Annotated in this window: 48 protein-coding genes and 1 tRNA gene (2 of these 49 running past the window's edge); 20 read left to right on the top strand and 29 right to left on the bottom strand. The window is 45.0% G+C overall.

From position 1 onward, the window contains the following. The 4 genes from ACYRYY_RS08350 to ACYRYY_RS08365 form a co-directional block, all read right to left on the bottom strand. Positions 1-747, bottom strand: partial view of a molybdopterin oxidoreductase family protein gene (locus ACYRYY_RS08350; protein ID WP_460215145.1) — the beginning only. Its footprint begins 1,635 nt before the window's first position; 747 of the gene's 2,382 nt are visible here — the first part of the coding sequence; the start codon lies at positions 745-747; its stop codon lies beyond the left edge, outside the window. 12 nt (positions 748-759) lie between these two features. Continuing rightward, positions 760-1,113, bottom strand: coding sequence for a cytochrome c3 family protein (locus tag ACYRYY_RS08355; RefSeq protein WP_460215146.1), 354 nt, complete (start codon positions 1,111-1,113; stop codon positions 760-762). A 243-nt stretch (positions 1,114-1,356) separates the two neighbouring features. Then, positions 1,357-4,752: a PAS domain-containing protein gene (locus tag ACYRYY_RS08360; protein WP_460215147.1), complete on the bottom strand. Its 3,396-nt coding sequence runs from the start codon at positions 4,750-4,752 to the stop codon at positions 1,357-1,359. A 32-nt stretch (positions 4,753-4,784) separates the two neighbouring features. Then, the gene (locus ACYRYY_RS08365; protein ID WP_460215148.1) at positions 4,785-6,326 is read right to left on the bottom strand and encodes a c-type heme family protein; all 1,542 of its coding nucleotides are present in this window, start codon (positions 6,324-6,326) and stop codon (positions 4,785-4,787) included. A gap of 771 nt (positions 6,327-7,097) precedes the next feature. Here ACYRYY_RS08365 and ACYRYY_RS08370 point away from each other — a divergent pair. Continuing rightward, positions 7,098-7,883: a hypothetical protein gene (locus tag ACYRYY_RS08370; RefSeq protein WP_460215149.1), complete on the top strand. Its 786-nt coding sequence runs from the start codon at positions 7,098-7,100 to the stop codon at positions 7,881-7,883. Positions 7,884-8,723: 840 nt separating this feature from the next. On the opposite strand, the gene ACYRYY_RS08375 is transcribed toward ACYRYY_RS08370, so the two are convergent. Continuing rightward, a complete protein-coding gene (locus ACYRYY_RS08375; RefSeq protein ID WP_460215150.1) occupies positions 8,724-10,034 on the bottom strand; it encodes an aminotransferase class I/II-fold pyridoxal phosphate-dependent enzyme in 1,311 nt (436 codons plus the stop codon). Between the two features lie 130 nt (positions 10,035-10,164). Here ACYRYY_RS08375 and ACYRYY_RS08380 point away from each other — a divergent pair, with 130 nt between their 5' ends. From ACYRYY_RS08380 to ACYRYY_RS08390, 3 genes are all read left to right on the top strand, one after another. Continuing rightward, positions 10,165-10,674, top strand: a complete 510-nt coding sequence (locus tag ACYRYY_RS08380; protein WP_460215151.1) for a ferritin family protein — start codon at positions 10,165-10,167, stop codon at positions 10,672-10,674. 107 nt (positions 10,675-10,781) lie between these two features. Next, positions 10,782-10,854 (top strand) — tRNA-Asn (locus ACYRYY_RS08385). Positions 10,855-11,003: 149 nt separating this feature from the next. Next, on the top strand, positions 11,004-12,947 hold the full coding sequence (locus ACYRYY_RS08390; RefSeq protein ID WP_460215152.1) for a methyl-accepting chemotaxis protein: 1,944 nt from the start codon (positions 11,004-11,006) through the stop codon (positions 12,945-12,947). 87 nt (positions 12,948-13,034) lie between these two features. On the opposite strand, the gene ACYRYY_RS08395 is transcribed toward ACYRYY_RS08390, so the two are convergent. From ACYRYY_RS08395 to ACYRYY_RS08435, 9 genes are all read right to left on the bottom strand, one after another. Further along, positions 13,035-14,942: a cytochrome c3 family protein gene (locus ACYRYY_RS08395; protein ID WP_460215153.1), complete on the bottom strand. Its 1,908-nt coding sequence runs from the start codon at positions 14,940-14,942 to the stop codon at positions 13,035-13,037. A gap of 200 nt (positions 14,943-15,142) precedes the next feature. Then, positions 15,143-15,688 carry a flavodoxin family protein gene (locus ACYRYY_RS08400; RefSeq protein ID WP_460215154.1) on the bottom strand — a complete coding sequence of 182 codons (546 nt, stop codon included), beginning with the start codon at positions 15,686-15,688 and terminating at the stop codon, positions 15,143-15,145. 121 nt (positions 15,689-15,809) lie between these two features. Beyond that, on the bottom strand, positions 15,810-17,093 hold the full coding sequence (locus tag ACYRYY_RS08405; RefSeq protein WP_460215155.1) for a sigma-54-dependent transcriptional regulator: 1,284 nt from the start codon (positions 17,091-17,093) through the stop codon (positions 15,810-15,812). Beyond that, positions 17,074-18,903, bottom strand: coding sequence for an ATP-binding protein (locus ACYRYY_RS08410; protein ID WP_460215156.1), 1,830 nt, complete (start codon positions 18,901-18,903; stop codon positions 17,074-17,076). Before ACYRYY_RS08410 ends, ACYRYY_RS08405 begins: the two co-directional genes overlap by 20 nt. A 47-nt stretch (positions 18,904-18,950) precedes the next feature. Beyond that, positions 18,951-19,331: a winged helix-turn-helix domain-containing protein gene (locus tag ACYRYY_RS08415; protein WP_460215157.1), complete on the bottom strand. Its 381-nt coding sequence runs from the start codon at positions 19,329-19,331 to the stop codon at positions 18,951-18,953. A 222-nt stretch (positions 19,332-19,553) separates the two neighbouring features. Continuing rightward, positions 19,554-21,182, bottom strand: a complete 1,629-nt coding sequence (locus tag ACYRYY_RS08420; RefSeq protein ID WP_460215158.1) for a nucleoside-triphosphatase — start codon at positions 21,180-21,182, stop codon at positions 19,554-19,556. Position 21,183: 1 nt separating this feature from the next. Continuing rightward, entirely contained in the window at positions 21,184-23,202 is a 2,019-nt protein-coding gene (locus ACYRYY_RS08425; protein ID WP_460215159.1) for a TonB-dependent receptor plug domain-containing protein, read from the bottom strand. A gap of 117 nt (positions 23,203-23,319) precedes the next feature. Continuing rightward, positions 23,320-23,883 (bottom strand): manganese efflux pump MntP, encoded by a 564-nt coding sequence (locus ACYRYY_RS08430; RefSeq protein WP_460215160.1) that lies wholly within the window; start codon positions 23,881-23,883, stop codon positions 23,320-23,322. 136 nt (positions 23,884-24,019) lie between these two features. After that, positions 24,020-24,463, bottom strand: coding sequence for a Fur family transcriptional regulator (locus tag ACYRYY_RS08435; RefSeq protein WP_460215161.1), 444 nt, complete (start codon positions 24,461-24,463; stop codon positions 24,020-24,022). Positions 24,464-24,691: 228 nt separating this feature from the next. Between ACYRYY_RS08435 and ACYRYY_RS08440 the strand changes: the two genes are divergently transcribed. Then, positions 24,692-24,976 carry a FeoA family protein gene (locus ACYRYY_RS08440; protein WP_460215162.1) on the top strand — a complete coding sequence of 95 codons (285 nt, stop codon included), beginning with the start codon at positions 24,692-24,694 and terminating at the stop codon, positions 24,974-24,976. Between the two features lie 10 nt (positions 24,977-24,986). Then, entirely contained in the window at positions 24,987-25,157 is a 171-nt protein-coding gene (locus tag ACYRYY_RS08445; protein WP_460215163.1) for a FeoB-associated Cys-rich membrane protein, read from the top strand. Positions 25,158-25,161: 4 nt separating this feature from the next. On the opposite strand, the gene ACYRYY_RS08450 is transcribed toward ACYRYY_RS08445, so the two are convergent. Next, positions 25,162-25,389 carry a DUF2917 domain-containing protein gene (locus tag ACYRYY_RS08450; RefSeq protein WP_460215164.1) on the bottom strand — a complete coding sequence of 76 codons (228 nt, stop codon included), beginning with the start codon at positions 25,387-25,389 and terminating at the stop codon, positions 25,162-25,164. A 124-nt stretch (positions 25,390-25,513) separates the two neighbouring features. On the opposite strand from ACYRYY_RS08450, the gene ACYRYY_RS08455 reads away from it, so the two are divergent. Next, a complete protein-coding gene (locus ACYRYY_RS08455; RefSeq protein WP_460215165.1) occupies positions 25,514-26,959 on the top strand; it encodes an aminotransferase-like domain-containing protein in 1,446 nt (481 codons plus the stop codon). Positions 26,960-26,968: 9 nt separating this feature from the next. On the opposite strand, the gene ACYRYY_RS08460 is transcribed toward ACYRYY_RS08455, so the two are convergent. From ACYRYY_RS08460 to ACYRYY_RS08490, 7 genes are all read right to left on the bottom strand, one after another. Beyond that, positions 26,969-30,058, bottom strand: a complete 3,090-nt coding sequence (locus ACYRYY_RS08460) for an efflux RND transporter permease subunit (RefSeq protein WP_460215166.1) — start codon at positions 30,056-30,058, stop codon at positions 26,969-26,971. Positions 30,059-30,064: 6 nt separating this feature from the next. Then, positions 30,065-31,099, bottom strand: coding sequence for an efflux RND transporter periplasmic adaptor subunit (locus tag ACYRYY_RS08465; RefSeq protein WP_460215167.1), 1,035 nt, complete (start codon positions 31,097-31,099; stop codon positions 30,065-30,067). Positions 31,100-31,140: 41 nt separating this feature from the next. Beyond that, entirely contained in the window at positions 31,141-32,946 is a 1,806-nt protein-coding gene (locus tag ACYRYY_RS08470) for a response regulator (protein WP_460215168.1), read from the bottom strand. Positions 32,947-33,023: 77 nt separating this feature from the next. After that, positions 33,024-33,893 (bottom strand): DMT family transporter, encoded by an 870-nt coding sequence (locus ACYRYY_RS08475; protein WP_460215169.1) that lies wholly within the window; start codon positions 33,891-33,893, stop codon positions 33,024-33,026. Then, entirely contained in the window at positions 33,890-35,002 is a 1,113-nt protein-coding gene (locus tag ACYRYY_RS08480; RefSeq protein WP_460215170.1) for a hypothetical protein, read from the bottom strand. The genes ACYRYY_RS08475 and ACYRYY_RS08480 overlap by 4 nt, the downstream gene beginning before the upstream one ends. Continuing rightward, a complete protein-coding gene (locus ACYRYY_RS08485; protein ID WP_460215171.1) occupies positions 34,999-36,366 on the bottom strand; it encodes a TIGR01777 family oxidoreductase in 1,368 nt (455 codons plus the stop codon). The genes ACYRYY_RS08480 and ACYRYY_RS08485 overlap by 4 nt, the downstream gene beginning before the upstream one ends. Next, positions 36,366-36,659 (bottom strand): hypothetical protein, encoded by a 294-nt coding sequence (locus tag ACYRYY_RS08490; RefSeq protein WP_460215172.1) that lies wholly within the window; start codon positions 36,657-36,659, stop codon positions 36,366-36,368. Before ACYRYY_RS08490 ends, ACYRYY_RS08485 begins: the two co-directional genes overlap by 1 nt. Positions 36,660-36,859: 200 nt before the next feature. Here ACYRYY_RS08490 and ACYRYY_RS08495 point away from each other — a divergent pair, with 200 nt between their 5' ends. The 7 genes from ACYRYY_RS08495 (at position 36,860) to ACYRYY_RS08525 (ending at position 45,219) form a co-directional block, all read left to right on the top strand. Continuing rightward, complete coding sequence (locus ACYRYY_RS08495) at positions 36,860-37,168, top strand: ArsR/SmtB family transcription factor (protein ID WP_128465293.1); 309 nt, start codon at positions 36,860-36,862, stop codon at positions 37,166-37,168. After that, on the top strand, positions 37,135-38,463 hold the full coding sequence (locus tag ACYRYY_RS08500; RefSeq protein WP_460215173.1) for a TolC family protein: 1,329 nt from the start codon (positions 37,135-37,137) through the stop codon (positions 38,461-38,463). Before ACYRYY_RS08495 ends, ACYRYY_RS08500 begins: the two co-directional genes overlap by 34 nt. Positions 38,464-38,569: 106 nt before the next feature. Continuing rightward, on the top strand, positions 38,570-39,661 hold the full coding sequence (locus tag ACYRYY_RS08505; RefSeq protein WP_460215174.1) for an efflux RND transporter periplasmic adaptor subunit: 1,092 nt from the start codon (positions 38,570-38,572) through the stop codon (positions 39,659-39,661). Next, on the top strand, positions 39,661-42,876 hold the full coding sequence (locus ACYRYY_RS08510) for an efflux RND transporter permease subunit (protein WP_460215175.1): 3,216 nt from the start codon (positions 39,661-39,663) through the stop codon (positions 42,874-42,876). The genes ACYRYY_RS08505 and ACYRYY_RS08510 overlap by 1 nt, the downstream gene beginning before the upstream one ends. Positions 42,877-42,927: 51 nt before the next feature. After that, the gene (locus tag ACYRYY_RS08515) at positions 42,928-43,119 is read left to right on the top strand and encodes a YgaP family membrane protein (protein ID WP_460215176.1); all 192 of its coding nucleotides are present in this window, start codon (positions 42,928-42,930) and stop codon (positions 43,117-43,119) included. Positions 43,120-43,275: 156 nt separating this feature from the next. Beyond that, the gene (locus ACYRYY_RS08520) at positions 43,276-44,100 is read left to right on the top strand and encodes a bifunctional transcriptional activator/DNA repair enzyme AdaA (protein WP_460215177.1); all 825 of its coding nucleotides are present in this window, start codon (positions 43,276-43,278) and stop codon (positions 44,098-44,100) included. Between the two features lie 60 nt (positions 44,101-44,160). Further along, the gene (locus ACYRYY_RS08525; RefSeq protein WP_460215178.1) at positions 44,161-45,219 is read left to right on the top strand and encodes an AI-2E family transporter; all 1,059 of its coding nucleotides are present in this window, start codon (positions 44,161-44,163) and stop codon (positions 45,217-45,219) included. An 86-nt stretch (positions 45,220-45,305) separates the two neighbouring features. Here the strand turns inward: ACYRYY_RS08525 and tsf are convergent, their stop codons facing one another. Both tsf and rpsB read right to left on the bottom strand, forming a co-directional pair. Next, complete coding sequence (tsf, locus tag ACYRYY_RS08530; RefSeq protein ID WP_460215179.1) at positions 45,306-46,175, bottom strand: translation elongation factor Ts; 870 nt, start codon at positions 46,173-46,175, stop codon at positions 45,306-45,308. Between the two features lie 3 nt (positions 46,176-46,178). Then, positions 46,179-46,991: a 30S ribosomal protein S2 gene (gene rpsB / locus ACYRYY_RS08535; RefSeq protein WP_460215180.1), complete on the bottom strand. Its 813-nt coding sequence runs from the start codon at positions 46,989-46,991 to the stop codon at positions 46,179-46,181. A 280-nt stretch (positions 46,992-47,271) separates the two neighbouring features. Between rpsB and lgt the strand changes: the two genes are divergently transcribed. From lgt to ACYRYY_RS08555, 4 genes are all read left to right on the top strand, one after another. Beyond that, entirely contained in the window at positions 47,272-48,231 is a 960-nt protein-coding gene (lgt, locus tag ACYRYY_RS08540) for a prolipoprotein diacylglyceryl transferase (RefSeq protein WP_460215181.1), read from the top strand. Positions 48,232-48,331: 100 nt separating this feature from the next. Beyond that, the gene (locus ACYRYY_RS08545) at positions 48,332-49,930 is read left to right on the top strand and encodes a tetratricopeptide repeat protein (RefSeq protein WP_460215182.1); all 1,599 of its coding nucleotides are present in this window, start codon (positions 48,332-48,334) and stop codon (positions 49,928-49,930) included. A 10-nt stretch (positions 49,931-49,940) separates the two neighbouring features. Beyond that, positions 49,941-50,717, top strand: coding sequence for a FecR family protein (locus tag ACYRYY_RS08550; protein ID WP_460215183.1), 777 nt, complete (start codon positions 49,941-49,943; stop codon positions 50,715-50,717). Between the two features lie 166 nt (positions 50,718-50,883). Beyond that, complete coding sequence (locus ACYRYY_RS08555; protein WP_460215184.1) at positions 50,884-51,471, top strand: hypothetical protein; 588 nt, start codon at positions 50,884-50,886, stop codon at positions 51,469-51,471. Positions 51,472-51,517: 46 nt separating this feature from the next. Here the strand turns inward: ACYRYY_RS08555 and ACYRYY_RS08560 are convergent, their stop codons facing one another. Then, complete coding sequence (locus ACYRYY_RS08560) at positions 51,518-52,492, bottom strand: class II fructose-bisphosphate aldolase (RefSeq protein ID WP_460215185.1); 975 nt, start codon at positions 52,490-52,492, stop codon at positions 51,518-51,520. An 84-nt stretch (positions 52,493-52,576) separates the two neighbouring features. Then, positions 52,577-53,119: a flavodoxin family protein gene (locus ACYRYY_RS08565; RefSeq protein WP_460215186.1), complete on the bottom strand. Its 543-nt coding sequence runs from the start codon at positions 53,117-53,119 to the stop codon at positions 52,577-52,579. A 106-nt stretch (positions 53,120-53,225) separates the two neighbouring features. Here ACYRYY_RS08565 and ACYRYY_RS08570 point away from each other — a divergent pair, with 106 nt between their 5' ends. Both ACYRYY_RS08570 and ACYRYY_RS08575 read left to right on the top strand, forming a co-directional pair. Then, entirely contained in the window at positions 53,226-55,028 is a 1,803-nt protein-coding gene (locus ACYRYY_RS08570) for a hypothetical protein (protein ID WP_460215187.1), read from the top strand. Between the two features lie 6 nt (positions 55,029-55,034). Then, positions 55,035-55,994 (top strand): ADP-ribosylglycohydrolase family protein, encoded by a 960-nt coding sequence (locus tag ACYRYY_RS08575; protein ID WP_460215188.1) that lies wholly within the window; start codon positions 55,035-55,037, stop codon positions 55,992-55,994. A 15-nt stretch (positions 55,995-56,009) separates the two neighbouring features. Here the strand turns inward: ACYRYY_RS08575 and ACYRYY_RS08580 are convergent, their stop codons facing one another. From ACYRYY_RS08580 to ACYRYY_RS08590, 3 genes are all read right to left on the bottom strand, one after another. Continuing rightward, positions 56,010-56,471, bottom strand: coding sequence for a pyridoxamine 5'-phosphate oxidase family protein (locus ACYRYY_RS08580; RefSeq protein WP_460215189.1), 462 nt, complete (start codon positions 56,469-56,471; stop codon positions 56,010-56,012). Further along, entirely contained in the window at positions 56,458-56,877 is a 420-nt protein-coding gene (locus tag ACYRYY_RS08585; protein ID WP_460215190.1) for a DUF134 domain-containing protein, read from the bottom strand. Before ACYRYY_RS08585 ends, ACYRYY_RS08580 begins: the two co-directional genes overlap by 14 nt. A 311-nt stretch (positions 56,878-57,188) precedes the next feature. Then, positions 57,189-57,671: the 3' portion of a nitroreductase family protein gene (locus tag ACYRYY_RS08590; RefSeq protein ID WP_460215191.1), read on the bottom strand. Its footprint extends 141 nt past the window's final position; the window shows 483 of its 624 coding nt (coding positions 142-624); its start codon lies beyond the right edge, outside the window; it ends in the stop codon at positions 57,189-57,191.

A 57,671-nucleotide genomic window follows, 5' to 3' on the forward strand; every position in this document is an offset into this window, starting at 1 on the left:
CCAGAGATCTGCAATTTTCGCCGTACTTGTCCTTCTGGGTTCGCAAACTATTATCTTAACATCAGGGTTTTTCATTTTATGGCGCATTACCCTTCTGTATATAACAGGGTGGCATTCGCTCATATTTGAACCTGTGATGAAGATACATTTTGAGCTTTCGATATCCGAATAGCTTCCCATAGGCTCATCAGAACCGAATGTGGATATGTAGCCGGCAACAGCTGATGCCATGCAGAGTCTGGGGTTTCCTTCCACCATGTTGCTGCCGAAGCCGCCTTTCCAGAGCTTGTTGAATGTATATGTTTCCTCCGTTGTACACTGACCGCTGCCGTAGTAAGCTACAGCGTCTTTACCGTATTTTTCACGAAGGTATTTAAATTTATTTGCCACGAGGTCGAGAGCCTCGTTCCATGATGTTTCCTTAAACTTGCCGTTTTTCTGGCGGACAAGGGGCATTTTCAGCCTGTCGGGATGGTACATACATTTAAATGCGAGGAATCCCTTAACACAGAGAAAGCCGAAGTTTGTTTTAGCATCGGGGTTTCCTTTTATCGCAACTGCTTTGCCGTCTTTTACACCGACATAAACACCGCAGCCTGTTCCGCAGAAACGGCATGTTCCTTTAACCCATTTTTCCACATCAGCGCTTTCCTGAGCCTGCGCAGCTTCGGGAAAGGAGATGCCCGCCGCCGCTGCAGCGCTTGCAGCGGCTGTAAGCTTTATAAAATCTCGTCTTGAAACGTTCATAATAAATCTCCGTTATCTGTAGTCTTTCTGTTTATGCACGGTGAAGGTGTGAGCCGGGTGACACATGGCACATGATTTATCCGCCATGAAATTGTTTTCGACCTGTTTGGCATGACAGCCTCTACAGGTTGTATTGGCAGGTATTTTACTGAAGTTGAACTCATCACCGTGACATACGCCGCATTTAACGCCCGTAAAGCCGTGTGCGCTCTCTTCCCACTGTTTGACCGCATCCGGAGTCACATCAACATGACACTCCATACAGTCCTTGTTACCTATTTCCTCCGGATGTTTATCCGCATAAACCGCCGACACGGTGAGGATTAACGTCAGCGCTATGAAGCCGACCTTAATAAAATTAAACATTCTGGACCTCCTGATGTTTGCTCATGTATAAATATAGATCCAAGAATGTTAAGGGGGTTTTAATCTTGTATATCGGCGGTTAAGATTGCAAAGGTATTTCTTTACATTATTTAAGCCCTAGCGGAGCGCTATGTTTTTACAATAAAAGACTTTTCATGTCCGCTGTTTATTAAACACCGTTTGCACAGAATGGTTTGGTAAAATTGAATTTAAGAAAATTACAAACTGAACGAATGTTCTTTATCATATTTCTGTTCTGCGTGAGACAACTTTATTGCGCCCCTCATGCTTTGCCTGATAAAGAGCAAGATCCGCTGATTTCATCATAATGCTTTCTGTTGCATTTTCCTCATATGCGGTCACTCCGATGCTGCATGTAACATGCCCCACTACCAAGAAATTATGTGAAGCGACAGCGCTCCTGAGCTTTTCCGCAAGCCTGAAAGCTCCGTCCATATCCGTTTCAGGGCATATTATAAGAAATTCTTCGCCGCCCCAGCGCCCTATTGTGTCTGTCTTGCGTATATTGTTTCTCAGAACTTCAGCCGCCTCACACAGAACTATATCTCCTGTCTGGTGACCGTGGCTGTCGTTTATGGATTTGAACCCGTCCACATCTATGAGAATAACAGAGAGAGGGCAGCCGTAGCGTTCGCAGCGCTCTATCTCTTTTTTGAAAACAGAATCAAGGCGAAGTCTGTTAAACAAGCCGGTAAGAGGATCTGTGACAGAGAGTTTCTCCATCTGCTTTTTTACGGTAATATCAGTACAGACTGCTGTGTAGCCGTTTATTCTGCCGCTTTTACTGTAGGTCGGCGATATTGTGGCGGATATCCAGTAGTCATTGCCTTTTCCGCTGCGGTTTTTGATTTCGCCCTTCCACACATTGCCCCATGTTATAGTTCCCCAGAGTTCTTTGTAGACCTCTTTATCCATATCGGGGTGCGAGATTACGTTGTGGGTTCTGCCGATAAGTTCTTCTCTGGTCATTTCCGCAGCACGGCAGAACGCATCACTGACATAGAGTATCTTGCCGTTAAGATCAGTGCGGGAAACAATGACATTTTTATCAACAATTTCAGTATATTCAGAAAGCATTCTGTTCATTCTGTCCAATGCAAGCTGGGCGTTTCTTATATCCGTCACATCCTGAAGAGTTCCGATAAGCGCAACAGCAGAACCGCTTTCACCGGTTATCACACTGCCTCTTATATGAACATGCCTGTGAGGCTCTCCGGGAATATTGAGAATATGCTCCTCGCTGAATGCTTTCTTCTCTGAGAGGGCGCTTTCTATGATTCCCTTAATTCTGTCTCTGTCTCTTTTACCCACAAATTCGAGGAAAAGATCAAAGGAAGGCAGAACACTCCCGCTTTCCAGCCCCAAGATCCTGTAATGCTCATCAGACCAGACCATACGCCCTGTTCCTATTTCATAGCGCCAGCTCCCGATCTTTGCCAGCGCCTGAGCATCATCAAGGTCTTTTTTGGCTCTGTGAACCTCTTCGGCGTTGTTCATCAGCATGCGCTGGAGGGACTTCATCTCCGTAACATCGGCAAAAGCACCTATCACACCCGTAAGTTCACCCGCAGAGTTTTTGAATGCACGTTTATAAATTATGACTTTTCTCTTATTGCCTCTCAGAGTTGTAAGCTCAACGTCGTATTCGTGCATTCTTCCGCTGTCTTCGAGTGCGAGCTTGTCATAACTGCTCTGTATATCGGCCTGCCCTGCATCAAGGAAGTTGAAGTCACGCCTTCCTATTATCTCGTCCTTTGATTCAGCACCCATAAACTCAAGGAAGCGCTGGTTGCACCCCAGATATTTGAGGCTGCGGTCTTTATAAAACAAAGGAACAGGCAGATTCTCCAAAAGAACCTCAAGAAACCTTCCGTTATCATCAAGCTTAAGTTCCAGAAGCTTGCTGTCTGTAATATCTAAATGAAAACCAACAGCCTTCAGCGGTCTTCCTTCTTCACTGAAAACAGCTTTAGCGTAAGAACGCACCCATCTGTATGAGCCGTCCTTGCACCTCATCCTGAATTCACAGTTCATGCGCTCAGATTCGCCGGAAAGCATTTTATCTACTGCATCGAAAGTTTTATCTCTGTCTGCGGAATGAAGAAGATCACGCCATGACTGCGATGCGCCTTTTATATCTCTATCATCATAACCGAGCATGGATTTCCACTCACGGGAGAAAAAGACCTCATCCTTAATCAGATCCCAATCCCAGAGACCAATGCCCGAAGCACCGGAAGCCAGCCTGTATCTGTCTGCCAGATTACGGAGTTCTTCCGTTTCTGCATAAAGATCCGTTATATCGCATATATAGCCGAGGAAATGAAGAACCTTGCCGCTTTCGTCTCTGATAATCTTTGTAAAATCAAGAACCCATCTTATTCTGCCGTCTTTTGAAACAATACGGTACGGCTCATGGGTAAAACCAGCAGAACCGCTCTCCACGGCTCTTTTTACTTCTCCGAAAACTCTTCCCAGATCACTTTTATGAACAACTGAAACATATTTTACAGCACCGCTGCTGAGTTCCTCAGGAGAATAGCCGAAAACAGTTTTAACATTACCGGTGCAGTAAGCCACATCCCAGTTTAAGGTATTATTCCAGCGGAATATTACCGTTGCACCTTCATCAAACAGTGCATACATACTGTCCAGTTCCGCATTCCGGGCGCTGTAGTGGCTCAGAAAGCTCTCGAAACCCTGACGCATTATCAGATAGAGAATGATGAACAGCACAACTGAAAGTGAAAAGAAAAAAATGGTCTTCTCTTTTATGAGAATTCTTGCATCTGTTATGTCATAGAATGCTCTTAAAACAGCCGCTTCCTGACCTCTGAAATTTTTGAATACTGCACCCCGGCAAACAGCATATACTCTGGAATCAAAGATGATCTCCTTTTCATCAGTATCTGCATATTTCTCAACCAGCAGTGCATTATTCCCACCGGAATGAAATATCCTGCCTGTTATGCCGGAAGCAGGGTTCAGACTGTTTTTTGCAACACTTATATAGGGGATCAGCTCAGGCATGAATTCCCTTATTGTTTCATAGAAATACTGGGGTTCAATGCCCATTTCTATACTTCCTAAATGCCTTCCTTTGCTGTCTATAACAGGGCTTATTATCCGGTAATACAGTCCGCTTGCACCAAGTTCAAAACCGCTGACAGGGCGTAGACCCGAATTAACCTCGCCTACGGAATCACGATAGGCACTCAGACTGTCACCGTATTTTTCAGGCATATGGATTCTTACAAAGGAACGGGAATCAGGAGTATGAACATGCATTACACTAAGATACGGATTATTCTTTCTGAGAGATTCATACTTCGGCTTAAGGATTTTTATCACCTTTTCCCTGTCACGGGCAAGAAGAGCGGAAGTAAATTCATCGGAGCTGTAGATCTCAGCCAGACGGGCAAGGTAAACCCTGTTGAGCCTTTTAAGATAATTTTCAAAGAGCGTGACCATCTTTTTATCGGCTTCAAAAACCTTGGCGTCAAGTACGCTCTTCTGTTCAAAATAAAGAAGCGTCGAAAAAACAACCGCAAAGAAAGCAAGAACAGAAGCCAGAAGAAACGCTGTCTTTTTTCTTATGCTGCTGGTGGATTTAACCATAATACCGCTCCGGCTGCGGAGCGCTTTGTTTATCAGCCCCGAAGCTTTATAATAAATGACGCCCCTTCGGAAACTTTTTCGGCGGAGACTGACCCTCCGAAACATTTTACAGCTATATCGGCCGCCAGATATAACCCGAGACCTCTGCCCGAACCGCAGCCTTTTGTGGAAAAGTAGGGTTCAAAAAGCCTGCCGAAGTCCTCATCTTTTATGCCCGTTCCGTTGTCGGCAATTCTTATACAGTAATACCCCTCTGTGCGAAAATATTCAATATCCACATGATACAAAATCCTCTTTTCCCGAAGCTTTCTTTCGAGAATTGATTCAATCGAATTTGTAATAAGAAAAGATATAAGATGGCGGAACTCACCCACATCGCCCTTAACCCTCATTGTTTTCCCATCCAGACAGCCATAGGAACAGTCTGAAAATATTGAACAGTCATACACGGGACCGGCAAGGACAAGGCTTTCCGGTGTTGTTGTATCAAGCCCCCTTCTTATTGTCATTCTGATACTTTTTTCACGCAGATACGGTGCATATATCTCGCTGGTTTCCATTAACGCTTCACAAAGATCAAAAACTGCTGATTTTTCCGTGCGGGCAAAAACTTTTGTAAAATTATCTATGGTATCTGAAAGCTCAACAATGGACGCCAGTGTATTGTCAACAAGCTCGTTGTCCTCCTTATCAAGCGAATACGTATCCTGAAGATGCTGCAGAGAAGCACAGAAAGCGTTCATGGGCTGACGCCAGTGGTGGGCTATTGAACGCAGAATCTCTGCCATATTATTAAGCCTTGTCTGTTTGACTGCTGCGGCTTCGCTTTCCTCTCTGCGGCCTATTTCAATCTTAAGCTCGTTGACCTTTTCAGCAAGGACAGCTTCGGTCTTCTCCAGTTTTTTTTGATACCTATAAATAACCAAAACACCCAACATTCCAAAAAAAGCCGTAAGAAAGGCTGTCCACATGTCTTTTTCAAAATATTTCTGTTTAGCAATATCAAGATTTCTTACAATTGTAAGCGCACCGAGAATTTCACCTGTGCTATATCCCGCATGGCACTGGAGACATTCAGGCGTTACAAACAAGGGAGCTGCGTAACGGATTGAATATGAACCGTTTACGTCCGCCCAGTCTATATATTCACCCTCACCCATGAAGAAACTCTCCAGCGCTTTGGATTCCCATGGTTCCGGCGCATTTTCAGGACGAAGCGGCTCGGTCCCCGTAAGCTTTATTTTCAGATTAACCCTTCTGCTTATTATGTCACCGACCTGCCTTGTCATATAAGCAGGATTAATCATGGTAAGAAGTACCCCATCCTCTGTCCGGACATCTCTGTTGGGCACATTAAGATAAGGGTTCGGCCTGTTGTCCTCACTTACCGGAGCATAGACCCAGCCAAGCATCGCATTCCACTGCCTCGTTGCTATAAGTATTTCGTAAATCTGTTTTGTTTGAGCTATTGCCGCATTGCGGAAAAACATTCTCCCGCGGTAAAGTTCAAACATACACACGGATATTACAAATAATCCGACAAGGAAAACAGGGATAAGGTATTTCAGTTTCATGATCCAACCCCTAGTACAACAGAATTTCAGATTTTTACCGGACAGGTCAGAATGAGGAATATTCAGATGAGGTAGTATTTTTGCTTCTGCGCAAGCTTTTAATCTGGTTGAGAAATACCGGAAGGGAGGACGGAAAGTATTTTCAATACAGCAAAATATTTTAGCGCCACCCTAAAAAGACAGCAAACAGCAGAAAAGCCGACGCTTTCTTGTATATATTAAAAAAATACAGTAATCATACGCTGTTGTCAATTTAATGAGAGAATACTCAGTCAGATGTGGTCATCTCACGGGAAAAAGGGTTATCGGCGACTGAATCGAAGCCGGAATCGAACCGGCACAGAATTAAATTCAGAGGGATTTTAAGGTAAATGTGTGTATTCTAAATTATTAATAGAATTGAACTTAAGCTAAAACTCAAGAATGTACCAAATCCTGTTTTGTAAAATTTATCTAATATTATCAGTGAGTTATGGTTGCAGATTTAGACTTTTTGTACCACATTGGATTATTGTGTTTAATAGGCACAATTACAATTGAGAACGAAAAATGTTCTAAATTGTTTAAAGGAGAAACAATGTAACTCAGGGAGTCTTGTTTACTATCCCTTATGTTTAATAGTTCTGATAATAAAATTAGGTATATGTCTGATTTACATTATGGTCAACTACTGAATTAAATAATCTGCACATCTTTTCTATATGCTGCTTTACATGCTATAATATCTTGAAATAATTTATTTGGGTGCCGATTCTTTTAGGGAGGTTTTGAATGGAAGAAAGTGTAAAGTGTGCTTTATGTAAACAAAATAAACCGTTATGTACTAGCCATATTATAAGCAGTTTCTTTTACAAACACATGAAAAACAAATCTAAAACTAAAAAAATCATTGATTCTTCTAATCCTAAGCAAAGGTTACAAGATGGCTTTAAACGGAAGCTTTTATGCAACGATTGTGAAGATATATTTGGACGTCTTGAAAAAGAGTTTAGCAAAACTTATTTGCAAATTTTCAATATGAGCAAAATACAAGCAATTGAATTACCAATAGCAACATATGGTCTGATAATCTCGTTAGCTTGGAGAATCATAATTTCTACGATGGGCTCTCAATATCCTAATAACTTTACAAAGAATGATCTTGAAGAGATAAGTAAACATAAAAAAATAATGGAAGATTACCTACATAAAAATGTTGATATAAATTATGAAATTCATTGTGTTCCCCTTATGCGCCCATTTATAGAAGATACTTGTATGCTTAATTATTCCGAATGGTCTATAAGTCATGATGTGAGATGCTTCGATGATAAAATTGTTGTGTTTGTTAAAGTGCCTAAACTTCTCTTTTGTTTATATTTAAAGAATGAAAATAAAGATAATGATCTCTGGCAAGGAACAAGACTAACAAAATGTGCATCCAATGTTTGGAGTGAAACAATCAGAATTCCTGAATTTGTTTTTGTTTTTATGCGGAATGCTATCCAGCACGCTTATGATAACGTAACATCTGCAATATACGAAAAAGCACAAAAAAGGCTCAATAAATGTGATTAACGTAACCTTAAGTTCAGTAACGTAAGTTATTATATTCTTATCATAAGGTTCTCAAGAGAATAAGCCTACATAAATATTACGAAACTAACACATTGAATGCAATAATATATTTTTAATAAAAAAGTAAATCTTCTGAATTGTTTCCAGACTGGCACTACTGATATATTTTGTGACCTCTTTCTTTAGAAGTTCGCTATCATCCTTGTGGTCGTGTTGCATCAGTTCTGAAATTGACACATTAAGAGCAATTGAAATATCGTTCAAAAGTACCGCTGAAATACTGGATTCGCCGCGTTCAACTTCTCAAAGTAAAAAAGCCCCGCTTTATTCAAGCGAGGCTTTCACATATGCCCGAGACCGGAATCGAACCGGTACAGGATTAGATCCCGAGGGATTTTCGTACCACTACAGTTTTCACTGCCATCTTTGTTTGTGGTCTGGACTTTCTCTTTACCCTATCTTTCGACTTAGGTACTGCCCGTCAAGTCTCTACACCTTCCTTTTCAGGCTTGGCTCGGGATTGCCATCACCATTACGTGTTAAGGTTTCCCCGAATTTGAGCAGTTCTACTTTTGAAATTTCTTTCAAAGCACTCAATTTTTCTTTTAAGTCCCTTGCGTCTACCTATTCCGCCACTCGGGCTAAATTTAAAGAATCGGTTTAGTTTTATATGCTGATTTGTATTGCGTGTCAATTACCAACGGAAATTTATCATCCATGAAAATTTCCGTACACGCTCGCGCCGTGATAAACACGGCTTCGCTACGCACGGCAAAGTGCCACAAAAAAAGGGGAACCAGCAATATGGCTCCCCTATGATTAGTATTTTTCAGTTGTTTTTTATTTTGCGGCGAGTTCTTTGCAAGCCTGATAGATGCATTTGAAAAGCTCTTCACTGTCGCCTACTTCAACGCATGAGAATGCGATACGCAGGTCAGTTTTGCTGGAAGAGATTGTTCCGATGCCGTATTTATCGAGGAGGTAAACACGAAGTTCTTCAGCATCCACAGTGTTCAGCTTAAGGCACATAAAGTAGCCTGAGTTGAACGGATAGAAAGAGAACTGGTCAGTAAATTCGCCTCTATTGAGGATTTCTTTAAACTTAAGGGCTCTTTCTTTAAGCACTTCAAATTTCTGTTTTCTCTGTTTCTCAAAATCGGGATGTTCCAGCGATTTGAGAACAAGTGTCTGCGAGGGGTGAGGACAGTTAGAGATTGTTCCTCTGATAAGCCCTGTAATCTTCTTTTCGATAGCTGCAAACATTTTGGATTCATCCGCACCGGATGTAGCACCGAGAGTTATGAAGCCCACACGGAAGCCCCATACGAATTCTTCTTTAGTAGCTCCGTCAAGCTTAATGGGAAGAAGGTTCTTGCTTCTGCCGACAAGCTGTCCGTAGATTGATTCCTTTATACTCCCTTCGTAGAAAAGCGTGAAGTAAGCATCATCAGTAACAACAACAAGCTTAATACCCTTTTCAGCAATGGCTGCAAGACCGTCTGCAATTGCTTTTGCTTCATCGGGCAGGGGAGTATAGCCGGAGGGGTTGTTGGGGAAGTTAAGAATTACAACCGCTTTGCCTTTAATTTTGCCGCATTCCTCAACTTTGGAGAGCAGAGCCTGCACATTAAAGCCGCCTGCTTCTGTAAAAGTTTCATATGTGGCTATTTCTGCGCCGTTGATAACGGAGAATGTAAGCCTGTAGTTGCCCCAGAACATTGAGGGAAGAACAACATAATCCCCCTTATCCAGAAACATATCCGCAACAACGTTAAGCCCGTGGGTAAGTGCGTTTGTGACAACGGGCGTGCCTATATTTTTCCCTTCGAGAGAGGGGTTTTCATCGTAAATTTTCTTTCTCCATCTCGTTCTCAGCTCAGGTTTTCCGGAAGAGGGTGCATATGTGAAAACATCCTTTGCGGACAGCCCTTTGAGATGGTCATAGATGCACTGGAGATACATGGGCTCGCCCTTCTCCATTGCTATACCTATGGTAGCGTTAAACTTATGAGCCTTTTCCTTAGCCTCTGCCGACTGTGTAATGATGCCTTTGGGCATATAGATGTTCTTTCCGAGGTCGGAAAGCATTTCGTAAACGGCGGGGTTTACTCCGGCTATAATCTCGTTAAGTTCTTTTGCGAGAGCGTTCATTATAATTGCCTCCAATTAACGCATGCTACGGGTTGTTTTAATAGCCGAACTATACAAAAATAATACACAATTTAAAAGAAGAATATTATACTGTGTATAAGCATAACACTATCATCTACGGAGGCAACGCATGAATCTTGAACTTCTTCAGGCACTAAAGACAGCACACGACGCAGAGGTAGAGGGAATGAGGTCATACCTCAGGTTCGCTAAACAAACAGAGGTTGCCGGCGGCAAAAACATTCTCATCCAGCTTGCAATGGACGAAATTGACCACATGGAACTGATCAACAGGTTTCTGGAACGCATGTTGAAAGGCGAAGTTTACCAGACTGTTGAAGTACCAAAAGCAAGGCTGGACAAGTTTATGCCCAAAGTTGCGGATGCCAGTCTGCAAAAAATGGACAAGGCAAGCGTAGGCGATCTTGATGCCCTTAAAATTGCAATGGCGCATGAGGAAAAAGCACGTCTTTTTTATCTTGATCAGGCTCAGAAAACCGACAATCTTCAGGCTAAAAAGCTGTTTACTGATCTTGCTGCCGTGGAGCAGAAGCATTATGACATACTTCAGGCGGAAATGCAGTTTATCCAGCAGGATGGTTTCTGGTTTGACATGATGGAATTTTCTCTGGAAAAGTAAACCGTGACAATAAGATATAATTGCAGATATTTTTTTGACAAATCATATTGACAAACAAATCCTCTGTTGTTATATTCGTCTCTCGTTACGGTTGTAACGGTTATAATTCCCTGATAGCTCAACCGGCAGAGCAAATGACTGTTAATCATTAGGTTGCAAGTTCGAGTCTTGCTCAGGGAGCTTACACAAAGCCCGATCTTATTAAGGTCGGGCTTTTTTGTGTTAAAAAAAACTTTATTCAAACACAACAATTCCCTTGCAATATTTAACTCAGGTTAACATTATTACTTAAAACAAGACCACTTCAGCCTTATTTTAGGAGACAAAACATGAACCCTCTGAATCTTTTCTACAGGATGAAAATTTCCCGATTAATTCTCATCGGCTTTGGCTTTGTAATCGGAACAGTAATAGCCATATCTTTATCTGCTGTACTCGGAACAATGAACTCAGCATCCGGATTTAAAGAATACCGGACACAGGCAAGAACAAGCAACTTTGCTGCCTCTATTGACTCCTCAATGCTTTCGGTGAGACTTGCTGTCATGAAGTTTCTGATGAGCAATGCAGAGTCGGATGTTCAGGTATTTAATCAAAACATGGATACTCTCATAAAAACTGCTGAAAATGCAAAAAGCATACTGACAGACAAAGATACTCTGGAAAAGTTAGTTTCTATCCAAAAAAATGCAGAAGCATATAGAAATGACTTTAAAGAACTTGTCTCCGTAATATATGAGAGAAATAAACTCAAAAGCGCAATGAAGGCTGACGGAGAAAAAATGACTGATATGCTTAATGAGCTGAGAGCAATATCAGGGACATCACAGGCATTAGGTGCCGCTCAGGAAAATCTGATTAGATCCAGATTCAATGCAGATGAGTTTATCAACTTAAGAGATAGAAAATATTATAATGAAACACTCAGTTCTCTTGGGACTGAAATCAATAGTTCGCTGAGCCAATATAAAAACTCATCAGGCAAAGCAGGCAATATTTATAACAATTTCATGGAAACAAAAAACAGATTCCTTGAAAATATAACAAAAGTTGCACCGCTTCTTGAAAAGAGAGACGTTCTAGTGAACGATAAACTCAGTGTCTTAGGCGCAGAAATAACTGAAACAACAAACGCTATGACATCAGATGCACAAGCTCACCAGGATCAGATAGGCCCTCGAATTCAGAGCAATAATAAGAAGATCACGTCTTTTGTGTCTCTGTTTTCAATTATCGGACTTGCTGTTGCGCTGTTCTTCGCAAGAGTGATCACAGTCGGCGTGAAAAGACCTCTCGGCGGTGAACCTGTGGAAATGTCAGAAATTGCGAGAAAAATCGCTTCAGGCGATCTCCGCATACAGTTTGATGATTCAGGGAAAATAACAGGTCTTTACGAGGCAATGAAGCAGATGAGGGATAATCTTTCAGATGTCGTCGGTAAAATCCGCCTTTCATCAGAAAGTGTAGCATCTGGGAGTACAGAGCTTGCCAGTGCCAGTGAGGAGTTAAGCACAACCTTCGGAGATCAGTCCGCACAGATATCATCCATAGCAGGCGCAATGGAAGAGATGGCTGCTACCTCTCAGGAAGTGATGAATAACCTTGAGATTGTTATGGATAAAAGCAACCATACCAAAAAGCAGACAGATAAAGGCAAGTCAACCCTTGCACACACGAATAAGAGCATTGAGAACATAAGCCGTTCTGCTGCGGATCTTTCAGGAACTATCACAAACCTTACTGAATCATCCACGCAGATAAGCAACATACTTAATGTAATTAATGATATAGCAGACCAGACCAACCTGCTTGCACTCAATGCGGCAATAGAAGCAGCCAGAGCAGGGGATGCAGGCAGAGGCTTCGCTGTAGTAGCAGACGAGGTAAGGAAGCTTGCGGAAAGAAGCCAAAACGCTATTCAGGAAATAGACGCAATAATCACCAACCTTCAAAAGGATACAAAGCTTGCATCTGTTAACATGACTAAGGCGGGAGAACAGGTTGAGGAAGGTGTTGACGCCCTGAAGTCTACTATTGAAGTTTTCGACACCATAGTCTCGGCGATTGACGACGTTATAAACTCCAACGATGCAATATCAACCGCCGTATCGCAGCAGAACACAGCGATTTTAAGCATAAACGACAGCGTGCAGATGGTCAGCTCCGGACTTGAACAGAGTACGGCTGCCATAAGCGAAATAACTGTTACAATAAACGACCTCAGCCAGCAGGCAGAGGCAATGAACGAAACTGTTCAGGTATTTAAAATTTAGTTAGTACAAAATCATTAAAACAACAAAGCCCCCGGAATGAATTATATCCGGGGGCTTCTTTTTTCAGCTTACTCTATTAAGTTATTATTAAAAACCGCTTACCATCTCTGCGGCTTTTTTCGGGTTGTGGGGAAGTATCTTTCTGGCAAGTTTGATAGTATCAAGCTTTGCCTGATCCTTCGCATACTGCTGCTCAAGACCATGGAGTTTTCCGTAAAGCATTTCATAATCACTTCTGGCATCAGCATACTTCTTATCATCAAAGGGTATTGAAAAGTCTATGCCTTTGGTATCCCAAACATTGCCGGAATTGATGAAGGGCATAAAATCCTCTGTATCCATCCCTGCTGCGGGTTCAGGAGTTTCGTACTTCCAGTCGGTGAAGAACAGACCCTTTTTCGTTCCACGGATTATGTAGCTTCCGTTAAAAGGTTTTTTCACATCATTAGAAGCATCGTATGTCCACCATGAGGTAGCAACCTGATCGTGTGAAGAGTGGCATGAGTCGCAGTTTCTTGCCTCGCCTATGGAGTGGCTCATTTTGTCCATCTGAATCCATGCAAGCATCTTATTGTTCTTTTTCAGCTTGTACGTGCCGTTCATGATGTACATGTCGTTCACTTCATCGGGTTTTCTTTCAACAGTGAAGTCCTGCTCGCCTATTTTGGCATTTCCTTTCACCATAGTGGGCTCAATCTCACGGAGAATCAGTTTGTTAACTCCCTTGACATCATCCTTCATGTTGAGAACGCCCATGGGGTAAGGTTTCATGGGTATCCACACTCCTCTTTCGGGGTGCTTAACAAGGGTGGGCTGGCTTCTTGTTCCGTAATATTCTTTGTGTTTTGCAAGGGCTTTAACCTGCGCTTCCTGTTTTCCGGGACCCCAGAAAGTAAACTGGTAAGCGCCTACAGCCTGAATATGGCAGGATGTACAATCCACATTGCCGTGATCAGGACTTTCCAGAGCTGCGTTATATATATCTTCGTGGCAGTTTTTGCATGATTCCCGTGCGGACTGCGAACTGAGATGCCCGTAGCCGTGGCTCTCCATTTTATGACAATCGTTGCAGGTTACTCCGTTTTTAGCGTGAACATCTTCAGCGAGTTCATGTATAGGGAATGCAAATTCCTCTCTCATGTAGCCTGCGCCTCTTCTTCTGTCCATTGGTCCGGCGTGGCAGATTGTACCTTTACCGCTTCCGTAGCATGAAAGAGGTTCAGGATCTTTCTGATAAACGTGGCGTGCGTTTGATTTTTCATAACCTTTATAGTGGCAGTCATTACAGCTTGCATGACACTTGTTGCAGCCTCTTGCCGAGCCGTCCCCATGCGCCTTGGGATACTCAACGGCAAGCTCTGCACCTATTTTGTCATGGTTATCGCCGAACCAAGCACCACAGTTCTGAGGGCCGGGTTTCAGGTCGCTGAAGTTTGTGAAGCCTCTCTGATATTTGTTCAGCCCCATACCGGAAACGTTATATTCCTTAACTTCGTTTTCATGGCATTTTCCGCATGTTTTTTCCGCAACGGAAGGATCATACGCCATGGTTTCAGGATCATGGTCGTGGTAATAAAGCTGTGCGAGAACAGCTATTCCTTTCTCTTTTGCCTGCTGAGGATCAGGTTTTCTCATGAGGAACTTAAAGCGTTCCTTACCTTTGGGCTGTATGGGGTCATAGTTTGTGACCTCTCTGCCCACTGCCTGATACTTAAGGGTTTTGCCGGCAGCAGCGTAAAAGGGGCGGGGCATTCCCTCGTGGGCTTTTTCTGCTGTCATTTCAGCAGGGTTTCCCATATGGCAGTCCTCACAGGCAACCTCACCCATGTTGACCTCTTTTTCAACTTCAACAGGATCAAGATAAAGCTGGGGGTAACCGAGTTTTTCCATCTCCGCTTTGTTTCCGTGACATGAAATGCAGGAAGACTGTTCCGCAGCCTGCACAACACCGAAACAGAAAAGAGTCATAAAACAGACTATTATGAGTTTCTTCATATTTAATAAACCTCCGTGTATGCTTGCTTTGTATTGAGCAATGAACATGCCACGGAAGGGCAAAAGATAAACTTATGAAAAAACAAGATTTATAAATAGGTTATCCGGTGCAGAAAGACTAGTTTTTATATAGGAATCTTGCATTTTGCAAAACAGGTTTCTTGCAAATTGCAAGAAACCGTTCCGGACTCACGAATTGTTCAGATACTTTTTCCAAGCTCTTCTGCTTTTGTTAACGCACCTGTTTTAAGTATGTCACCTTTATCTGAGACTTCGGGCACTGTTATGATACCCGCATCCTTCCATCCTGTGTATGCCAGCAGGGACTTATAGGTCTCCTCCAGCCCTTTGAACACACTGGGCTCATCCGCAGCGCAGGAGAGCAGAACAGTTTCTGTGAGCTTAAGGTCTTTTTTTCTATTCGGAGTGTAATAAGCATAAAGCCTGTCTATTGCAGCTTTTATCTGTGCAGACATTGTAAACCAGTAAACAGGAGAAACAATAACCAATGTATCCGCTTCCTCCACCAAAGGAGCTAATTCCCTGAAGTCATCGGGAAAAATACACGCTGTTCCCGTTGACCAGCACTTATCGCAGGCGCGGCATCCGCCTATCTTCTTTTCTGCTGAGGCAAACTTGCTCACCTTATGCCCTGCTTCTTCTGCTCCTTTAATGAAGGCATCTGCAAGCAGATCGCTGTTTCCGCCCTTTCTGGGGCTTCCCGTAAGTACAAGAATATTCTTCATACGTATTCTCCCGTTTTTTTCACAAAAATATATTCACTTAGCTGCAAAATTAAAGTACGCACTTTTTAGGTATTTACTAACAGATGTGTAAGGCTGACAATTGCAGAGATACGTGAATTACTTAGCCTATGCCGTATTCCTTGAGCCTGCGGTAGATTGTGGAGGCGTCGATTCCCAGAATCTCCGCTGCTTTCGCCTTGCTTCCGCCCGCTTCAGCCAGTGCAGCGAGTATATGCTCACGCACAACATCATCCAGCTTTTTTGAAACGGTTCGTTCCGCCGAACCTGTCATATGGAGTGATGCCGGAGACACCCTGTGCCCGGTTTCAAGAATCACGGCACGCTCTATTATATTTGAAAGCTCACGCACATTTCCGGGATAAGAATAGCTTTCCAAAGCCTGAACTGCATCAGGGGAAAAACCTTCAATTTTAGGATTAATATGACGGAACCTGCCGAGAAAATGTTCTGCAAGAGGCATAATATCCTCTTTCCTGTCACGGAGTGGCGGAACTTTGATCTCAACCACATTCAGCCTGTAATAAAGGTCTTTTCTGAAAGTACCGTTTTCAGCTTCTTCGGCTGGGTTGCGGTTTGTTGCGGCTATGAAGCGCACATTTGCCGTCTTAGGCTCCACTGAGCCAAGGGGATAGTAGGTTCTTGTTTCTATAAAACGAAGCAGCTTCGACTGTGAGGGCAGGGGAAGCTCACCTATTTCATCAAGAAACAGAGTGCCCCTTTCAGCAGCGGAAACAAGGCCCCGTTTATTTGTATCAGCTCCGGTAAACGCCCCTTTTCGATAGCCGAAAAGCTCACTTTCAAAAAGCTGCTCCTGCATGTTTCCGCAGTTTACCGCAACAAAAGGGGCTGTCTTGCGGGAAGAAACCCCGTGGATAAAGCGGGCAATGACCTCTTTGCCTGTCCCTGTCTCTCCTGTGATCAAAACACCGCTGTCTGCCTTTGCGGCACGGGCGGCAAGCTGCATTATATCATCGATTTTTTTTGATTTATATATGGGTGCGAAGCTTCCCGCACTCTGCCTGCCGAAGTCAAGAAGGGTGCGTATCTGATCCAGCTTTTTTATGAGTATGTCAGGGTCAACAGGCTTGAGAATATAATCATATGCGCCGCTTTTGATTGCGTTTACGGACTCAGTGACTGTCCCATAACCTGTCATGAGGATAAGGCGGACTTCCGGCATGTCCTCCCGAAGTGCCTCCAGAAGTTCAAAGCCCGTCATCCCCGGCATTCGCACGTCAGAAACTACAGCATCAGCCCCGGCGCTCTTTATGTGAGAAAGAGCTTTTTCCGGCTCGTAAAACGCCGTAACGTTAAATTCATTTTCAAGGCTCTTTTTCAGCAGCCCGCAGAGGGTTTTATCGTCCTCAACTATCACTACTTTCATTAAACTCGCACCTTATGGATGTTCCCTTACCTTTTTCACTTTTCACACTTATCTTGCCGCCGTGTTCGGTGATAATTCTGTGCGTTATGGAAAGTCCAAGCCCAGTTCCTTTATCCGGTGATTTCGTGGTGAAAAACGGGTCGAATATTTTTTTAAGCTTTTCAGCCTCTATGCCGCTTCCGTTGTCTTCCGCTTCCAGTATAACTTTCCCTTTATCCCTAAACAGGCGGAAAACCACCCTGCCTTCGGGGTAGACAGCATCAACAGCATTTACCGCTATATTCAGAAATGCCTGATTCAGCAGTGTCCGGCAGCCTTCGATATATGCGTCTTCAAGTCTTGTTTCTATAACCACTCCGCCGCCGGCACGCATAAAGCGCACAGCCTCGCTCACAAGCTCCTTCAGGTTCAGCCGTTCCTTTGTGCAGCTGTCATACCCGTCCGCCACGAGGCGTTTCATTGAGGCTATTATCTCCACGCATCTTTCAGCCTGAGTTTTAACCGCCTGCACCTCATCACTGAGCCCGTATTGTTTCTCCAGCAGTGTAGCAGCAAGAAGAATAGAATTCAGCGGAGTCGAAAGTTCATGGGAAACCCCTGCGCTTAATATACTTAATGATGATAGCCTGTCAGCAAGCTCCATCCTTTTCTGCGACGTTTCACGCTCACCGATGTACCTTCGCAGAGAATGTGCCATCTCCTGCACTTTTTCAGCAATATCGCCCAGTTCGTCAGTATATTTTTCTTTTATCTCATAGTCCAGTTCGCCTCTGCCGTAGCTTTCCAGAGCGGTTTTCAGCCCGCCAAGAGGGCGGAGGAATCTTTCTGCAAATATAAATGCTGTCAAGACCGCAAGAAATACAGAAAGAGACAGAACAAGGATAAAGCCCATTTTGAGTGCCTGAAGATTGCGGAAGGCGTACTTGGCATCTATAACAGTGCAGACTTTCCATGAAATATCAGTCCCTTCGTATGGATAAACCGTAGTATAGCCAAGAAAATCACCGTTTTTAAGCCGGATTATGCCGTCCAGCCCTTTGACTAGTTCATTAAAAACATCTTCACCGTAAACAGTCTGGAAGCGGTGGCTATGCTGCATCTGATTTGCGAACTCGTAGCTTTTGTTTCTGTGGAAAAGGAAAATTCCGTGCCGGTCAGGATTGATTTTGTTTTTCTCAACAATAAAGGCGTGCCCTTCGTCGTTGTTCAGCCTGTTCACAACCTCGCCCAGACGCTCGCCCCAGTAATTCACCACCAGATAGCCCGCATGCTCACCCCCTGCAAAATAAGGGACAACGGTACGTATCATAGAGGGGCAGAAGCTCACAGCATCCGGCAGAAAGCCCCGCTCAAACTTGCTGAAGAGAATATCAGGTCTGTCCAGTTCGGCTGCGTCCTGTATAAAGTCTTTTGATGAAATATCTATGGGTTCGTAATCTGCTTCACCGGACAGGTTTTCGCATTCTCTCATAAAGACCTGAATCCTGCCGTCCTTGTCTACAAGCCTGATTGCCTGTACCTCACGGACGTTGTTGCAGTAGTCCATAAAAAGACTTTCCGCCTTTGCTTTTCCTTCTCCGTGGAAGATGAAACGGCTGTTTATCGGGTTTGTGTAAAGACCGTAGGTTACGGAACGGATATGCCCCAGAAAATCGGACACGGTACGCTTGTCCGCCCTTAAGAGTTCGGCGGCACGCTTCTGTATCTCAAAAAGAACTGCCTTCTGCGACTGTGAATAATAAACTCCCGTGGAGAACACAAGAACAACAGTCACCAGAACGCTTATCCATATTGCCAGCTTTTTGCTCATGGATGAATGATAATCCCATATGTGGAATTAAGTCAAACCGATAAAAATCAGAACCTCTCTATCAATTCCTGCTGTACTTCCAGAAACTTCTCAAACTTGCGGCAGATATCCCAGTAAAGAGAGATAACTCTCTCACCTTCTTCGGTAAGTTCAGCTCCGCCGCCGCCGGCACCGCCTGCCTGTTTTGTAACAAGAGGCTCATCGGACAGGGCATTTATACTCTGCGCCAGCCCCCATGCTTTACGGTATGACATATTAAGTGAGGAAGCAGCAGCGGATATTGACCCGTGTTCCCTGATCGCCTCCAGAAAAACTATTTTGCCAAGACCAATGAAGTTTCTGCCCTGTTTATCGATCCATATTCTTCCGCCAAGGACATTATCGCCCGCTGTTCTGGAAAAAGAGATTTCATAACCGTTTTTTTTCATTACACACTCACTGGAATTGTCGTATAAAACTTTTGTGAAGACAGAAGAGCAGAAGGAGGCGGAGCATTTGCTTCTGAGACGAGGAACTCATGCTTCCGCTCCGCCGCCCTGTGTACCTGCTTATGAGTGTTACGGCAACGGAACCCCCAGTTCCGCTGTTTTCTTGTGCCGGCAAGGATTCTGACAAAATCCAGGAAGCAGAACCTCCGCCGGCAAAACTCTTTATACGGCAGGCTCTACAGCCTGCACTTTTATATTATCAACATCATATATTTCTGCGTTTACAAGACCGTAACGCCCGCAAACCTTATCCACGAGACTGCGCCTGACCGCAATAACCGGAGCAGCACCGCCGGTGGTGACTTTCTTTATTAAAGTGTCCCACCCGCCGCCTCTCATTTCGTAGTGACCGACCTCATCAAAAACAGCGTACATATTTTTATAAGGCGCTTCACCCATACATTTTTCACCGAAGGCAAGCCCTGCGGGTTCAAAATAGAAGCCGTCCTTTGTGCGTCTGCACAGTTCAGCACTTTCTCCTGTGCGGACATCTGTTATGCTGTATCCTGTCTTTGTTCCATCCTCAAAAACAGCTTCCGCCACAAAACCTCTGACTTCCGCATCCGAAGGCAGTGTGCTGAGGAAGGCCTTGAGAAAAGTTGTCTTGCCTCCGTTAACTTCCCCGGTGATAAGAATTGCCCTCTTTCTATCTGAAGAAAGAACAGAATCCATCATTCCGGCGATGCCCTTCACAGGGTTTTTTATCAATGTTCTCACCTTTACGCTTGGAGCAACAGTGTTCACAGTACCCCACGCCACAGACAGTACGGAGTCTATCCTGTCCCCGTATCTGCGGCGGAAGAAACCGGCTATAAGCGGGTGACCCATCTCCGAGACCAAACCGCTGAGAGCGCATGTGGTAACAAAAGCTCTCACTGCAAGCCTTATCCCCTCAAGAAAACCCGGCGTGCTGATGAACTTTCCTTCCGGAGACTTCAACACAAAGCCAGATACAAATGATATTACAAATATTGGAAGCCATATCTTCCACGATGCAAACCGCTTCAGAAAGTTTCTGTACCTTACTGAGACAGCCAGTGAGTAAACCAGCAGAATGTATGCAAGCCACTCACTTTTATCCATAAAACCCACAACAACGGCAATAACTGCTATATGCAGCAGAAGCCACAGGAGCGAATGACGTCCCGCACAGCCCTGCATCATAGAGCCGGCGGGAGCCGCCCCTTTTGTTCCGAAGGTTATGGGTTCATCACTTCCATTGCTCTTTGCCGCTGCGGCGCACCCCACTGCGGATGCTCCGGCGCCTACAACAAAACTCAGTGCAAACACAAAAACAATTCCGTACACAGGGTTGATAAAAGGAAGTTCGAGCCCTGTTGCCGCTTTTTCAAAAAGCTGTTCATAGACAGTATATATGCTGGCTCCGTACAATATAAGAAGCCTTATAACCTTATGGAGAACCGCCCACTGCATCGCAAGCCCGCCGCTGACAAGGAAGCCTATGACGTTCCTCCCCAGAATGCGTGTACCAAGCTCAAACAGAAAGCCTTCTATTGTTATTGCCACCATCGGGACAACGACTTTAGGACTGGGTGAAAATGCCTTAAGCATTGCTGAGGTAAGCCCTGCCCTGTAAAACATGCCGCTTGTGCGCCATTTCATTCCGAAAGCGCTCAGTATGGCTATGCCGATTGCCGTCAGGATATGCCCTTTAAACGGAATCCGTAAGTTATGAAGAAAAGAGCCGAGGGTCATCTCGGAGGTCCCCCAGACGCCCCCCGCTATGGCTCCCTTTCTCCATTTAGTGTCGCTACTGTCGGTTAGTGACATCTTATATTTTCATTTTAAGCTTTGCGTAGTATGTTCTTCCCGCCTGAGGCAGACCGTATGAAAGCTCATATTCTTCATCCGCCACATTCTCCACACCAACCTCTATGGAAGTGTATTTCAAAGGTGAAACCTCAGCTCTGAGATCCGCTGTCCAGTATGTATCAAGCTCTTTGTAGCTGTAATCGGATTTCTGTGAATAGCGTCCTTTTTCCATATTAATTCTGCCGCCGAGAACAAAAATTTTGCCTATTCTGTATGAGTGATCCAGATAGAATTTGTGTTCGGGGACATCGGCAACTATGTCAGAGTCGTCGCCTTCGATACTTTTCTCAGCATCAATGTAAGCATATGAAGCTATTGTGGTGGTGTTTTTTGTAAAATCTCCTCCGAGCATTACTTCAAATCCCTGCATGGTCACATCATCAATGTTGTCTGATGTCTGTGCATCTGCTGAAGCGTTCGGGTCATTGCCTGTGTATGCAGCTTTGGTGTTAATCTTGTCGTCTATTTTTGAGTAGAAAACATTAGCCTGAACAAGAACAGTATCGAACAGTGTCTGTTTAATACCTATTTCATAGTTCATGGCTTTTTCTTCTTTAAGGTCAGAGTTTGCAAAATATGTTGTCTGCCCGCCGTTGTTGTATGAGTAGCTTGAGTAAAGCTCCTTCATTGAAGGAAAACGGGTTTTGCGTGCCGCTTTTGCATGTAAGATCGTGTTGGGAGACATATTATAAATTACAGTTGCCTGCGGGTTGAAAACTTTTATATCGTCATTAAGCTCCTCTTCACTGTCGGAGGATATGGCGTTGTTTACTTCATAGCTGCCGCCGAGGCTGATGATGAATTTACCAAGCGTAAGTCTGTCCTCTATACCTGCGAAGTAAGTTTCCGCCACGTCTTTTTCCCATTCGGGAGTTTTGTCATTTCTGGTTTTATGTACATCTTTCTTATACTGACCGCTGAGGATCACAGTGTTTATTGCACCTGTTTTGATCTCAGTGTTGACAATTACACCGTTGGAGTAGTCGTCATATGCGCTGTTGCACCATGAAGGGCTCAGACATTCGGTGTAAGTATTATCCTTATAACGGTTCATGACGTTATAGTATTCATCTCTATAGAGTCTTGCTGTTACAGCGTATTTATCTTTTCTTACACTGCCCAGAAGGTAATAGGTGTCCTTGTCCCATTCTTCGTAATTCCAGTAACGCACAGGACTGTTATTTTTTCCGTTATCTATCTCTTTGGTATTGGGAGGAAGTTCAAGGCTGCTGTTAATATGGTTTATACCGAAGGCAACTTCACTGCCCTTGGCAAACTCATAGCCGACTTTACCTGTGATTGTTCCTCTCCAGTAGCCGGAGTTGTCACGAAGCCCGCCGTTTTCATTACGTTCATCATACCCGCTGGGAAGTTCAAAGCCGTCGGAATCTTCATACGCAACAGACAGCATGCCGTAAGCTTTGCCTATTTTGCTCCCCAGACCTATCCTTGTCTGGTAGGTGTCGCCGCTTTTGTACATGAACTCTATAGCTGATTCAAAAGGCTTATTCGGCTTCGCTGTAACTATATTCACCGCACCGCCTGCCGCATTAGGTCCGAAAAGAACTGAACCGCCGGCTGTTTCAAGCTCTATCTTATCAATACCGAAAGTATTGTAATTGCCCAAATCTATATAAGCTTCATAGGGCAGGGCAACGGGAATACCGTCAAAGTAAACCTGAATGTATCTGTCTGAAAAACCTCTGATATTAAGACGCTTCTCTCCTTTTGAATTGGGAGTAAAATTAACAGAAGGAAGCTGCTCAAGTGCTTCTGAAACGCTTGTAGCCGACCCTGCTTCAAACTCTTCAGACGACACTTCCTGCATGGGTTTTGAATTAACCCATGAAACTGAGTCTGTTATCTCAATTTCACCAAGTTTGTAAATGCGTTCATCTTCTGCTTTCGCTGAAGCAGCCCCGAACATGAATGCCGCACCAATCACGGCGGCTGTCAAAATTTTGCCTTGTCTTATCATTTAACCTCTCCGAAACGTTATTCCCCTCGGCACATAACGATTAATCGCTATATAGATCACTATATAGCGACAGTCAAGAAAAAACTTAAAGGAGGTTGGGGGAGGTTAAGGGTTATTTTAGAATATTGTGTGTTCCAGCAGGATTTTAAGACCAATAAGAATAAGTATTATTCCGCCGACCGCCTCGACTTTTTTGCCGAAACGAGCCCCGATCCGGCAGCCGTAAACTGTACCTACAACGGAAAAACAGGCGGTGATGATTCCTATAATAAGGGCGGGCTGAAAGATGCTTACATTAACAGCGGCAAGGCTTACTCCCACAGCCAGAGCATCTATACTTGTCGCAACAGAGAGCATAATAAGGCTCATCCCCTTCGTAGGGTCGCCTCTAACGTCATCTTCATCACCGGACTTAAAAGATTCTCTTATGGCCTTCAGACCTATAAGCCCAAGCAGACCGAAAGCCACCCAGTGATCCCATGCACTGATATATTCGCTCACGCTCCTTCCTGCAAGCCAGCCCACAACAGGCATCAGCGCCTGAAAAAGTCCGAAGTGGAAACCTAGCCGGAAAATCTGCCTGAAAGACACATGACATAAAAGAACACTGCAAGCTATAGATACAGCGAATGCGTCCATTGAAAGACCCACCGCTATCCAGAAAACTTCTATAAAGGTCATGACTGCTCCGTAAGGATTTTGCGGAGTAAGAATATGACATCAGACGGAATCTTTCAACCCTTTAAAACCCTTAATACGGATCGGGATATAAAAAATCCGCCTGATGTTATTATACGGAAATTTAATTACAGAACGCTTATCTGCGGCACTTGGGACATACACCGAAGAGTATATGGCTCCTGTTTTTCAGTGCATATCCGTATTTTTTTGCAATTTCGTCCTGCGCCTGCCTGATGCTTTCATCAAGAAATTCCACCATTGCGCCGCATTTTTTGCAGATAATGTGATCATGGGGCTCTTTTCCGACAATACTTTCATAGCGTACGGAACCGTCATTAAAGTTAAGTTCGCGGGCTATTTCAGCATCCACAAAGAGTCTCAGGGCACGGTAGACTGTAGCATGACCGATGCTTGAGTCAAATTTTTTCAGTGCTTCGTAAAGCTCTTCTGCTGTGGTGTGCTTACCCATGTCAATAAATGTGCCGAGAATGATTTCCCTCTGGCTTGTCGCACGGAGCTTCTTTTCTGACAAATACGCAGAAAGCCTTTTAAGGGCAAGGTTTTTTGTTTCTTTTTTCATAATAACAACCGTCTTCTTGTGTATTAAGACCGCATATCAACAGCCTCTTTTAAAAACTTATTAGTTTTAGTAGAAATAATCAATATTTTTTTGTTATTTTCAAATTCTCTGAAAACATTTTATTTACAGCTTTTTCAACACTCATGATGTTCACATTGACAAACTAAGTTAATAGATTACAATATAATACTAAACAACTGGGTTTTTACCCTTTCGGAGTGTTTGAATATGTGCAGCAACCTGATTAATGATGAAGGCATATTATGTCTCTCTGATGCTAAAAAAGGAGAGAAATGTGAGATATCCGGCTTCTGCAAATGCTGCGACAGACAGTCTGTGCGCAGGCTGATAGACTACGGCTTTATAAAAGGGCGCACTCTTGAAGTAGTTGAGGAAGCGGGTGACGGTAATGTCACAGTGGATCTGGAAGGAAGCAGGCTTTGCCTGTGCGGCAGCCTCTCCAGCAAAATTAACATAACTCCGTGCAGACACAGACACGGCAGACACAGATAAGAAGGACACAATGGCAGATATAATTATTACAGCATCAATAATAACAGCTGCGGCGGTTTACCTTTACAGACACTATACAAAACCCGGAAGCGGCTGCGGCGGCTCATGCGGAAACTGCTCCTCCGTAAAACACGGGTGCAGTGCCGCTGAAACAGCGCAGCGAATAAGCTCCGGCAGCTAAAAAACTACCTTACTTCCATTGTAAAATGTGAATCTTCTCTTCCGCTCTGAATGACCAGGGCATCAACAGGACGAAGGCTGATCTTCTGCCCGCCTGTGAGCATAATATCTCCTTCCCTTGTTCCGGTTATCCAGAGTTTGCCTTTCTCACAGGACAGGTCTGCGCTTTTAATACCGTTTACTGACATCATCTTATCTTTCCCAAGAGTCATTCTGAAACTTTTCACGCTCATCCCTGCGCCCTCCTTATCTACTTTTGATCTTTACGTTGGAAAATTAATATAATAAAACTGTATATAATGACAGTTACAGTTTTTTTGAAATGTATACATAACAGTTTTTACAGAGAGAAGAATTATGGATAGACACTGTGTTTATAAATATGAAGAAGTCCAAAGCCGCATAAAGAAAATTATCTCCGCAAACGGGCTTAAACCCGGAGACAAAGTACCTTCGATCAGAAAAATGAGTTCTGACACAGGTTTGAGTGTGTCCACCATAATGAAGGCGTATGTGGAGCTTGAGCATCAGGGTATTCTGGAATCACGTCCGCAGTCCGGCTTTTACGTATCCGCCGATAACTCTATTCCTGTGGCGGGTATATCCTCCGAAAGAAAAATAACCGCTGCAAGGGTTGATAAATTCAGCATGATATACAACGTATGCAACGCAATGGCTGACAGAAGCCTCATACAGTTCGGCGGAGCATCACCCTGCATCTCTATGCTGCCATCTGCTGAACTTGCCAAAACCATGAAGCATATACTAAACCATAACCCCGACTACAACTCATTCGAGGATTTCAGAGGCAACGCCCAGCTCAGGGGCTGCATCTCCATGCATATGCTCTCCGCAGGTGTGGAGGTTTCCCCTAATGATATTATCATCACCACCGGCACTACAGAAAGCCTCAGCCATATTCTTCGTGTTCTCGCCGGACCCGGAGATTACATAGCGGTAGAATCACCTCTTCATTTCGGTCATCTCCACGCCCTTGAATCAATGGGCATGTATGTCATTGAAGTTCCTTCACGCCCCGATCACGGTATGGATCCTGACAGGCTGAAGGACGCTCTGGAAAAATACAGCGTTAAGGCACTTCTTATACAGCCTAACTACAGCAACCCCCTCGGCGGGACTCTTCCTGATGAGGATAAAAAGCGGATTGTGGAAATTTGTGCAGAGAAGAATGTCCCTATTGTTGAGGATGATGTCTACGGCGAACTCTGCCATGAGGGGCACAGACCTAAGTGTCTGTCATCATTTGATAAGAATGGAAATGTGATCTATGTTTCCTCATTTACCAAAACAATCTCGCCCTCGTTCAGGGTCGGGTGGATATGCCCCGGCAAATATTTTAAGCAGGTTATGGATAAAAAGATCTCCACCGTGCTTGATACTTCCCGCCTGCCGCAGCTTGCCTTGTGCGATTACCTCGCCTCTGGAAAATACAGCAGATACCTGAACAGAATCAGGCGAGTGTACAGAAATCAGGTCGCAGCTTACAGGTCGTATATTATTGATTTTTTCCCAAAAGGCACAAGGGTTTCAAACCCGAAAGGCGGATTCATACTCTGGGTGGAGCTTCCCGAAGGCACAGATTCGTTTCTGCTTTATGAATCAGCGGTAAAAGAGGGTATAGGCACAGTTCCCGGCTTTCTCTTCACTGCGCAGGACAGGTACAGAAACTTCATACGGCTGAACTGCGGCAGCCCCCTTGATAAAAAACATACCGAAGCATTGAAAAAGCTCGGCGCTATGGCGGCGGAAGCGGTCATTTCACAGAATAACCGCTCCGTCTGATATAATCTTTCAGGCTTTTTTCCTTCTGAAAATTCCTGTTGAAGCATATGAGTAAAGCACAGGAACAACAATAAGGGTAAGCACTGTGGCAAATGACAGCCCGAATATTATGGCAACTGCCATTGAACTCCACCATTCCGCAGTTTCAGAACCTATCTCCCATGCGAGCCTGCGGAAGCTGAAGCTGACCCCTGTCGCCATGGGGAGCATACCCAGAATGGTTGTAACGGCTGTAAGCAGTACAGGACGAAGACGTGTTCTCCCCGCTGTGCGTATCGCCTCTTCAGAATCCATGCCCGATGCCCTGAGCTGATTAGCGTAATCTATCAACACTATGGCATTGTTTACCACTACGCCTGCGAGGGATATCACCCCCACACCCGTCATAATGATTCCGAAAGGCATCCGCATTATGAGCAGCCCCATGAGAACACCGGAGAGAGAAAGCACCACGGATGTGAGAACTATGCCTGACTGGCGTATGGAGTTAAACTGCGTAACAAGTACAAGAGCAATGAGGAAAAGAGCTATGATAAACGCCTTTTCCAGAAATGCCGTTGCTTTCTGCTGCTCCTCCTGCTCTCCGGAATATTTTATACTGTAGCCGTTCGGCAGCTCTATTTTCGCAACTCTCTGCGTAATTTCCTGCAAAGCATCGTTACTGTTTCTTCCTTCGACTCCCGCACTGACGGTGACAACCCTCTTGCCGTCTTTACGTTTAATAGAGCCGTACCCTGTGCCGGTTTCCACCTGTGCCACTTCCGAAAGGGGCACAGGATCACCGTTTGAGTTAGGAACCAGCAGATTTGCCACGTCGGCGACACTTTGTCTTCTATTCTCCGGCAGACGAGCCATTATGTCATACTCATCTTCACCTTCACGGTAAACGCCCAGCTTATAGCCGCCTATTGCCGCCTTGAGAGTGTATGATATGTCTGAAGTGGAAAGACCCAGAAGAGCAGCCTTTTCTCTGTCCACACGTACCCTGATCTCCGGTTTGGATTTAACAAGGTTGTCTTTGAGATCCACAATGCCGTAAACCTCTTTCACTTCTGCCTTAACCTGTTCCGTAATGCGCTCCAGAACGCCTACATCCTCTCCGCCTATCTCTATGCTCACAGGATCACCCACTGGGGGTCCGTTTTCCTCTTTTTCCACCTTTATTTCCGCTCCGGGGAAAAACTTGAGCTGTTCACGCAGCCTGTCCAGAACAGCACTGCTGTCCCCTTCACGGTCGTCCTTTTCATGGAAACGGATGCTGACACGCCCGTGGTTTGAAAGCCTGCTTGAGCCTTCCTCACCGCTTGGTGTTATGCCTGTATCGGCTATGACGTATTTTACATCCTTCTCCGCCATAACCATCTGTTCCACTATACTTACATAGCTGTCTGTGACTTCAAGCCTTGTGCCTTCGGGAGCCTTTATCGCAACATATGCACGCTTGGGCTGAGTATCGGGAAAAAGCTCTACTCCGCTGTTGAAAGCGCCAAACAAAACGAGTATCACAAACATTCCGCCAAAGGCGCCCAGAACAGCTATCCATCTTCTGCGGAGGGCAAAATCAAGACTTTTAACATACATACGCACAAACAGCGGGTCTTTTCCCGTATCCTCGTATGCCTTTTCTTTTTTCTTTGACATGAAAACCGCACATATCACAGGGTTGAACACCAAAGCAACAAACAGTGATGATGTAAGGGTAATTATCAGCGTCAGAGGCAGAAACTTCATGAATTCGCCCATAATATCCGGCCAGAAAAGCATGGGTGCAAACGCACAAAGGGTGGTAACAGTTGAGCTTATGATAGGCCAGCCCACTTCTGATGCGGCAATGGAGACAGCCTCGTCTCTTTCCTTACCTTCCTGAATATGGCGATAAATGTTTTCCACAATTACTATGGCGTTATCCACAAGCATGCCCAAGGCCAGAATAAGGCTGAAAAGAACAACCATGTTCAGCGTGATTCCCATTATTTGCAGCACGGCAAAAGATAAAAGCATGGAAAAGGGTATTGCAGCCGCCACAAAGATAGAGCTGCGTTTGCCGAGAAACATAAAAAGAACAAGAATGACAAGCACCAGACCGGACATGATATTGTTCTCAAGTTCTTCAACCATGAGTCTTATATCGTCAGACTGATCTTCTGTTATGGTCAGGTTAACTCCGGCGGGAACAAGTGTACCGGCTATTTCCAGAATCTGTTTAACGTGGTTGGAAACTTCGATTATATTTTCGCCTGCACGTTTTTTTATTTCTATGGATACTGCTAAATCACCGTTAAGGCGTGATGAGCTTTCACGATCTTCAAAGGTATCTTCAACATGGGCAATATCTTTGAGATATATTGGTTTTCCGTTCCTTGCCAGAAGAACAAGGTTATCTATGATAGCCGGATCTTTGAACTCACCGGGAATACGCAGGAGATACTTCCCGCCGCCCATATCCATTGTTCCGCCGGGAATATTAACATTTTCTCTCTGCACCGCAGCGGCTATCTCACTGAATGAAAGACCATAGGCGGTGAGACGCTCCTGATCGAATACGACACGGATCTCTCTTTCCCGTCCGCCGTTTATAACGACCTCAAGCACACCCTGAACACTTTCAAGCTCATCCTTGAGATCCTCCGCCACGTCCTTGAGTATATACTCCGGCACATCACCGTGAATGGCTATCTTCATGATGGGGAATTCCGACAGGTTTATCTCCATTATCAACGGGTCATTCTCTAAATCCGTGGGAAGATCGCCTTTAGCCTGATCCACCTTGTCACGCACCCACTGCATAGCGTTGTCTATATCTGTATCTGCTATGAATTCCACAACGATTATTGATGCGCCCTCGGAGCTTGTCGCTCTTATCTCCTTGACGTTCTTGATCCCCTTAAGCTTACGCTCTATGGGCAGAGTGATAAGGCTCTCAACATCTTCCGGAGCCACACCTTCATACTCAGTTATCACAAGAACATAGGGAATGGTAATATCAGGATCCGATTCACGGGGGAGGGTTATGTATGAGTACATACCAATGATAATAAACAGAATCATCAGTACAAAAACTGTACTTTTCCTTTTCAGGGAGGCATCTGTTATAAGCATATAATATTACTCCGCCTGAACCTTTGAGCCGTCCGCCACAAAATGCTGCCCCTTGACAATCAGTCTGTCGCCCTCATTAAGCCCCTGCTCAATCACAGCCTGGCTGCCGATAACAGAGGTTACAGATACAGGGATAGACACGGCTCTGCCGTCTTTTTCAACAAAAACAACCTTGCCTTCCTGTTTATCTACAACACTGAAAACAGGAATTACAAAGACATCCGTGTATTCCCTGCGGAGGAACTTCGCACGGATTATCATCCCCGGACGGAGCTTTTCTATGCCTGAAGTTATCTCAATTTTCACTCTGTATGTTTTGGTGGCTGATTCCGCCTGTTTGGCTATATAAATAATTTTGCCTGTGAATTCTGCCCCGTTTTTATTGACTTCCGCTTCAAAAAGCTCTGTCTGCGTACCTTCCTTAAGATACCTAACATCCTTTTCAGGCACATCCACAATAAGCTGCATGCGGTCAGTGTTTACAATAACAGCAACAGGATCACCCGGAGCCACATATTCACCCGTATCAACATGCCGCCTGTCAAGCCAGCCGGTAAAAGGGCTTTTGAGTACAGCCTTCCCAAGCTGCGCACTGTTATAACGTAAATCTGCTGCCGCCTGCTCCAAGGTGGCGAGAGCCTGATCATAGGTCTGCTTGCTTACAGCGTCACTCTCATAAAGCAGCTTTGCTCTGTTATATTCTTTTTCGGCAAGGGAGAGGGCAGCACGGCTGTTATCCACTGCCGCCTCATATGTGGAGGTATCAAGGCTGATCACGGGAGAACCCTTCGCAATCCTATCGCCCTCTTCAGCGTAGGTTTTTATGACAGTCCCTGCCAGATCAACTGAGACAGTCGCTGACTCCCACGCCTCCACATTTCCGGGAAGAGTGAAAAAATCTTTTATATTCTGTTTTTCAAGAACAGCAGTACGTATGTCCACCGGTTTTTCAACTTTTTCAGTTGGTTCAGTCTGTTCCGGTTTTTGGCTTCCGCAAGCATAAACTGTTAATGCTATAATAAGTATTAATAAAATTCTCATGGATTCTCCGTAATTTAAAACAATCGAAGCTTAAAAAGAAATCATACACTTTTTTTGTCAAAAATAAGCCTTATTTTTGATGAGTATTCATGCAGATCTCCGGCGATCTCCTCTATCTTGGCACTGTTTCTGCGTATCGCCGCTCCCTGAATATAGAGCCCGTAATCGCTGACAGGTTCAAATCCGAATGTTTTTGCCTCACCCTTGAGCCTGTGCCCGATGAACTGGATCGATTCAAAGTCTTCATTTTCCAACAGATTCCGGATTTTTGACGGAGTTTCTTTCAGGTCTTTTAAAAACAAAGGTGTCACTTCGCTGAACTCAGATTTTACAATCACAGTGATCAGCCCGTCCTCCCCTTCTGCGGGCATGGACGGCTTATCTATCTGCCCTTCACGGAAGATCGACATGGTTTTCAGCAGCATATCCCTGTTGAGCGGCTTTGCTACATAGGCATCGCAGCCCGCCTCAAGGCATCTCTTGGCTTCACGCTCAAGATCATAGGCGGTGATTGCTATAACCGGAGTGCGCTTCATGCCTGTTGATGCTTCAAATGCCCTTATTTTTCTGGTCAGTTCATATCCGTCCATTCCGGGCATCTGTATATCAGTCAGCACCATGTCGTACTTATTGACTGTGAATTTCTCAAGTGCTGCAAAACCGCTTTCAGCGTAATCCAGCGTGCATTCAGTTCCTTCAAGGTAAGATTCGGTTACAAACCTGTTGTACTCCGAGTCATCTGCAAGGAGGATGCGGTAGCTTCCTTTCTCTCTACCATCGGCGTAATTCGATCCTTCACTATCAGGTAGAGACGCTTTGTCATCGTCATCCGGATACACACCGGAAGCATTTTTCTGAGAACCCCGCTGCCCGTACCCGGCCAAAGCGCAATTAAGAAAAAGAAACAGAAGAATTCCGCTTAAGCCTACCGACAAAACAGCAGCATACGCAGATTTCATAACGGAGTCTCCGGCTTTTGAAAAATCGTACACCACTTCCATATAATATGTTTCGGCAAATCCGCCTTCGGAATTCTCCAGGCGGAATGCGGAGTATTCATAAAGCGTATCCCCGTCTCTTTTTTCAATTACGCTCCCTTCTTTCAGACGGTCAATGTACGAACCTTCAAGGGGAAACTCTTTCTTAAAATTGAAAAGTGAATAACCTGATACACGGAATTTGGTAAAAACATCTATACTCTTTGTATAAACGCAGGATTGTATTAAATCGTTAAAGAAATCTCTGAAAAAGTATTCATATAGCCGAACGCCGTATTGTTCAGCGAGATAATCTTCGAGATAAACTGCTGTTTCCACTATATACCGGCTTCCTTTCGGGCTATAGTAAGAGAACATAGCCGCCCTGCCGGAGACCATGCCCACACTGATCCTTCCATGAGCAAACTCTCCGCTTCCGTAGACAGTGCTTAGAAAGGCGCTGAGGGTTTTACCGGCTTTTACAAGGCTGAACCCCTGTTCTCTGCGGTTGGATGTGCTGAAAACAATACCGTTTGAGTTTATAAGATATATCTCTCCCACACCTTTTTCATCAGCAAGTCTGCGAAGGGTATCAGGTTCGGCACCTATTCCTTTTGCAGCAGAGTCCCCAAGGACAGTATTAATCTCAAGAAGGGCTTTTTCCGCACGTTCTTCCATTTTAGAGGCAATAACCAGCATGAACAGATCAAAGCTTTTCAGCTTATCGCCTATCTGAGTACGGACAGTTTTTCTCTGTTCTTCGATGTTAGAACGCACAGAATCATCCGCTCTGTGCAAAATTGCGGCGGAAATGGAGAAAACGAGAATTACAACAGCAAGAAAATTCAGAATAAATATTTTTCTTTTCACAAAAGACTCTCTTATTTAATTAATTCTAACATTAAATAATTATTTTTGCGAGACCTAGGGAAAAATAACAATAAAAACTAATTCTTTGAAACGCTTCCGAGATATATAGCGATCATTGCAAGTAAAGCGCCGGCAATGTCTGTTGCCGCCACAGATTTTGAAAATATTATAACCTCCCAGACCCAGGAAAGAGTGGGCTGCAAAAGAAGCACAAGCCCGACTATGCTTAAACGAACGGACCTTATACCGCCAGTGATAAGAACCCATCCCACACCCTGACAGACTATCCCGTAAACCAGCAGGATTCCAAGATCTCCTGTGCTTTCCACAATAAGGTTTTCACCCATTAAGAATGTCCCTGCAAAGAGAAAAACCGCACTTGCGGCGCAAGCTGATGCTATTGAGGCTGTTTTTTCAAGCGGATTAACTACCTGAGATGATTTTTTTATGAAAATGGTAAAAAAAGCATAAAACATTCCTGCTGTCAGGCTGAAAAACACACCTTTCTGAAAATCCTCTCCTGCGTTCCAGCCGGGGCTCACAAGCAGATAAAGCCCTGCCACAGCAAGAAGCATTGATGCAAACAGCCGCTTTGAGGCTGGCTTTTTCTCAACGGAAATTTCATAAAAAGCGAGGAAAAACACCTGAAAATTTGCAAGTAAAGTGGATAAACCGGGTCCCACATACTCTATGCCCGTATGCCAGAAAACCATATCTGTTCCCAGCAAAACACCTGCTAAAGCCGAATAAACCATTGAGCGTCCCGCTTTGAAACGGCTGCCTGTGAGAAGAGCAAGGAAAATAAGGAAAACCGCCCCGAAGAACATACGGTAAAAGCCGTTTACCACCGGAGCTTCACTGGAGAGACGTGAGAATATGGAAGAAAAGCTTATGATAAAAGCCCCAGCCGTGAGTGCGGCAAGAGGCGAACGCAGTGTATTTGTCAAGACGGATTCCTTTCAAAAGACGGTATCTGCTCTGTTCCGGTGCTGAAAAACAGGCTGCGGAGAAAGAAGGCATAACCGATTACCGCAGCTATTCCCGCAGAGGCATAATAATAGCCCAGAGGAGCAAGAAGCATAACGATTATCCAGTGGAGAAGAATTGTTTTACCTGAATGAAGCCTTATGGGAAAGTCATTAAACCTGCATATAACGGCAAGACCGCTTAAGTTCCAGCCGTAAAGAGCCGCTATACGGTGGTAGTTAAGCACAAGGGCTTTGTTTTCCGGGCTGTTAAGATCAAGGGAGTACAGCATTATGTAAACTATCCCGGTAACAGCGGTGACCATTAAGAAAAAAATACCTGATGTAAGAAAGGTCTTCTGCTGCTCTTTCATTCCAAGTGTCACATACATTATCAGAACATTGCACACAGCAATGAACAGAACGGAGGACACCACAAGCTCAAGCACCACGGACTCCATGAGGATGAAAACAAAAAATATAATCACCCCCAGATTGATAACCCAGAAGCTCATAAGCTTGAGGAAGCGTTTAAACGGAGTACGCCCCTTGTGCATGAGGGTGAATATAAGGCTGAATGTTATAAGTGATAAAGGAAAAGAAAAACCGAGGAAAAAAGTGTTAAGCGTAAGCTTTTCAAAATCCAGCACACGCACATACTCTTCATTAACTATGGCAAATGCCGAGATAAGCAGACCCATGGAGAGGCACAGAAGGGAAGCCTGATGAAACTTCACTGCTGTGGGAACTTTTGTTGTGAAAAAATCCGAGGGAAATAAGGAAAATTTCTTTATTCTTATGTATTCCACAATGGGGATCATGCACAGAGAAACCACTATCGCAGGAGCATAAAGCTCAAATGATGACAGTATTGCATATATGAATGAAAGAGCGAAAAACGCTTTCACTTTGCCGCTGGGTTCTCCCAGCCCTTCTGTGAAATAGAGGACTATTGTTCCGCCTGTGCAGAGGTTGAAAAGAAAAATATGGAGCCGCTCAAAGTGGTGTCCCGGGAAAAAGTGAAACATATATCCGAAGAGCAGGGCGACGGTCATCATTATAGAGAAAAGTAGCTTGGTGTTCCGTGTCATAGTATCCTTCCGAGGAGATGCCTTAAAGCTGTCTCAAGGCGAGGATACCCGAATTCATACCCCGTATCCACCATTTTTTTAGGATTAACCCTTGCTCCGGAAAGCAAAACTTCCCTGCCCATCTGTCCGTAAACAAGCTTTACAAGCCATGCGGGAATCCGGAAGCGTGCTTTTCTCCCCAGCACTTTTCCCAGTGTACGGGCAAACTCCTTCATCGTCACTTGTTCAGGTGCGGTAAGGTTCACTGCGCCTTCCACTTCCTCATTATGTATGCAGTGGGCTATGCCCCTGACAACATCATCCATAGCCACCCAGCTCAGAACCTGATCTCCCCTGCCGGGGAAGCAGCCCAGACCAGCTCTGAAAAAAGGCAGAAAACGCTCCAAAGCGCCGCCTGAAGGTGTGAGAGCAACGCCTATACGGGCAAAAACAACCCTTATACCTTTGTCGGCGGCGGGTTTTGCCGCTTCCTCCCACTGTCTGCATACATCAGCAATGAAGCCTTCGCCGGCTGGGGAATGCTCATCCAGAAGTTCCTGACCTCTGTCGCCGTAATATCCTATGGCAGAAGCGCATATCAGCACAGGCGGCGGAGTGTCCATCTTTGATATAAACTCTGCAATAAGCTTTGTGCCTTCCACACGGCTGTCTGTTATCTTTTTCTTTTTGGATTTTGACCATCTCCCTTCGCCTATGGGCTCTCCGGCGAGATGAATTACCGCATCGCACCCGCCGAAGCAGTTGTCTATTTCGCATGTATCGGGGTTCCATGAAAATTCAAATTCAGAATCGCTCTGGCGGCGGACAAGCCTTTTAACACTGTGCCCCTGTGTGGTGAGAAACGGCACAAGATACCGCCCAATCTGCCCGCCTGCGCCTGAAACAACTATATTCAGCTTGCGGGGCTTATATTTATTAATAAAGTTTATGTCCCCTTCCGTCACTCTGTGGCGGTAGGCAAACATCTTTTCCAGCTTTTTTGTCACATACCTTCCGGCTATTATGTCTGAAACAGGAGACAGGGGAAGCTTATAGGTTACACAGTCTTCAATGGCGCTTCCGCCGCCGCATTCAAAAAATACATGGCGGTGTTCCCACTCTTTAAAAGGTCCCTTGAGCATCACATCCGTAAACTCTTCAGGGTATTTATAGTTTTTGTGTAATGCGTGCCATTCCGTGCTGAAGGGTCCCGCCTTAACTCTCATTTTAACACTTGAGCCGTCACCTATGCCGCCCATACGCTCCAGAACATTTACCTTTTCCCATGGGGGTACAAGCCTGCCTATGGCTCCGTAGCGTCCATGCCAGTCAAAAAGCTGCTCTCTGGGGCAGTCAAAGGACTTTCTTTTTCTGAAAACAGCCATCAGATCACCTTAACTCTCTCAAGATATTTAATTAATGACAAAGCTCGCTCCCGCACGCCGGCAGCGTCTCCCGCTTCTGCGAGGCTCATGATATCTTTCCCTGCGGCGGACACCTCATCCAGTCCGTAGGCACTCCCTTCACCCTTCATTCTATGCGCAAGGAGAGAGATCTCATCCAGCCCGCCAGATGAGGAAAGGGCACAAATGTCCCCGCAGGCCTTCTTTACGTGGTCTATATAACCCTGAACATGGGGCAGAAGAAATCTGTCAACTTTTATAAATACTGTTTCCATACATTACCTGAAGTTTACCAGAAATAAATCGGCTGAAAAGCAAATTACATTTGTCAAAATTTTGCTTAACCTGAAAACTTTTAGTTGTGAAATAAAAAAACTTGCCTCTAATTTACATTTTTCATAATTGAGGTTGACATTTGTCTCATGTTATATATATAAATATCCATATATAAACTAAAGTTTATTCGGAGGAGAACATGGATTTATCATGGCTTGACATTTATTCAGAAAAGCTCAAGGCACTGGGGCATCCTGTGAGGCTTAAACTTGTCATGGGACTCATGGGGAACGAGTGCAATGTTACCAAAATATGCAAAGGGCTTAAAATTCCTCAGGCAACCACAAGCCAGCATCTGGCTATTCTTAAAAACAAGGGAATAATTAAAGGACGCAGAGACGGCACAAGTATCTGCTACAGCATAGAAGACGAAGCGATCAAAAAAATGCTCAAAATACTCATGGAGGAAACGGGATGCGACTTGGGAGACTGTCATCCGGAGGACTGATAGCCCTTTTTCTGCTTTTTTCCGCATCTGCTCAAGGGGCTGAACGCCTCGGGTATGAAGAGGGCAAAGAAAAAGCCCTCAACAGCAGCAGACTGATTAAAGCTTACGAAGCGGACGCGGAAGGAGCTGAATACCGCATGCGTCAGGCTGTGGGCGGTTATATGCCCAGAGTGACGTTCAGCGAAACATGGATGAACACGGATGAGCCTTCAAACGCCGCATTTGCCAAGATGGCACAGGGGCGGTTTGACATGACGTATTTCATCGATGAGCTTGCCGATCCTTCGGACAGAGTTACAAACTACAGGACAAAGCTTGAGATAGTTCAACCGGTTCTCGCCGGCGGGCAGATTCACTACGGAGCCAAACAGGCAGGTGCTGCGCACAAGGCTTCCCTTGAAACCGCAGAAAGAGTCCGCCAGAACACAATATACAGCTTCAACAGGGCTTTCTTCGGGCTTGCCCTTGCTGATAAAGCGCTTTCCACCGTGAAGGTGTCATACGGCAGAACAGCAAAATACTACGCCATGACAAAAGACTTCTATGACAATGGTCTGATAGTCATGAGCGATCTGCTTGTGGCGGAAACCTATCTTCTAAGAAATGATCAGGCTGTCAAGGAAGCGGAAAAGAACCTTGCCGTTGCTTCCAGCCAGCTCCAGAGACTTCTGGACACGGACAATGAAATAGCCGTAGTGTGGGAAGACCCTGAGTTTTCCTTTGAGGAAAATATTGAAAAATACATAGCCCTTGCTGCAACGGAAAGGCAGGATCTCAAAGCCATGGAGCAGTATGCTAAAACTGCGGACTACGAAGTCAAAAAGTCAAAATCAGCCCTTATGCCTGAAGTTGCCCTTTTTGCTGACTATCAGCGGAATGACGATGAACTTTTCGGCAATAACGCCGAAGGCTATACCTTCGGCGCTCAGGTTAATCTGAACCTTTTCAAAGGCGGTTCTGACTACAACAAAATAAAAGAGAGCAAAGCATCTCAGCTCGCCATGCTTCACCGCATAGCGGATAAGAAACTTGAAATTAAATCTGAAGTAAAAGAAGCTTATCACTCTGTTCTCGCTGCGGAAAAACAGCTTGAAGCGGCAAAAAAACAGGTGCAGAGCGCACACGCCGCACTTGAGATAACAGAAAACAGGTTTAAGGAAGGCCTCTCCAAGGTCACAGAACTGCTTGACAGGGAAGTGGAACTCAGACAGGCGGAGCTTTCTCTCTACATGTCAGAATATAACCTTATCATTGCTAAAGCCGGGCTCCACTTTGCGGCAGGCATTCTGAACTAAAAATGGTGTAAAATTTAAATATGCGCATATGATTTTTTTGTTAGTGCGTTTAAAATATCGTAAAATTCATATAAACGGAATTTAAAATTATTAAGGAGAATATAAAATGCGGAGAGTTGTCATTCTTTTTGCAGCACTGCTGTTTGCCGCTGCATGCAGCGACGGGAAAAAGGAGGAGGCGGCAAAGCCTCAGGTGCGCACTGTTAAGGCACGCACTGCTGTTGCCGCAAAGGCTGAAGTGCCTTCTTCCAGAACATTTTCCGCCACGGTATCAAGCGATAAGACAGCGCTGATCATACCCAAGATCGTGGGATATATTGAGTCTGTCAACTTTGCTCCCGGCGATTCCTTTAAGAAAGGCGATCTGCTTGTAAGCATCAAAAGCGGAGAGCTTGAAGAGAAGAAACGCTTCGCAGAAAGCTCCGTTGCCGAAGCTGAAACAGGTTTGAGGCAGGCAGAGGTAAATCTCACTCTGGCTGAAAAAACCTTTCAGAGATATTCAAACCTGATCAGAAACAACAGCGTGAGCAGACAGGAATATGACCAGATCGAGGCACAATACAGCCTCGCTCAGGAGCAGGTACGTCAGGCCGCCACCAAGAAGCGCCAGGCGGAGGCAATGTTTGCGGAGGTAAATACATATCTCTCATACACAGGCATAAGAGCGCCCTTTGACGGCATTGTTCTGGAAAAGCTTATGGATGCGGGCAACCTTGCCGCTCCGGGCAGCCCTATACTGAAAATCGGCTCAAAAGAAACTGTGGTTTACGCATATATAAATGAAAGCCTTTTCAATTCTCTCAACACAGGGATGAAAGCAGCGGTTGAAGCTGAATCGATCAATTTCAGGTGTGAAAGCGAAATAACCGAAATAAGCCCTGACATCGATTCCGCCACACGCAATTTCCGCATAAAGCTGAACGGAAACGACAGCTTTGTCACAGGAATGTACGTGAAAGTAATACTCCCCACCGGAACAGGGGAAAAGATAGTTGTTCCCTCCACCGCCGTGGTTCAGAGGGGGCAGCTTACCGTTATCTTTGTTGTGAAGGATGCCCGTGCCGACATGCGGATAGTAAAAACAGGACAGAGTTTTGACGAAGGTGTTGAAATAATCAGCGGACTCAGCGAAGGCGAAACCTATGTTGCAGACAACGCATCATCCTTAAGAACAGGCGATATAATAGAGGCAATGTAATGAAACCCGAACATGATGTAACAGAGGAGAAGCCGAACTTCGCCTCACGTATGGCGTCGGCTTTCATCACAAACAAGCTTACACCTCTTCTCATAATAGCAACTCTTTTCATCGGCATAGCATCAGTGGTGATGACTCCTAAAGAGGAAGAACCGCAGATTACTGTTCCGATGATAGATATAATTGTTCCGTATCCCGGTTCGGATGCCAAGAATGTTGAAAAAACAGTCACCGAGCCCCTTGAAGAAATTATCTGGGAAATTCCCGGAGTGGAATACGTTTACAGCACCGCTTCAAACGATATAGGCGTTGTTATTGTCCGCTTTAAGGTCGGGATGAATGAGGAAGAGAGCATCACTAATCTCAAAATGAAGATAGACAGCAACATGGACAGAATGCCCCATGGTGTTCTCAACCCGCTGATCAAAAAGGAATCCATTGATGATGTTCCGCAGATTTCCATTACTCTCTGGTCCGAAACTCTGGACGCCTTCGAGCTTCGCCGTGTTGCGGCAGAAGCGCAGAAATATCTTAAAGAAGTGCCTGACGTCTCCAGAACATCTATCCTCGGCGGCTACAAGCGTGTTCTCAGGATCGAGCCGGAAATGGAAAAGCTCAAAGCGTATAACCTTGACCTTTTCAGTCTTTTCAAGGCTCTGGAATCATCCAACAAATCCCTTAACACCGGAGAAATTGTTCAGAACAATGAAGTTATCTATATAACCGCCGGCGGTTTTTTTAAAAATACTGATGAAGTGCGCAGCGCAGTTGTCGGGGCACACAACGGGAAAGCTGTTCTCCTTAAGGATGTGGCAAAAATAACAGACGGAGCGGAAATCCCCTCCGCATACACCATGATGGGCTTCAATGAAAGCATATCCCCGGACAGGTATCAGGCTGTTACTGTCTCCCTGTCTAAACGCAAAGGGAGCGACTCTGTTGTGGTTGCTGACAATGTGCTGAACAAGCTTGAGGGGCTGAAAGGCTATATAATCCCCGAAGGCGTTAATATAGAAGTAACCAGAAACTACGGCGAAACAGCTTATGACAAGGTTATGACACTCCTTGAGCATCTCCTCGGCGCTATAATCGCAGTTATTATTGTTATGACCGTCACTATGGGCTGGCGTGCGGGAACAGTGGTATTTGTGGCACTGCCCGTAACCTTCGCACTGACTCTGTTTGTTTACTTCATGCTGGACTATACGCTGAACAGGGTAACTCTGTTCGCCCTTATCTTCGTGACCGGGCTTGTGGTGGATGATGCCATAATTGTTGTGGAAAACATGGAGCGGCACTTCAAGATGTCCACCAAGAACATGCTGAAGCGTGCGATCTACGCCGTGGGAGAGGTTGGCAACCCCACCATCCTCGCCACAGTTACAGTCATAGTAGCCCTTTACCCCATGGCTTTTGTCCGCGGGCTTATGGGACCCTACATGAAACCTATGCCCATCGGAGCATCCCTTGCCATGATGTTCTCTCTGTTTGTGGCACTGGTTATCACTCCGTGGCTGGCATACAAGCTCCTTGGTAAACAGAAGCACAAAGAACACGAGGACATCGATGAGGATCAGTTTATAAAAAGCACAAAGATGTACAGGTTCTACAACCTTATGCTTACTCCGCTTCTGCACAGCTTCAGCAAGAGGGTAATCCTCGGGCTGGTTATGGTCGGGCTGTTCGCCGGAGCTTTCATGTTTGTGCCCGCCAAAATGGTTGTGATGAAGATGCTCCCGTTTGATAACAAAAACGAAATGCAGATAATAATAGACATGCCCGAAAGCACGCCCCTTGAGCAGACAACCCTCGTGGCAACGGAAATAGGCGCTTATCTCTCCACTGTGGATGAGGTGGCTAACTATCAGATATATTCCGGCACCCACGCCCCCATAAACTTTAACGGGCTGGTGCGCCACTATTTTCACCGAAACGCCCCGAACATGGCAGATATTCAGGTGAACTTTGTGGATAAAAGCCTAAGAAAGCTCAAGAGCCACGACCTCGCCAAGAAGCTCCGTGAACCTGTTCGGGAGATAGCAGGAATACACGGCGCAAATGTAAAAATGACGGAAGTTCCGCCCGGACCTCCGGTTCTTTCCACACTTGTGGCTGAAATCTACGGTCCCGATGCTGAAACAAGGGCAGAAGTGGCGGCGCAGGTGATGAAGGTTTTCCACGATACAGACGGTGTTGTGGATATAGACACCTACGAGGAAGCGGACATGCGCCAGCTAAGCTTTACTGTTGATAAAGAGAAGGCGGCACTTGTGGGAGTTTCATCCGAAATGGTCTCCCAGACTCTCTACATGGCTCTCAAAGGCATGAAGGCGGGCGTTCTGCACACAGGTCGTGACAGGGAGGACGTGGGCATAATGGTTCAGCTTCCCGAAACGGAAAAGAACGCACTTAACAGTCTGCGTGATATACACCTGATCTCCATGGCTGGGATGCCCGTTTCCTTAAGCGAGCTTGTAAGAGTGGAGGATGCTGTTAAGGAGAAAGCCATATACCACAAAAATATGCAGCCCGTAACATACATCACCGCAGATGTGGCAGGGGTGGAGGAAAGCCCTGTTTACGCCATACTGAAAATGAAGGAGCGAGTGGCTCATATAACCTATAACGGAGAGCCTATTCAGCAGTTCTGGACAAACTCGCCGGAATTTACTGATGTTCCTTCTATCAAATGGGACGGTGAGTGGCAGATAACCTACGAGGTGTTCCGTGACCTTGGTTTGGCTTTTGCCGCTGTGCTTGTCATTATGTATTTCGTGCTTGTGGGCTGGTTTAAATCATTCGTAACGCCAGTGATAATGATGATCCCCATCCCTTTAAGCCTTCTGGGGATAATTCCCGGACACTGGTTGTTCGGCGAGTTTTTCACCGCAACAAGTATGATAGGCTTCATGGCACTTGCAGGAATTATGGTGCGTAACTCAGTTCTGCTTATAGATTTCATAAACCACGGTGTCGCAAACGGAAAGCAGTTTGAGGAAGCGGTTATACAGTCAGGAGCCATAAGGACACGCCCCGTTGTGCTGACAACTGTTACGGTAATTGTCGGTGCGCTGTTCATGCTTCCTGATCCTATCTTCTCCGGTCTTGGTGTATCATTGATAACAGGGGCATTTGTATCAACCGTACTCACGCTCCTTGTGATACCGCTGGCGTATTACAGATACCATAAGCTGAAAGAAAGGTTCAGAAAATAAGGCGCCTTTCAGGCATATATATAAAAAAAATAAAATTTAAAGGTGAAAGCTATGACAGTTAAAGATATTTTAAGACTTGTACCGGGAATAATGATTCTAGTGAGCCTTGCCCTCGGCGTATGGGTAAACCAATGGTGGCTTCTCCTTGCTGCCTTTGTGGGGCTGAACCTGCTCCAGTCCTCATTCACAAAATGGTGCCTGCTTGAAGACATCCTGATCAAGATGGGCGTCCCCAAGGAATAAAAAGCAAATCAAGCCTCTGCCGGAGTTTCCGGCGGGGGCTTTTCTTTTTTCCCGCAAGAATCGGGTGGATGGGTGATCTTTTTCGGATTATTTTGCTTCTCATATCTGAAAGACAGGCACAAGGTAAAGGCATTATGACTAGCTGTATACAGGTGAATGATGAGCTATGCGGATTATTACAGGATAGAAAAAGCGATCAGGTTCATTGAGGCAAATGCCGATGAACAGCCGTCTCTGGAAGCAGTTGCCGCACATCTCGGTTTGAGTCCGTTCCACTTCCAGAGAATGTTCACCGAATGGGCAGGCATAAGCCCTAAGCGTTTTTTACAGTGTCTCACCATAGAATCTGCAAAAAGGCTTCTGGATGAATCACGCTCAGTGCTTGAAACATCCATAGAAACAGGGTTGAGCGGTCCGTCACGCCTTCATGACCTCTTTGTAAGTGTGGATGCCGTGACCCCCGGCGAATATAAAAACATGGGCGAGGGGCTTGTGATCAGATACGGTTTTCAGCCCACACCCTTCGGCATGAGTCTTATTGGCGTCACTGAAAGGGGTATATGCGCCTTTAGCTTTCCTGACGATGAAAACAGCGCCATAGAAACCCTCCGGTCGGACTGGCAGAACGCAAAACTTGTCAGAGACGACAGCGCAGCGGAGGAAACAGTGCGGAGCATCTTCAGACCGGAGGAGGGGAGCAGACTGAAAATTCTCATGAAGGGAACTAACTTTCAGATAAAGGTTTGGACTGCGGTTCTCCGCCTGCCTTACGGTGTTTTCAGCAGTTACGGCAGAGTTGCGGAAATGATTGGTCAGCCATCTGCCTCCCGTGCTGTGGGCACTGCACTGGGACAAAACCGCATAGGCTATCTTATTCCCTGCCACAGGGTATTGCGTGAGACAGGGGCAGTCACCGGATACAGGTGGGGTTCTGCCAGAAAGCGGGCAATGATAGCCTTTGAGGCATGCACAAAAGGATAGAGTTTCTCAATTCCTGTTTACACCGCCTGAAACCTGCCGTAATATCCGCATATGAATATTATGAAATTCGATTTCACAGTAAAAAACATAGTAATAGTCGTTGCGCTGGCGGTTGTTGTTCTGCTGCTGATCAAGCTCCAGACGCTTGTGACAATCTTTGCAGTGTCCTTCTTCCTTGCGTATCTGTTTGATCCGCTTATCAACTGGTTTGAAGGAAAAAAGGTTCCCCGCTATCTTTCCATTATTCTTCTTTATGCGGTCATAGTATTTGTCAGTGTTTTGTTCTTCGGCTCTCTTGTTCCCGTGATATATCAGGAGAGTGTGCATCTCGCTGATGCTCTGCCTGCATACTCTCAAAAGCTTTTCAGCCTTGTGGACATGCTCACCGACCGTTTCGGAATTGATATTTCATTTGAAGACATACAGAAGCAGGTGCTGCCCAAGCTCACCGGCATAGGTACTACGCTTCTTTCATCCGCAGAAGGGGTGATGAAGTCAGTAAATACAGTGGTAAGCCTTATGCTGAATATAGCCCTGATACCTATTCTGACTTTCTACTTCCTTAAGGATTTCAGCAGTATAAAAAACAAGATGTTCGATAAATTTTCCGGAGCATCAAGCATAGACTATCCCAAGCATTTCATGCATTTTAACTCACTTTTGAGCAGATATTTCAGGGGGCAGGTGCTTGTGGCGATATTCCTCGGAGTGTCATACACAATAGTGCTTCTCATCGCAGGGGTAAAACCTGCGATCCTTCTGGGGCTTATTTCCGGTGTTTTAAGCATTGTGCCTTACCTTGGGTTTATGATTGGCTTCTCCGCCTCGCTTATGCTTGCGGTCGTTCAGTACGGAGATTTCCTGCACCCGATCATGGTGATAGCCGGTTTTTCAGTAGTTCAGGCGCTGGAAAGCAACTATGTTACACCTAAAATTGTCGGCGAGTCTCTGGGGCTTCACCCCACTGCTGTTATTTTTGCCCTGATGGCGGGCGGTTCTCTCATGGGAATAGGCGGTATGATTATTGCGCTGCCTGTTGCTTCGTTTATCAAAGTTGTGGGTGACGAGTATCTGAACCGTATTAAAACAGAAAAATCCGATAAAGCCGCAAAAGCCTAAAAATTTAATCAAAAAAAAGGTCTGCCCCCTTTAAGGAAGCAGACCCTGAACTTTTTTCATTACTCCGAAAGCAGTAGTGAAACAGCTTACTGTTTGATCTGTTTCATTACCTCTTCCACAAAGTTTTCCTGCTTTTTTTCGATGCCTTCTCCCATCTGGAAACGGGTAAAGGAAACTATCTTAGCGCCTTTTCCGGCAACAAGCTTTTCTATTGTGGTGTCGGGATCCTTAACGAAGGGCTGGTTAATAAGGCACACTTCTTTGAGGAGTTTTGAAACCTGACCCTTAACAATGTTGGGGATCATGTTTGCGGGTTTGCCCTGTTCAGCAAGTTTAGCAGCGAAGATTTCTTCTTCTTTAGCTATGTATTCGGGATCAACAGAGTTGCTGTCAAGGAACTTGGGGTTTGATGCCGCAACGTGGAGGCAAACATCCTTAGCAAGTTCTGCGTCTCCGCCTTCAAGCTCAACAACAACACCGATTTTTCCGCCCATGTGGATGTAAGTGCCGATGTTGCCGCCTTCGCATCTTTTGAAACGGCGGATGCTGAGTTTCTCGCCTATTGTTGCCACTTTTTCTGTAAGGACTTCAGAAACGGGCTTGCCGCCTGTCTGAATCTGAAGAAGAGCATCAACATCAGCGGGATTGCTGTCAGCTATGATTTCTGCTATCTGTTTTGTAAAGTTAAGGAAGTCTGCATTTTTTGCAACGAAGTCAGTTTCAGAGTTGATTTCAACAATAACACCGACATTTCCTTTAAGGCAGTCAGCCACAACGCCTTCGGCTGCGATTCTGCCTTCTTTTTTAGCTGCTGCGGAAAGACCTTTTTTACGAAGGAAATCCACAGCCGCATCCATATCACCATCGGTTTCGGCAAGGGCTTTTTTGCAGTCCATCATGCCTGCGCCGGTTTTTTCACGAAGTTCTTTTACGAGTGCTGCTGTTATTTCTGCCATTGATTAATCCTCATCCTTTTTTTCGGGTTCGCCGGAAGTAAGCTCTTTTGCAAGCTCTGCTTCGTCAACTATTTCCTCAACGGGTACATCATCAGAGCCTGCGCTTCTGATTTCTTCAATGAGGTTTTCCTCTCTGAGCTGTTTACCTTCGAGAACAGCGTCGGCTATTCTTACAGCGATAAGCTGGCATGCACGGATAGCGTCATCGTTACCGGGAATGGGGAAGTCAACAAGGTCGGGGTCGCAGTTGGTGTCAACTATGGCAACAACGGGTATGCCGAGTTTGTGAGCTTCGCTGATGGCGTTCTGCTCAAGTTTGATGTCGATAACGAACATAATATCGGGAATTTCAGTCATTTCTTTGATACCGCTGAGGTTTTTTGTAAGTTTTTCAAACTCTTTGCGGAGAACTGCCTGCTCTTTCTTTGTGAATCTGTTTATGTAGCCGCTTTCAAACATATCTTCAAGTTCTTTAAGTCTTGCGATACGTCCTTTGATTGTTTCAAAGTTAGTGAGCATTCCGCCCAGCCATCTCTGGTTTACATAGTAAGCGCCGCATTTGTCAGCAGCTTCTTTGATAGCTTCCTGAGCCTGTTTTTTAGTACCTACGAAAAGGAACTTGTTGCCGCCTTTGGAAGCGTCTCTTACGAACTCATAAGCCTGATTGAAGCACTGTACTGTTTTCTGAAGGTCAAGAATGTAGATACCGTTTCTTGCGCCGAAAACATATTTGGACATTTTGGGGTTCCAGCGTTTTGTCTGGTGACCGAAGTGAACGCCTGCCTCAAGCAGGTTTTTCATTGAAATATAGGACATGTCAGTCCCTCCTTTTTGTTTTTCCTCCGCCTGTTTTCCGGAAAGCACCTTATCTAACAGGCACATGCCGCCGAAAATGATGATCAGGCGTGTGAAATGGACTTGTTTTCTAACATTTGCAAAAGAAAAGATCAAGGATTAATGGGCTTTTCAGCGTGTTTTTATACAAATATTTCTCAACTGTACCCTTACCGCTTTACTACAGACATAAAAAAACTTAAAACAGCAATGGAAAAAGCCGTACGGCTTTTCATCATCTAACTAAGGAGAAATATATCCCATGTTTCCTTATCTCTTCAAAATAGGTTTTCTGGAACTCAGAATATACAGCCTTATGTACATAACAGGAATCCTGCTTACAATCTACTTTTCACGCAGAAAGGCGGCAAAGCTCGGAATTAAACAGGAAGACACTGAAAATTTTATACTTTTCACATTCCTTTTTGCTCTCATAGGCGCCCGTGCCTATTATGTTCTTTTCCGGTGGGACTACTACGGGGGCGACATCTTTGAGATGATAGCCATCTGGCACGGCGGGCTCGCCATACACGGCGGACTCATAGCAGGATTCATAGCTGCTATAAGTTTCTGTCTCTATAAAAAAATAAGTCCCTTTAAAATGGGGGATATTATATTTCCGTGGCTTCTTCTCAGTCAGGCTCTGGGCAGGTTCGGCAACTTCGCCAATGGAGAGGCGCACGGAGTTCCCACTCTTACCCCGTCTTCAATAATTTTCCGTGCAGAAAACGTATTTCCCCAATTCTGGGCGCAGGTGCTGAAAACCGCAGGGCTTAATAATAATCCGGAAAGCGTCTCACGCCTGAAAGATATAGCCGCTCAGTCTCCCGACGGATTGGCAGTGACCTTCATGGACAAAATATACTATATCAAAGAGTATTTCCCGTGGGGAATAAGCTTCACCAACAAGTACGGAGCCGCCGCGTGGCGTGATTTCGGCACTCTGCCTGTTCACCCCACTTTCTTCTATGAAATGTTCCTTAATTTCATCGGCTTTCTTATTCTGTTTATATTGTGGAGAAAAGACTCAAATATCGGCACAGGAAAAATTGTCGGCGGATATCTCATAGCATACGGCGTGATACGTGCTGCGGTGACATTCTTCCGTGCAGATGATCTGATGCTCGGAATGCTTCGTGCGCCGCACCTCATAAGCATTCTTATGGTGCTTGCCGGGATAGGATTTCTGATAAACGCACGTTTAAGATCAAAGAACCTCTGATCGCCTTTACAAAAAGGCATGGCAGATTTAAACTTAATTAGTTTTTTTATATTCTGCCCATATAGCTATTATAAAATTTAATTCCTTCGGAGGAATCTGCATGAGGATCAAAACAACCGTTTTCGCGGCTGGGCTTTTAGTGTGCGCCCTTTCTGCGTCTGCTTATGATTATCCGGTTTCCGGCAGCAGCACGGAAAACTATCAGCCTGTCTTTGAGAAGATAAGCAAAGGAGAATGCGATAATATGGCGGCGGAGCTTAATGAGCTTGCCGAAAAGGAAGGGGTATCGCAGGAGTTTTATCTCGGTTTATGTTATTTTGAAAATAATCAACAGGAAAAAGGCTACGCAGCTGTGGACAGGATGCTTGCTGCTGAAGAGTTTGACGAAGCACTTTACCTCCTGAACCGTGAAGAGGCTAAAGGAGTTAACACCACTGAGCTTTCCAAATATAAAGGTTTCGCTCACTACGGCACAGGCAACCTTTCAGCAGCGCTTGAATATTTCCTTAAATTCAAATCCGCAGGCGGAACCGATGCAGGCGTACACTTCCGCACAGTTGATATCTACATCAACACAGGGGATCTGGAGAAAGCCCAGACCGAACTTGAACAAGGAAGCTGGAAGGACGACCGCTACGCATACCGCAAAGGGATCATAGAACTCAATAAAGGGCATGTGCAGACATCTCTCAGAAATTTCAGAAGTGTCAAAAGCGCTCCGCACACAGAAGCTTACGCCAACAGCAACTACATGGTAGCAGAAATATGCGCTGCTCAGAAGCGTTTTGCATGCAGCGAAAAGGGCTATGATGCTATGACGTCAACCTCCCCCAGCTTTGCCAGGCAGAAAAAAGAAGAGCTTAAAAATCAGAAGAAACTTTTCGGCGCTGTCATAGCAATAGGAGAACAGTACGATTCCAACGTTACCTCAATTGATGAGGACAAGGTGGAAAACTTTTCAGAGGAAGAGAGCTTCAGAACATATATATTTGCCGATCTTAAACTTAACTTTTACGATGTACTCTATGACAGAATAGAAACAGGGCTGCTGAACTATAAGTCATGGAATCACAGCATTTCGGAATATAATGCACAGTCTCACAAGCTGTACGCAGGATTCATAAAAAAATACGACGACTTTGAACTGACACTTCCGTACATAAGCTATGCTCTGACCTATATGGACGGCGAAAAATACTCCGACACTTTCACCCTTGAGGCAAAGGGTGCCTATTTAATGGACTCATGGCGTTTTTATATGCCTTTGTCTCTTACAATAAGGAGCTACGACACCGACACCCCTGATGACTACAACAGAGACGGAAACGGCTACAAAGGCGGTCTGGGTGTCTCCAAAACATTAAACAAAGCGCACATGGTTAGCCTTGAAGGGAACCTCGGTGCGGAAGATACTGACGGTAAATACAGGGAAGTTACCACAAGTGAGCTTAAACTCGCCTACACCGGGCAGATAGTGCGTGATGTCACTCTTCAGCTTGATTACAACACAATACATTACGACTACAAAAACGGCGGACGTGAAGACAGGTATCACAGCGCCGGAGCAACAGTTTTATACAAATTTCTGGACAGACACTACCTGAACCTCGGTTACAGGTTTAATGTTAACGACTCAAACGATGATTACAACGACTATAAAAAACACGTCTTTGACTTAGGCGTAAGCTATTTCTATTAAGGAGCGGAAGATGAGACTGATAATATCAATAATGACCGCCATACTCCTTGCGCTGCCTGTATTCGCCGCTGAAAAAGCCGGAGAAGTTAAACTGGTTAACGGAAAAGTTGAGATTCTAAAAGAGCAGCAGGTCGTGGGCAAAGCAGCAAAGCCCGGAACCGAATTTCTCACCGATGACCTCATCCGTACTAAAAGAAAAAGCTATGCTGAAGTTTCCTTTGTGGACGGCTCAAGTGTAAAAATCTATGAAAGAAGCCGCCTGAAAATCAACGGAATAGAGCGCGGAAAAGACTACAATGCAGACATAAGCAAAGGGCGTGTCCTTTTTGACATAGCCAAGGCAGAAGATGTCAGCGGCGATTTTAAAGTTAAAACCACAACATCGATCATCGGCGTTAAAGGTACATCTTTCCGCATTGATGTTCTGCCCGAACTCACCAGAGTTACGGTTGTTGAGGGGATTGTCGAAGTCAGCAGGCTGGATGTCCCGGAAAGAAGCGTACTCCTCAATGAAGGCCAGTCTGTTCTTATAAGGCAGGACAGCGATGAAATGAATGTCACCAGGAATCAGCCTGAAACAGACATTGATTACGAAGATGAAACAGACGGACTCACAGGCAGGGAAGGGCTTGCCGGTTCAGGTCCCGTGCAGTCTCCGAACCTTGTTCTGGATGGTCTGAGAAACGGAACAAACGATATTGATCAGATATATGAAAAACCTCAGGACAGGGAAAACCTTGTTGAGGTACTCACCGGAAAGGCAAGAATACACATAGACTTTGAATAATACACAGGGGGAGCTGAAACTCCCCCTGAATTTTTCTCTCACCATTCAGTAAAAATCCCGTCCGCTTCTGCTAAGTTAAAATTCACTGAATTATTTCCAAATCAGATCTAACATTTGTTATAATAATACCGATAACAGTATTATTATTTTATCTAAATAGGTATTTATGTTTTATGATTACGGCGGAACGCTTGCACTGATAGCGTTGAGAACATTATTTCTTATAGCAGGACTCTACGGAACACTCGCAATGTTTTCCGAGATAATATCCTACAGGATGATTCGGCTCAAAGTTTCATCATATGTCCTCTGCGGTTTTTCAGGCTTCACTGTGATAAGCCTCTTTATGCCCTTCAAACCAGATTTCGGGTCACTTGCCTTTATCCTCTCAGCCAGTCTTGCATGCTTTGCCTACACACATTATTTCGGTGTCAGAGTTCCGAGACTCATTGAAACTGCCGCTGAAAAAGAAAAGAGCCTGATCGAAACCTGTATCAATGACTCCGCAGCTCCTTTTATTCCGAAGAAAAAGCATCTTGAGCTGAATATACCTTACTGCCGTATAGCTTATGACCGCTCCGAACGGATTATACACATAGAAAGCAATGGAAAATACGATGCCAGAGAGCTTTACCGTTTTGTGGAAGAGGCTGTCAGGAGCGAGTACAGAATAATATGCAGACGTCCGCCCCTTGGGACACTGAACAGATTCAGAATAGACTTGGAACCAAAATCGGAAATACTGAGGAAATAAACTGTATCCGGGCATCTCTCTTATGAGAGACGCCCGGCTTTAATTATTATGCTTTGCCGGCAGAGCCTAGAACATTGAGGTTTTTATGTTTATAAAGCTCAATAAGTTCTGTTCTTGCGGGTTTAAGGTATTTTCTGGGGTCAAACTCCGAGGGGTTTTTAGTCAGAGTCTCCCTTATCATAGCAGTGAAAGCAAGTCTGCCGTCACTGTCTATGTTGATTTTGCACACAGCGCTCTCCGCAGCTTTTCTGAGCTGCTCTTCGGGTATGCCCACTGCACCGTCAAGCTGACCGCCGTTGGCATTTATGATTTCCACATACTTAGGCACAACAGATGAAGCACCGTGAAGAACTATGGGAAAACCGGGGAGACGCTTTTCGCACTCCTCAAGTATGTCAAAACGGAGGGGAGGAACAGATTCGCCGGGCTTAACCTTAAACTTGTAGGCTCCGTGTGATGTGCCGATAGAGATGGCAAGCGAGTCAACCCCTGTTCTTTTTACAAACTCTTCAACCTCGTCAGGGTTGGTGTAGTGTGATTTTTCGGAGGATACATCATCCTCTATTCCGGCGAGAACACCGAGTTCGCCTTCCACAGTTACATCGAACTGATGAGCATACTCAACCACTTTTCTGGTGAGCGCTATATTGTCTTCAAATGAATGGTGGCTGCCGTCTATCATCACAGATGAAAAACCATAGTCCACGCAGTCCTTACATATTTCAAAGGTGTCGCCGTGGTCAAGATGAAGCGCTATGGGTATTTCGCAGCCCATCTCTTTAGCAAGAGCTGTGGCGCCCATTGCCATATAGCGGAGCATTGTTGCATTTGCATACTCCCTTGCTCCTTTTGAAACCTGAAGGATAAGGGGTGATTTTGTCTGCACGCAGGCGGTAACTATAGCCTGAAGCTGCTCAAGGTTGTTAAAGTTATAGGCGGGCACGGCATATTTCCCTGCCATTGCTTTTTTGAACATCTCACGAGTGTTCACCAGACCGAGTTCTCTGTAAGAAACAGCCATTTATAAAACCTCCGTTACATTATATCTCTCAAGAAAACCGCCAATCAATAGTCCCCTTCAGGGCAGCTTTCTTTACGCTTGGACTCAAAGAAACATGCTAAGATTCATTCTGATTTCATCAAGCTTAAGCCTGATTCCGTCTCTGCTGTCTGCGGAGCAGTTAGGAATAACCATTCCGTAAAATTTCAGCCCGTAGTGAGTGAAAACCTTCTTTGCCCACTCCACAGCAGGTTCGCCGTGTGAGCGGTTGCCGGCACCCTGCACAAATACGAAGAAAATTTTCTGCTCCGGACGGAACTGCGGCACACCGCCTCTTTTTTTGAGGCATACCCATCTGTCGATAAAAGTTTTGCAGATTCCTGAAACAGCAGCATAATAATTGGGAGATGAGAGAATGATAAGATCTGCCTCAAGAAGCTTGGGCAGAACAGGCTTGAGGTCGTCATCTGTTTCGCAGATTCCTTCACCCGTACGGCAGTTGGAACATCCGCCGCAGTTGGAAAAATTAAGTTCTCTGAGACTCACAACTTCGCAGTCTTCGTCCTTATATTTTTCAGCAAGCTGTTCTGAAAGCCACGCACAGTTACCTTCTGCACGGGGGCTTCCGTTAATTATCAAAACCTTCATAATGCGCTCCAAGTTCATATTATCCGTATAAGATATAAATCTGCAACACCTTTTCATAATAAATAATCGTCTTGACGAAGACGCTTACTCAAAGGATAATTCGTTTATGGAAGATATGCTTAAAAAGATAGAAGAACTCGGAATAAAAGTTATGAATCCGTCGGAAAACGGCGAATTTGCCTATGAAGGCAAAAATTATGACATGCCGGCGGAAACTCTCGTTATCACACTGGAAACTGTTTACGAGGATAATGCCGGTCTCGTAGGTTTGTTCTGCGGAGATTTCTGCGCTGTACTTCTTAAGGGAGTGTACAAAGATTTTGTGCGCCTCATAGAAGGAGAGCCCGTCATAGAACCGGCACGCATGGTTAAACTGGCGGAAACAGCGGTCAATATTGAAAAAGGGCTTGATACTCCCGTGCGTATTGGCGTGCTTCTCGCCGGTGATGACAAACGTTATGTTTTCAGGGCTGAAGAGATAAGACCCGCCGACAAACTGAAATATGACAGACGTCTTTCTAAGGTGCCCTCCGCTCTGTCGTCAGTGGAATATACATTATCTCAGAATGAGGGCGTACCGGAAAAAACCCTTTACGGAAGGGGTATGCTTTCCGGCGTTTTCCCTGAAACTCTTTCGCCGTTTGCCCTTTCCCTCGCGAAAACAGTGCCTGATCTTTTTAATCCGCTGATGATAAGTGTAAATGTAAAAACCTCAAGCCCATCACTTGCCTGCATATGCGGCAAACCTTTTATCAACACTGCAAACATCGGACACATATGCACAACAGCAGGAACAACACAGGATTATTATCTGTTGAACTACGCACCGTGGATATATGTAAAAAATACAAAATCATCCTTCAGCCATCCGGATCTGAAAATTTTCGCCATTAACGATGAAGAGATCAAAGAAGGAATTGAAGATATAAAATCAGCAGAGATAACCAAAGAATTCCTCTTTTCTGAAAACTTTACAGAATTTCTCGCGCTCTGCGCCATGACAACTCAGCTTATCCATATGAAAACATGGGAAGCATTCACCAGATGCTACGCACTGCTGAAAGACACTGAAACCCTGTTAAAATTTGTGTTTCTTACCAGAGAAAGATCATTGCTGGATTCTCCTTTTGATATGCCTCCGTTTCTTGACCCAATTTACCCGTCCATCAAATCAGAAGTACGCCGCACTTTCAAACATGCTGATTTTGACGGGCTGTTTGCGTCCCTCCCTGCTTCAAAGAGGTTCTTGCTAAATAAAGATAAACTCCGCCGCAGTGTTTCAGAGCTTCACTCGTGCCTTGATCTGCGTGATGAAATAACATCCGCCGCCTTCGGCGTGTCTGCCTCTCTCCATCATCTGCTGCTTACTTTTGGGAACGAGATGCTGGAAGGACGGCTTATTAAAAACGCCGCTGATGTATATGCGTTTGATCTTTCAGATCTTAAAAACTTCTATAATGATGAGTATTACGGAAATATACCTGTGACTCTGTGGTTTAAAAAATGGCAGGGCGAACGGACAGCAGCCCAGTTTGTTCCTTATGATATATACGAAAAAGATATATCAGAGATACCTTCCATTGTTAAAAAAATGCTCTCAAAAAAACAGACAGAGATTCCCTGTATATCTTTTTGCCACGAAGATTATGAGGGGCTTGGCTGTGCGCCTGTTCACCTTACAGACAAACTCACAGATATAGCTCTGGTGCGTAATCTGCCCCCTGCAATGCTTCATTGTCTGGATGGTTGCCGTGCGGTTGTCACTGACACAGCACCGCTTTTCTCGTACCTGACAGAATACTGCATACGCACCGGAACTCCTCTTTATGCCGGAATACGATTCGCCGGACTAATAGCAGACGGAAAAAGAATAAAACTATGCGGAGACAAAATAGAAATTAAGGACTGATGCCCTATGGAAGAAAACTTTGAAAGAGTCTCGGACTGCCTGCATTCACCTGAAACCCTGCATGCACTGCGTGAAACCGGAGAAAACTTCAAAGACCGCATCAAAGGGATGATTGCGGGCAATATCATAGGCGATATGCTGGGGCTTACCCAGATGTCGGGAGAGGGTATGCTCTCACCTGTACGACCCGTACGCCTCACAGGGAAGTATCAGAAGGACATCACAGGAGGCGGAGTATACGGGCTTGCTGCCGGAAGCTGGACAGATGACACCTCCATGCTCATAGCACTGGGGGAAAGCCTTGCCGAAAAGGGAAAAGCTGACCCTCAGAACGAGCGCAGGCATTACATGAAATGGTTTATCGAAGGAGCATACACCCCTGCGGGTGAAGCATTCGACATAGGGCGCACAACACGTCAGGCACTCACCACAGGCTCTGCCCCGTCAGACAGGGAATCCAACGGCAACGGCGCACTTATGCGCTCCAGCATCCTCACCGCATGGTACATCAACTCAACAGATAAAGAGCTGATCGATGCTTCCGGTCTCTCTTGCTCTGTCACACATGCCCACCCCATAGCAAAATTCACAAATGTTATCTACAATCTGCTCCTTAAAAAGCTGATTACAGGCTTTGAGCCGGAGCAGAGCATCATGGTTCTACGGGATGAATACGAAGGGCTGATGGATGATCTTAAGGACATCTTTCTGGAGCCGGAGGTTTATCAGACCACACCTTACTGCGTAACCACTCTTGAAACTGCTTTATGGCTTAACATGGAGTCCTCATCCTTTGAAGAAACTCTCCTGAAAGCAGTGAACATAGGCGGTGATACGGATACCATAGGAGCAGTAACCGGAGCTGTTGCAGGTGCAATATACGGATACGCAGCCATTCCTGACAGATGGACATGCCATGCGGAACAACTTATGAAAAAATATGAGGGGTTGAGAATTTTCCTTTGAGGCTAAGAAGCAAGCTTAACTTTCGGCGTTGCTCTTGCCGGAAATTGAGACAATATTCAGCTTAACAGTGAGCATGTTCTTAGTCATGTTTTCTGTAAACTCAGTGTCCTTCATCCCGCAGTGGTCCATTATTATTTGAAGTGCCTTACGCTTATCTGCGTGGGTTTCCTGTATTACAGCTTCCGCTTCACCGCATACAGAGGTAAATTTTGTTGTCCACCTGCATGCACTTTCAGCTCTCACAAGCTCATTTTTCAGGATAATCTGGAAGAATACGTTGGGATTTTTTTTGATAAGATCAATCTTACGCCCTTCGGATGCACAGTGGAAATAAAGCGCATCGTCCCTGTAGCCGTAGTTGACGGTCACAAGATAAGGGCAGGGGGCATCCGCCAGAGCAAGGTGAATTACTTCACCCTGCTTCAGCAGATTTTCTAATATATTATAATCTTTTATTTCTCTTTCAGACCTTCGCATCCGTAAGCTCTGCATCTTCCTCTGTACATCCGGTAATGATTCCGCAGGCACGCTTTCTGCGTTCCATACGTTTTTCAGGCATGTTTTCTTTGCATCTTACACATGCTCTGTCCGGGTCGAATTCAATGTTGCCGCCATCAATCACAAGCTGGCTTCCGTTCACAAGAAATCCCGCTACTTTCACTCTGGCTTTTTCCACAAGCCTGCTGAAAGTCGGGCGTGAAACATTCATAAGCACTGCGGCTTCCTCGTGGGAGAGTCCTTCATAATCAGCGAGTCTGATTGCCTCAAACTCATCAAGAGTTATCCCTACGGTTTTCAGTTTTTTTGCCGGAACTCCCCTTGGTTTGAAATGACAAATTTCCGGCACAACACCTATTGTGCGTGGTTTTAGTGGTCTGGGCATAATACACGTCCTCCAATGAAAAAACTAACGATGGTTGCACAAATTAAAAATCGTAATAACGGTTATTACTACCGTTTCGGTATGTAAAATCATTATTTAGCGCATTTGTCAACAATTAAGTTGTTAGCGTCTTAACTAGAGCCTATGTTTTTTATTTATTATCAGCAGTATATAGCCTAAAATAAATTTAGTAAATGTCCAGACGTCTGACCATTTACATTTACCTATGCTTTACACTGGTGCGATTCGGTGTACCATAGTTTAAAACAAATTGAACTACGGTTTTATATTAAATTTATAATTTTTAACTTTTATTCAAACTTTGCGAACCGCTCCGAAGAGAACCGCATTTTTCTGTCAGGAAGAGATGCACCGTCCTTAAACCTGCCCACAGCTATGAGCATGGGAATAACTTTGCCGGATTTTATTCCGAACTCTTCCTTGATTTTATCTTCATCAAAACCGTCCATGGGGTGAGTAACAAACCCCAGACCCTCAGCCGCTATCATTAGATTCATTGCAAACAACCCAGCATTTCTGGCGGCAAAAACTTTTCTCCGCTCGCTGTCAGGTGCGCCGTAAAATCCTCCGGCGGTTTTTTTCACACTTTCCGCAGTTTTTTCATCTGCATACCCTTTTTCCACAAGGTCTGCTGCCACTGCATCAAGATTTTCCTCAACGGCATCAGTATTGCCGATTATGATAAAAACAGCAGACGCTTCTTCAACTTTCGGCTGATTAAAAGCGCATGCACGGAGAGCCTTTTTGCGCTCCGGCGAACGCACAGTGATAAC

The organism is Geovibrio sp. ADMFC3 (assembly GCF_054687035.1).

Bases quoted from the DNA above. Each gene is read 5' to 3' on its own strand.
- ACYRYY_RS08550 (WP_460215183.1), top strand. From the start codon at position 49,941: ATGAGACTGATAATATCAATAATGACCGCCATACTCCTTGCGCTGCCT.
- ACYRYY_RS08505 (WP_460215174.1), top strand. From the start codon at position 38,570: ATGCGGAGAGTTGTCATTCTTTTTGCAGCACTGCTGTTTGCCGCTGCA.
- ACYRYY_RS08355 (WP_460215146.1), bottom strand. From the start codon at position 1,113: ATGTTTAATTTTATTAAGGTCGGCTTCATAGCGCTGACGTTAATCCTC.
- ACYRYY_RS08490 (WP_460215172.1), bottom strand. From the start codon at position 36,659: ATGGAAACAGTATTTATAAAAGTTGACAGATTTCTTCTGCCCCATGTT.
- ACYRYY_RS08555 (WP_460215184.1), top strand. From the start codon at position 50,884: ATGTTTTATGATTACGGCGGAACGCTTGCACTGATAGCGTTGAGAACA.
- ACYRYY_RS08405 (WP_460215155.1), bottom strand. From the start codon at position 17,093: ATGAAAGTAGTGATAGTTGAGGACGATAAAACCCTCTGCGGGCTGCTG.
- ACYRYY_RS08580 (WP_460215189.1), bottom strand. From the start codon at position 56,471: ATGCGAAGGTCTGAAAGAGAAATAAAAGATTATAATATATTAGAAAAT.
- ACYRYY_RS08360 (WP_460215147.1), bottom strand. From the start codon at position 4,752: ATGGTTAAATCCACCAGCAGCATAAGAAAAAAGACAGCGTTTCTTCTG.
- ACYRYY_RS08455 (WP_460215165.1), top strand. From the start codon at position 25,514: ATGGATAGACACTGTGTTTATAAATATGAAGAAGTCCAAAGCCGCATA.
- ACYRYY_RS08460 (WP_460215166.1), bottom strand. From the start codon at position 30,058: ATGCTTATAACAGATGCCTCCCTGAAAAGGAAAAGTACAGTTTTTGTA.
- ACYRYY_RS08445 (WP_460215163.1), top strand. From the start codon at position 24,987: ATGGCAGATATAATTATTACAGCATCAATAATAACAGCTGCGGCGGTT.
- ACYRYY_RS08495 (WP_128465293.1), top strand. From the start codon at position 36,860: ATGGATTTATCATGGCTTGACATTTATTCAGAAAAGCTCAAGGCACTG.
- ACYRYY_RS08450 (WP_460215164.1), bottom strand. From the start codon at position 25,389: ATGAGCGTGAAAAGTTTCAGAATGACTCTTGGGAAAGATAAGATGATG.
- ACYRYY_RS08435 (WP_460215161.1), bottom strand. From the start codon at position 24,463: ATGAAAAAAGAAACAAAAAACCTTGCCCTTAAAAGGCTTTCTGCGTAT.
- ACYRYY_RS08565 (WP_460215186.1), bottom strand. From the start codon at position 53,119: ATGAAGGTTTTGATAATTAACGGAAGCCCCCGTGCAGAAGGTAACTGT.
- ACYRYY_RS08480 (WP_460215170.1), bottom strand. From the start codon at position 35,002: ATGACACGGAACACCAAGCTACTTTTCTCTATAATGATGACCGTCGCC.
- ACYRYY_RS08515 (WP_460215176.1), top strand. From the start codon at position 42,928: ATGACAGTTAAAGATATTTTAAGACTTGTACCGGGAATAATGATTCTA.
- ACYRYY_RS08365 (WP_460215148.1), bottom strand. From the start codon at position 6,326: ATGAAACTGAAATACCTTATCCCTGTTTTCCTTGTCGGATTATTTGTA.
- ACYRYY_RS08410 (WP_460215156.1), bottom strand. From the start codon at position 18,903: ATGAGCAAAAAGCTGGCAATATGGATAAGCGTTCTGGTGACTGTTGTT.
- ACYRYY_RS08395 (WP_460215153.1), bottom strand. From the start codon at position 14,942: ATGAAGAAACTCATAATAGTCTGTTTTATGACTCTTTTCTGTTTCGGT.
- rpsB (WP_460215180.1), bottom strand. From the start codon at position 46,991: ATGTCCTATATTTCAATGAAAAACCTGCTTGAGGCAGGCGTTCACTTC.
- ACYRYY_RS08465 (WP_460215167.1), bottom strand. From the start codon at position 31,099: ATGAGAATTTTATTAATACTTATTATAGCATTAACAGTTTATGCTTGC.
- ACYRYY_RS08525 (WP_460215178.1), top strand. From the start codon at position 44,161: ATGAAATTCGATTTCACAGTAAAAAACATAGTAATAGTCGTTGCGCTG.
- ACYRYY_RS08585 (WP_460215190.1), bottom strand. From the start codon at position 56,877: ATGCCCAGACCACTAAAACCACGCACAATAGGTGTTGTGCCGGAAATT.
- ACYRYY_RS08390 (WP_460215152.1), top strand. From the start codon at position 11,004: ATGAACCCTCTGAATCTTTTCTACAGGATGAAAATTTCCCGATTAATT.
- ACYRYY_RS08425 (WP_460215159.1), bottom strand. From the start codon at position 23,202: ATGATAAGACAAGGCAAAATTTTGACAGCCGCCGTGATTGGTGCGGCA.
- ACYRYY_RS08420 (WP_460215158.1), bottom strand. From the start codon at position 21,182: ATGTCACTAACCGACAGTAGCGACACTAAATGGAGAAAGGGAGCCATA.
- ACYRYY_RS08400 (WP_460215154.1), bottom strand. From the start codon at position 15,688: ATGAAGAATATTCTTGTACTTACGGGAAGCCCCAGAAAGGGCGGAAAC.
- ACYRYY_RS08380 (WP_460215151.1), top strand. From the start codon at position 10,165: ATGAATCTTGAACTTCTTCAGGCACTAAAGACAGCACACGACGCAGAG.
- ACYRYY_RS08415 (WP_460215157.1), bottom strand. From the start codon at position 19,331: ATGAAAAAAAACGGTTATGAAATCTCTTTTTCCAGAACAGCGGGCGAT.
- tsf (WP_460215179.1), bottom strand. From the start codon at position 46,175: ATGGCAGAAATAACAGCAGCACTCGTAAAAGAACTTCGTGAAAAAACC.
- ACYRYY_RS08500 (WP_460215173.1), top strand. From the start codon at position 37,135: ATGCGACTTGGGAGACTGTCATCCGGAGGACTGATAGCCCTTTTTCTG.
- ACYRYY_RS08510 (WP_460215175.1), top strand. From the start codon at position 39,661: ATGAAACCCGAACATGATGTAACAGAGGAGAAGCCGAACTTCGCCTCA.
- ACYRYY_RS08430 (WP_460215160.1), bottom strand. From the start codon at position 23,883: ATGACCTTTATAGAAGTTTTCTGGATAGCGGTGGGTCTTTCAATGGAC.
- ACYRYY_RS08575 (WP_460215188.1), top strand. From the start codon at position 55,035: ATGGAAGAAAACTTTGAAAGAGTCTCGGACTGCCTGCATTCACCTGAA.
- ACYRYY_RS08545 (WP_460215182.1), top strand. From the start codon at position 48,332: ATGAGGATCAAAACAACCGTTTTCGCGGCTGGGCTTTTAGTGTGCGCC.
- lgt (WP_460215181.1), top strand. From the start codon at position 47,272: ATGTTTCCTTATCTCTTCAAAATAGGTTTTCTGGAACTCAGAATATAC.
- ACYRYY_RS08570 (WP_460215187.1), top strand. From the start codon at position 53,226: ATGGAAGATATGCTTAAAAAGATAGAAGAACTCGGAATAAAAGTTATG.
- ACYRYY_RS08440 (WP_460215162.1), top strand. From the start codon at position 24,692: ATGTGCAGCAACCTGATTAATGATGAAGGCATATTATGTCTCTCTGAT.
- ACYRYY_RS08485 (WP_460215171.1), bottom strand. From the start codon at position 36,366: ATGGCTGTTTTCAGAAAAAGAAAGTCCTTTGACTGCCCCAGAGAGCAG.
- ACYRYY_RS08375 (WP_460215150.1), bottom strand. From the start codon at position 10,034: ATGAACGCTCTCGCAAAAGAACTTAACGAGATTATAGCCGGAGTAAAC.
- ACYRYY_RS08560 (WP_460215185.1), bottom strand. From the start codon at position 52,492: ATGGCTGTTTCTTACAGAGAACTCGGTCTGGTGAACACTCGTGAGATG.
- ACYRYY_RS08520 (WP_460215177.1), top strand. From the start codon at position 43,276: ATGATGAGCTATGCGGATTATTACAGGATAGAAAAAGCGATCAGGTTC.
- ACYRYY_RS08370 (WP_460215149.1), top strand. From the start codon at position 7,098: ATGGAAGAAAGTGTAAAGTGTGCTTTATGTAAACAAAATAAACCGTTA.